General features: G+C 71.6%; 52 protein-coding genes and 1 tRNA gene (2 of these 53 cut by a window edge). 31 read left to right on the top strand and 22 right to left on the bottom strand.

What is annotated here, in order from left to right; all coding sequences use genetic code 11:
* The 6 genes from OG302_RS33190 to OG302_RS33165 all read left to right on the top strand — a co-directional run.
* A protein-coding gene (locus tag OG302_RS33190; RefSeq protein WP_371530140.1) for an ABC transporter permease crosses the window boundary here: on the top strand, positions 1-315 show its final stretch. The gene continues 786 nt to the left of window position 1, outside the view; 315 of the gene's 1,101 nt are visible here — the last part of the coding sequence; its start codon lies off the left edge, out of view; the stop codon is at positions 313-315.
* Positions 312-1,208, top strand: coding sequence for an ABC transporter permease (locus OG302_RS33185; RefSeq protein WP_371530139.1), 897 nt, complete (start codon positions 312-314; stop codon positions 1,206-1,208). The genes OG302_RS33190 and OG302_RS33185 overlap by 4 nt, the downstream gene beginning before the upstream one ends.
* Positions 1,205-1,978: a nucleoside phosphorylase gene (locus OG302_RS33180; RefSeq protein ID WP_371530138.1), complete on the top strand. Its 774-nt coding sequence runs from the start codon at positions 1,205-1,207 to the stop codon at positions 1,976-1,978. The genes OG302_RS33185 and OG302_RS33180 overlap by 4 nt, the downstream gene beginning before the upstream one ends.
* Positions 1,979-2,054: 76 nt before the next feature.
* A complete protein-coding gene (locus OG302_RS33175; protein ID WP_371530137.1) occupies positions 2,055-3,479 on the top strand; it encodes an amidohydrolase in 1,425 nt (474 codons plus the stop codon).
* Between the two features lie 2 nt (positions 3,480-3,481).
* Positions 3,482-4,093: a sulfite oxidase-like oxidoreductase gene (locus OG302_RS33170; RefSeq protein WP_371750310.1), complete on the top strand. Its 612-nt coding sequence runs from the start codon at positions 3,482-3,484 to the stop codon at positions 4,091-4,093.
* Between the two features lie 22 nt (positions 4,094-4,115).
* Complete coding sequence (locus OG302_RS33165) at positions 4,116-4,862, top strand: ferredoxin reductase (RefSeq protein ID WP_371750309.1); 747 nt, start codon at positions 4,116-4,118, stop codon at positions 4,860-4,862.
* An 82-nt stretch (positions 4,863-4,944) separates the two neighbouring features.
* On the opposite strand, the gene OG302_RS33160 is transcribed toward OG302_RS33165, so the two are convergent.
* The gene (locus OG302_RS33160; protein WP_371530136.1) at positions 4,945-6,324 is read right to left on the bottom strand and encodes an MFS transporter; all 1,380 of its coding nucleotides are present in this window, start codon (positions 6,322-6,324) and stop codon (positions 4,945-4,947) included.
* Between the two features lie 269 nt (positions 6,325-6,593).
* On the opposite strand from OG302_RS33160, the gene OG302_RS33155 reads away from it, so the two are divergent.
* From OG302_RS33155 to OG302_RS33105, 11 genes are read left to right on the top strand one after another with little or no spacing between them, the layout of a single operon-like run.
* On the top strand, positions 6,594-8,081 hold the full coding sequence (locus tag OG302_RS33155) for an aldehyde dehydrogenase family protein (RefSeq protein WP_371530135.1): 1,488 nt from the start codon (positions 6,594-6,596) through the stop codon (positions 8,079-8,081).
* Positions 8,082-8,138: 57 nt separating this feature from the next.
* Positions 8,139-9,092 (top strand): VOC family protein, encoded by a 954-nt coding sequence (locus tag OG302_RS33150; RefSeq protein ID WP_371530134.1) that lies wholly within the window; start codon positions 8,139-8,141, stop codon positions 9,090-9,092.
* On the top strand, positions 9,089-9,886 hold the full coding sequence (locus OG302_RS33145) for an aspartate dehydrogenase domain-containing protein (RefSeq protein ID WP_371530133.1): 798 nt from the start codon (positions 9,089-9,091) through the stop codon (positions 9,884-9,886). The genes OG302_RS33150 and OG302_RS33145 overlap by 4 nt, the downstream gene beginning before the upstream one ends.
* The gene (locus tag OG302_RS33140) at positions 9,883-10,662 is read left to right on the top strand and encodes an alpha/beta fold hydrolase (RefSeq protein ID WP_371530132.1); all 780 of its coding nucleotides are present in this window, start codon (positions 9,883-9,885) and stop codon (positions 10,660-10,662) included. The genes OG302_RS33145 and OG302_RS33140 overlap by 4 nt, the downstream gene beginning before the upstream one ends.
* Before the next feature lie 27 nt (positions 10,663-10,689).
* Positions 10,690-11,211, top strand: a complete 522-nt coding sequence (locus tag OG302_RS33135) for a cupin domain-containing protein (protein WP_371530131.1) — start codon at positions 10,690-10,692, stop codon at positions 11,209-11,211.
* Entirely contained in the window at positions 11,204-11,944 is a 741-nt protein-coding gene (locus OG302_RS33130; RefSeq protein ID WP_371530130.1) for an SDR family oxidoreductase, read from the top strand. Before OG302_RS33135 ends, OG302_RS33130 begins: the two co-directional genes overlap by 8 nt.
* 19 nt (positions 11,945-11,963) lie before the next feature.
* Positions 11,964-12,749 (top strand): SDR family oxidoreductase, encoded by a 786-nt coding sequence (locus OG302_RS33125; RefSeq protein ID WP_371530129.1) that lies wholly within the window; start codon positions 11,964-11,966, stop codon positions 12,747-12,749.
* Positions 12,750-12,770: 21 nt separating this feature from the next.
* A complete protein-coding gene (locus tag OG302_RS33120; RefSeq protein WP_371750308.1) occupies positions 12,771-14,396 on the top strand; it encodes a thiamine pyrophosphate-binding protein in 1,626 nt (541 codons plus the stop codon).
* A 12-nt stretch (positions 14,397-14,408) separates the two neighbouring features.
* The gene (locus tag OG302_RS33115) at positions 14,409-15,344 is read left to right on the top strand and encodes a 2Fe-2S iron-sulfur cluster-binding protein (RefSeq protein ID WP_371530128.1); all 936 of its coding nucleotides are present in this window, start codon (positions 14,409-14,411) and stop codon (positions 15,342-15,344) included.
* 49 nt (positions 15,345-15,393) lie between these two features.
* On the top strand, positions 15,394-15,627 hold the full coding sequence (locus tag OG302_RS33110; protein ID WP_371530127.1) for a recombinase-like helix-turn-helix domain-containing protein: 234 nt from the start codon (positions 15,394-15,396) through the stop codon (positions 15,625-15,627).
* A 5-nt stretch (positions 15,628-15,632) separates the two neighbouring features.
* Positions 15,633-16,652: a Rieske 2Fe-2S domain-containing protein gene (locus OG302_RS33105; RefSeq protein ID WP_371530126.1), complete on the top strand. Its 1,020-nt coding sequence runs from the start codon at positions 15,633-15,635 to the stop codon at positions 16,650-16,652.
* A 3-nt stretch (positions 16,653-16,655) separates the two neighbouring features.
* On the opposite strand, the gene OG302_RS33100 is transcribed toward OG302_RS33105, so the two are convergent.
* Positions 16,656-17,198, bottom strand: coding sequence for a MarR family winged helix-turn-helix transcriptional regulator (locus OG302_RS33100; RefSeq protein WP_371530125.1), 543 nt, complete (start codon positions 17,196-17,198; stop codon positions 16,656-16,658).
* A gap of 193 nt (positions 17,199-17,391) precedes the next feature.
* Between OG302_RS33100 and OG302_RS33095 the strand changes: the two genes are divergently transcribed.
* The 4 genes from OG302_RS33095 to OG302_RS33080 all read left to right on the top strand — a co-directional run bounded on the left by OG302_RS33095 (position 17,392) and on the right by OG302_RS33080 (position 22,075).
* Positions 17,392-18,063, top strand: a complete 672-nt coding sequence (locus tag OG302_RS33095; RefSeq protein ID WP_361834118.1) for a FadR/GntR family transcriptional regulator — start codon at positions 17,392-17,394, stop codon at positions 18,061-18,063.
* 140 nt (positions 18,064-18,203) lie between these two features.
* Positions 18,204-19,262: a PAC2 family protein gene (locus OG302_RS33090; protein ID WP_371530124.1), complete on the top strand. Its 1,059-nt coding sequence runs from the start codon at positions 18,204-18,206 to the stop codon at positions 19,260-19,262.
* A 286-nt stretch (positions 19,263-19,548) separates the two neighbouring features.
* On the top strand, positions 19,549-21,363 hold the full coding sequence (locus tag OG302_RS33085; RefSeq protein ID WP_371530123.1) for a S8 family peptidase: 1,815 nt from the start codon (positions 19,549-19,551) through the stop codon (positions 21,361-21,363).
* 73 nt (positions 21,364-21,436) lie between these two features.
* Complete coding sequence (locus tag OG302_RS33080) at positions 21,437-22,075, top strand: hypothetical protein (RefSeq protein WP_371530122.1); 639 nt, start codon at positions 21,437-21,439, stop codon at positions 22,073-22,075.
* A gap of 106 nt (positions 22,076-22,181) precedes the next feature.
* Here the strand turns inward: OG302_RS33080 and OG302_RS33075 are convergent, their stop codons facing one another.
* From OG302_RS33075 to OG302_RS33055, 5 genes are all read right to left on the bottom strand, one after another.
* The gene (locus tag OG302_RS33075; protein ID WP_371530121.1) at positions 22,182-25,241 is read right to left on the bottom strand and encodes an NPCBM/NEW2 domain-containing protein; all 3,060 of its coding nucleotides are present in this window, start codon (positions 25,239-25,241) and stop codon (positions 22,182-22,184) included.
* A 103-nt stretch (positions 25,242-25,344) separates the two neighbouring features.
* Positions 25,345-26,574 carry a cysteine--1-D-myo-inosityl 2-amino-2-deoxy-alpha-D-glucopyranoside ligase gene (gene mshC / locus OG302_RS33070; RefSeq protein ID WP_361834108.1) on the bottom strand — a complete coding sequence of 410 codons (1,230 nt, stop codon included), beginning with the start codon at positions 26,572-26,574 and terminating at the stop codon, positions 25,345-25,347.
* Between the two features lie 153 nt (positions 26,575-26,727).
* The gene (locus OG302_RS33065) at positions 26,728-27,573 is read right to left on the bottom strand and encodes an SCO1664 family protein (RefSeq protein ID WP_371530120.1); all 846 of its coding nucleotides are present in this window, start codon (positions 27,571-27,573) and stop codon (positions 26,728-26,730) included.
* Positions 27,537-28,127, bottom strand: a complete 591-nt coding sequence (locus OG302_RS33060) for a DUF3090 domain-containing protein (protein WP_371530119.1) — start codon at positions 28,125-28,127, stop codon at positions 27,537-27,539. Before OG302_RS33060 ends, OG302_RS33065 begins: the two co-directional genes overlap by 37 nt.
* Positions 28,128-28,208: 81 nt before the next feature.
* Positions 28,209-28,895, bottom strand: a complete 687-nt coding sequence (locus OG302_RS33055; protein WP_371530118.1) for a histidine phosphatase family protein — start codon at positions 28,893-28,895, stop codon at positions 28,209-28,211.
* A 62-nt stretch (positions 28,896-28,957) separates the two neighbouring features.
* On the opposite strand from OG302_RS33055, the gene corA reads away from it, so the two are divergent.
* The gene (gene corA / locus OG302_RS33050; protein ID WP_371750307.1) at positions 28,958-29,956 is read left to right on the top strand and encodes a magnesium/cobalt transporter CorA; all 999 of its coding nucleotides are present in this window, start codon (positions 28,958-28,960) and stop codon (positions 29,954-29,956) included.
* A gap of 12 nt (positions 29,957-29,968) precedes the next feature.
* Here corA and OG302_RS33045 read toward each other — a convergent pair whose 3' ends face one another.
* Positions 29,969-30,757 (bottom strand): ferritin-like domain-containing protein, encoded by a 789-nt coding sequence (locus OG302_RS33045; RefSeq protein ID WP_371750306.1) that lies wholly within the window; start codon positions 30,755-30,757, stop codon positions 29,969-29,971.
* Positions 30,758-30,981: 224 nt separating this feature from the next.
* Entirely contained in the window at positions 30,982-32,031 is a 1,050-nt protein-coding gene (locus OG302_RS33040) for an LLM class F420-dependent oxidoreductase (protein WP_371530117.1), read from the bottom strand.
* A gap of 177 nt (positions 32,032-32,208) precedes the next feature.
* Here OG302_RS33040 and OG302_RS33035 point away from each other — a divergent pair, with 177 nt between their 5' ends.
* Positions 32,209-33,189 (top strand): aldo/keto reductase, encoded by a 981-nt coding sequence (locus OG302_RS33035; RefSeq protein ID WP_371530116.1) that lies wholly within the window; start codon positions 32,209-32,211, stop codon positions 33,187-33,189.
* Positions 33,186-35,456, top strand: a complete 2,271-nt coding sequence (locus OG302_RS33030; protein ID WP_371530115.1) for a helix-hairpin-helix domain-containing protein — start codon at positions 33,186-33,188, stop codon at positions 35,454-35,456. The genes OG302_RS33035 and OG302_RS33030 overlap by 4 nt, the downstream gene beginning before the upstream one ends.
* A 60-nt stretch (positions 35,457-35,516) precedes the next feature.
* On the opposite strand, the gene OG302_RS33025 is transcribed toward OG302_RS33030, so the two are convergent.
* Positions 35,517-36,299 (bottom strand): hypothetical protein, encoded by a 783-nt coding sequence (locus OG302_RS33025; RefSeq protein ID WP_371530114.1) that lies wholly within the window; start codon positions 36,297-36,299, stop codon positions 35,517-35,519.
* A 47-nt stretch (positions 36,300-36,346) separates the two neighbouring features.
* Between OG302_RS33025 and OG302_RS33020 the strand changes: the two genes are divergently transcribed.
* Positions 36,347-36,535, top strand: a complete 189-nt coding sequence (locus OG302_RS33020; protein ID WP_190082655.1) for a DUF5703 family protein — start codon at positions 36,347-36,349, stop codon at positions 36,533-36,535.
* An 81-nt stretch (positions 36,536-36,616) separates the two neighbouring features.
* Here OG302_RS33020 and OG302_RS33015 read toward each other — a convergent pair whose 3' ends face one another.
* From OG302_RS33015 to OG302_RS33005, 3 genes are all read right to left on the bottom strand, one after another.
* On the bottom strand, positions 36,617-37,408 hold the full coding sequence (locus tag OG302_RS33015; protein WP_371530113.1) for a chaplin family protein: 792 nt from the start codon (positions 37,406-37,408) through the stop codon (positions 36,617-36,619).
* Between the two features lie 140 nt (positions 37,409-37,548).
* The gene (gene chpH / locus OG302_RS33010) at positions 37,549-37,782 is read right to left on the bottom strand and encodes a chaplin ChpH (protein WP_371530112.1); all 234 of its coding nucleotides are present in this window, start codon (positions 37,780-37,782) and stop codon (positions 37,549-37,551) included.
* A 195-nt stretch (positions 37,783-37,977) separates the two neighbouring features.
* Complete coding sequence (locus tag OG302_RS33005) at positions 37,978-39,330, bottom strand: M20/M25/M40 family metallo-hydrolase (protein WP_371530111.1); 1,353 nt, start codon at positions 39,328-39,330, stop codon at positions 37,978-37,980.
* A gap of 181 nt (positions 39,331-39,511) precedes the next feature.
* Here OG302_RS33005 and OG302_RS33000 point away from each other — a divergent pair.
* Positions 39,512-39,596: transfer RNA gene (locus OG302_RS33000), tRNA-Leu, on the top strand.
* Positions 39,597-39,668: 72 nt separating this feature from the next.
* Here OG302_RS33000 and OG302_RS32995 read toward each other — a convergent pair.
* The 4 genes from OG302_RS32995 to OG302_RS32980 all read right to left on the bottom strand — a co-directional run bounded on the left by OG302_RS32995 (position 39,669) and on the right by OG302_RS32980 (position 45,422).
* Positions 39,669-41,075 carry a hypothetical protein gene (locus OG302_RS32995; RefSeq protein WP_371530110.1) on the bottom strand — a complete coding sequence of 469 codons (1,407 nt, stop codon included), beginning with the start codon at positions 41,073-41,075 and terminating at the stop codon, positions 39,669-39,671.
* Entirely contained in the window at positions 41,062-43,947 is a 2,886-nt protein-coding gene (locus tag OG302_RS32990) for a peroxidase family protein (RefSeq protein ID WP_371530109.1), read from the bottom strand. The genes OG302_RS32995 and OG302_RS32990 overlap by 14 nt, the downstream gene beginning before the upstream one ends.
* A gap of 316 nt (positions 43,948-44,263) precedes the next feature.
* Entirely contained in the window at positions 44,264-44,665 is a 402-nt protein-coding gene (locus tag OG302_RS32985) for a YchJ family protein (protein WP_371530108.1), read from the bottom strand.
* Positions 44,666-44,720: 55 nt separating this feature from the next.
* Positions 44,721-45,422: a FadR/GntR family transcriptional regulator gene (locus tag OG302_RS32980; RefSeq protein ID WP_371530107.1), complete on the bottom strand. Its 702-nt coding sequence runs from the start codon at positions 45,420-45,422 to the stop codon at positions 44,721-44,723.
* 170 nt (positions 45,423-45,592) lie between these two features.
* On the opposite strand from OG302_RS32980, the gene OG302_RS32975 reads away from it, so the two are divergent.
* Both OG302_RS32975 and OG302_RS32970 read left to right on the top strand, forming a co-directional pair.
* A complete protein-coding gene (locus OG302_RS32975; protein ID WP_361834080.1) occupies positions 45,593-46,102 on the top strand; it encodes a gluconokinase in 510 nt (169 codons plus the stop codon).
* Between the two features lie 46 nt (positions 46,103-46,148).
* Positions 46,149-47,546, top strand: coding sequence for a gluconate:H+ symporter (locus OG302_RS32970; protein WP_371530106.1), 1,398 nt, complete (start codon positions 46,149-46,151; stop codon positions 47,544-47,546).
* Positions 47,547-47,664: 118 nt separating this feature from the next.
* Here the strand turns inward: OG302_RS32970 and OG302_RS32965 are convergent, their stop codons facing one another.
* From OG302_RS32965 to OG302_RS32945, 5 genes are all read right to left on the bottom strand, one after another.
* Positions 47,665-48,267: a cytochrome b/b6 domain-containing protein gene (locus OG302_RS32965; RefSeq protein ID WP_371530105.1), complete on the bottom strand. Its 603-nt coding sequence runs from the start codon at positions 48,265-48,267 to the stop codon at positions 47,665-47,667.
* A complete protein-coding gene (locus OG302_RS32960; RefSeq protein ID WP_371750305.1) occupies positions 48,239-48,904 on the bottom strand; it encodes a molybdopterin-dependent oxidoreductase in 666 nt (221 codons plus the stop codon). The genes OG302_RS32965 and OG302_RS32960 overlap by 29 nt, the downstream gene beginning before the upstream one ends.
* A 141-nt stretch (positions 48,905-49,045) precedes the next feature.
* Positions 49,046-50,617, bottom strand: coding sequence for an APC family permease (locus OG302_RS32955; RefSeq protein WP_371530104.1), 1,572 nt, complete (start codon positions 50,615-50,617; stop codon positions 49,046-49,048).
* Between the two features lie 42 nt (positions 50,618-50,659).
* On the bottom strand, positions 50,660-51,628 hold the full coding sequence (locus tag OG302_RS32950; protein WP_371530103.1) for a hypothetical protein: 969 nt from the start codon (positions 51,626-51,628) through the stop codon (positions 50,660-50,662).
* Positions 51,629-51,838: 210 nt separating this feature from the next.
* Positions 51,839-53,494, bottom strand: a complete 1,656-nt coding sequence (locus OG302_RS32945) for an FAD-binding dehydrogenase (RefSeq protein ID WP_371530102.1) — start codon at positions 53,492-53,494, stop codon at positions 51,839-51,841.
* Positions 53,495-53,683: 189 nt separating this feature from the next.
* Between OG302_RS32945 and OG302_RS32940 the strand changes: the two genes are divergently transcribed.
* The 3 genes in view from OG302_RS32940 to OG302_RS32930 are tightly spaced (at most 40 nt apart) and all read left to right on the top strand, a layout consistent with a single transcriptional unit that may run on beyond the window.
* Entirely contained in the window at positions 53,684-54,679 is a 996-nt protein-coding gene (locus OG302_RS32940) for a DMT family transporter (protein WP_371530101.1), read from the top strand.
* A 40-nt stretch (positions 54,680-54,719) separates the two neighbouring features.
* Positions 54,720-55,349, top strand: a complete 630-nt coding sequence (locus OG302_RS32935; RefSeq protein ID WP_371530100.1) for a TetR/AcrR family transcriptional regulator — start codon at positions 54,720-54,722, stop codon at positions 55,347-55,349.
* A protein-coding gene (locus tag OG302_RS32930; protein ID WP_371530099.1) for a glucose 1-dehydrogenase crosses the window boundary here: on the top strand, positions 55,342-55,924 show its 5' portion. Its footprint extends 191 nt past the window's final position; the window shows 583 of its 774 coding nt (coding positions 1-583); it begins with the start codon at positions 55,342-55,344; its stop codon lies off the right edge, out of view. The genes OG302_RS32935 and OG302_RS32930 overlap by 8 nt, the downstream gene beginning before the upstream one ends.

Below are 55,924 nucleotides of genomic sequence, written 5' to 3'. Positions count from 1 at the left end.
CTCAGCTTCCCGTACCGCTTCATCGACGGGTCGCTCACCGCGGCCGGGCACACCTGGACCGGCCTCACGGCCGCGCTCCTGGCCGCCGCCGCGCCGGTCGGGACCGTGCTCGCCGCCCTGTTCTTCGCGGCCCTCGAAGTGGGCGGGCTCGCCATGGAGCGCACCACCGAGGTGCCGCGCGAACTGACGCAGGTCCTCCAGGCCGTCGTCATCGTCTTCCTAGCGGCCCGGCTCAACCTGACGTGGCGGCGGGCCGGGAAGAAGAGCGCCGACGCGCCGGAGCCCACCGAAACGAAGGAAGTGAGCGTGCGATGAGCATCGACTCCGCGCTGTTCCACTCGGCGCTCCTCGCCCTCACCCCGATCCTCCTCGCCGCACTCGGCGGCGCGGTCTGCGAGCGTGCGGGCGTCTTCAACATCGGCCTCGAAGGCATGATGCTGATCGGCTGCTTCAGCGGCGTCGCGGGCAGCTGGTTCACCGGGAGCGCCTGGCTCGGCGTGGTGTTCGCGGCCCTCGCCTCGGCGGCGTACTCGATGGTCCTGGCCGTCGGGACGATCAGTCTGCGCGGGGACGCCGTCGTCCTCGGCGTCGCGCTCAACCTCCTCGCGGTCGGTCTGACCGGGTTCCTGCTGCGTACGGTCTTCGGCGTGCAGGGCACCTTCTCCGATCCGGATCTCGCCGGTCTCGACGGCATCGACATCCCGTTCGCCGGGGCGGTCCTCTCCGGACACTCCGCGCTCGTGTACCTCTCGTGGGCGGCAGTCGCCGTGGCCGGGGTGTTCCTGGCCCGCCACCCGTGGGGTCTTCGGCTGCGGGGCGTCGGCGAGGCGCCCGACGCGGCGGCGACGCTGGGGGTCAGCCCCGCGAAGTACCAGTACGCGGCCGTGCTGACGTCGGGCGTCCTGTGCGGTCTCGCGGGCGCCCAACTCGCCCTCGGCAACGTCACGTTGTTCTCGGAGAACATGACGGCCGGGCGTGGTTGGATCGCGGTGGTGGCCGTGATGCTGGGCCGTGCCCTGCCGCTCGGCGTCCTGCTCGCCGGGCTGCTCTTCGGCATCGCGGAGGCAGTCGGCTTCCGCCTCCAGGGGCTCGGCATGCCGCAGCAGGCGACCGATGCCGCACCGTACGTGGTGACCCTGGCCGCCCTCTTCCTGTCCACGGCGCGCAGGCGCCGCCGCAAGCAGCCCCTGGTAGGAGCATCTTCATGACGACCGAAGCCCGTACGCCCACCGACGCGCTGCCCATCACCCGTGTCCCCCGCACCGGTCTGCCGGCCCACGCGGTCGTCGTCGGCGACCCGGCGCGCGCCACCGCCGTCGCGGACCTGCTCCAGGACGCGAAGGAGGTGTCGTACCACCGCGAATACCGCACCTTCACCGGCACCTGGCAGGGCACCCCGGTCGTCGTCGCCTCGCACGGCGTCGGCGCCCCCGGCGCGATCCTCCTCTTCCAGGAGCTCGCGGAGGCGGGCGTCACCACCATCCTGCGGCTGGGCACGGCGGGCGCGATCCGTCCCGGCATCCGTGACGGCGACCTGGTCATCGCGGACGCGGCGGTACGCGACGACGGCGTGACGCAGCAGCTGATCCCCGCCGAGTACCCGGCGTTCGCGACTCCGGAGGCGGTCATCGCGCTCCAGCGGGCGGCCCGCGCGGCCGAGGCGCCGTACCACCGTGGTGTGGTGTGGACGCGGGCCGCGTTCCAGCCGGGTTTCCTGCCGCTGCCCGGCGAGGCGTACGCGGCCGCCGGGATCGCGGCCATCGAGATGGAGCTCTCGGCGCTCCTCGTCTTCGCGTCCACGCACGGCCTCACGGCGGGCGGCGCGCTCGTCGTCGACGGCGCGAACGCCGACGAACTCGTCGACGAGGAGGCCACGGGCGGATACAACCCGCACCGCGACGTGGTGGCCGAAGGAGTCGACCGGGGCGCCCGGATAACCTTGGACGCTTTGCGCCTGCTGAGCGCGACGGAGCACTGAAGGCACCGCGGGACAGGCTCCGCAGCACAGGCGCCCGTACGACAGACACCGCACGACCTCGTGGAGAACGGAACCGATGCACCCCACTGACCTGCCGGCCCAGGACCGGGGCGGCTTCATAGATCTCCTGGTCCACGGCGGCGACGTCCTCACCGTCGACGCGGCGGGCACCGTCGTGCGGGACGGCGCCGTCGCCGTGCGCGACGGCCGGATCGTCGAGGTCGGCCCGGCCGAGCGGCTGCGCGCGACCTACGAAGCCGCCGACGAGCTGGACGCGCGTGACTGTCTCATCCTGCCGGGTCTGATCAACACGCACACCCACCTCGCGATGACGCTGTTCCGCGGCATCGCCGACGACGTCACGCTCCAGGGCTTCCTGGCCCGCGTGATCCCGGCCGAGGCTCAGGGACTCTCGCCGGAGACGGTGACGGCGGGCATCCAGGGCGCGATCGCCGAGTCCGTGCGCGGCGGGGTCACCACCGCGCTCGACATGTACTGGTTCCACGAGGCTGCCGAGGCCGTGGCCCGCGACGCCGGGTGGCGCCTGCTGACCGGCCCCACGTTCATGGACGTGCCGGGCCCGCCGGACGGCCGCCCCTACGCCGACCGGCTCGGCTGGGCGGCGGCGGACCTGGCCGCCCGCGCCCCGGCGCCGGGCACCCGCCCGGTGGTCTTCGCGCACTCCGCGTACACCCTCGTGCCCGAGCAGCTGGCGGCGATCAGCGCGCTGGCCCGCGAGCACGGCGCCCTGCTGCACATCCACGCCGCCGAGAACGCGGGCGAGGTGAAGATGGTCACCGAGCAGCACGGCATGCGTCCCGTGGAACTGCTCGACTCGCTCGGCGTGCTCGGCCCGGACACGCTGCTCGCGCACGCCGTCGACCTCACGGACGCGGAGATCGAGACGATCGCCCGCACCGGGACGTCCGTCGCGCACTGCCCGGTGTCGAACCTGAAGCTGGGCTGCGGCATCGCCCGCGTCCCCGACCTGCTCGACGCGGGCGTCACGGTAGGCCTCGGCACCGACGGCGCGGTGAGTTCCAACACCCTCGACCTCCTCGGCGCGGTGAAGGTCGCGGCGCTCGTGCACAAGGCGGGCGGCGACCCGACGGCGGTCGGCGCGGAGCAGGCCGTGCGCATGGCGACCATCGAGTCGGCCCGGGCTCTTGGCCTCGGCGGCCAGCTCGGCTCCCTGGAGCCCGGCAAGCGCGCCGACCTGATCGTCCTCGGCCTGGACCGGCCGCACCTCACCCCGCGGCACGACCCGTGGTCGATGCTGGCCTACGCCGCCGCGTCCAGTGACGTGCGGGACACGGTCGTCGACGGCCGGGTCCTGATGCGGGACCGTACGCTGGAGACACTGGACGAGCAGCGCGCGCTGCGAGCCCTGCGGGACGCGGCTGCCTCCGCGGCGCCCGGCTCCACCAGCAACGCAAGCAGCACAGACACCACCAGCAGCACAGGCACCACAAGCACCTCCGAAGTGGCAAGCAACGTATGACCATCGAACCCACCCGCGGCTTCACCGGCCGCGCCCGCGCCGCCGACCGCGACCCGCGGCTGCCTCCCGGGCAGTACGACGCGGCCGACGGATGGCCCGTCCTCTCCGCCGAGGTGACGCCCTCGCTCACGGCCGCGGACTGGACGTTCCGCGTGGACGGGCTCGTCACGACCCCGCACACCTGGACGTGGGACGAGGCGCACACGCTGCCCGCTTCCGAGTACCGCGGCGACATCCACTGCGTGACCAGCTGGTCCAAGTTCGGGGTGCGCTTCGGCGGGGCGAGCCTGGACGCGTTCCTGGCCGCCGCCGGGCCGCGCCCGGAGGCCACGCACGTCGTCGCGTACTCGCACACCGGCTACACCACGAACCTCCCGCTCTCCGACGTGACGGGCGGCAAGGCGTGGATCGTCTGGGAGTACGGGGACGGCCCGCTGCCTCCCGAGCACGGCGGTCCGGCGCGTCTGATCGTCCCGCACCTCTACTTCTGGAAGAGCGCGAAGTGGATCGCGGGGCTGCGCCTCCTTGACCACGAGGAGCCCGGCTTCTGGGAGCAGAACGGCTATCACCACCGGGGAAATCCCTGGCGGGAGGAGCGTTACTCCGGTGACTGAGACAGGAACAGCGGCTGAGGCCGTGGCCGGGACCTTCGTGCCGCCGACGCGGTTCGCCGTGCCGGGGCGGATCGCGGTGAGCAATCGCGCGGCGTCCGAGTGGCAGCGGGCGACCGTGGTGGACGTCCGCCGGGACAACACCGCCGGAACGGTCTCGACCTTCCGCCTGAAGGTGCCCGGCTGGCAGGGGCACCTGCCGGGCCAGCATCTGATGCTGCGCCTGACGGCCCCGGACGGCTACGTGGCCCAGCGCCACTACTCGATCGCCTCTCCTCCCGAGGAGGGCGGCGAGATCGAGCTGACCCTGGACCACGTGCCGGGCGGCGAGGTGTCCGGGCATCTGCACACGGTCGCCCGCGTCGGCGACGTGGTCGAGGTGCGGGGTCCGCTCTCGGGGTTCTTCGCGTGGCCCGGCGACCGCCCGGCGCTGCTTCTCGGCGCGGGGTCCGGTGTGGTCCCGCTGATGTCGATGCTGCGGCACTGGCGGGGGGCCGGGTGTCCGGTGCCGCTGCGGCTTCTGGTCTCGGCGCGTACGCGTGAGGACCTGATCTACGCGGACGAGTACGGCGACGAGACCACCGTCGTCCTCACCCGGACGCAGGGCCGGCTGAGCGCCGAGCACCTGGCGCCGTTCCTGGGCCCCGCTCAGCCCGAGGGCGGCTGGGAGGCGTACATCTGCGGCTCGAACGGGTTTGCCGAGCACGCGTCGCGGCTGCTGGTGGCCGGGGGCCAGCCGGTCGACCGGATCCGCATCGAGCGGTTCGGGTAGGGGGTACGGCGGGCCCTGGGGCTCCGCCCCAGGGCCCCCTACAAGATGTCCTCAAACGCCGGACGGGCTGAATCCCCAGCCCCTACGGCGAGACCTCCTCCAGCCTGCGCCCCGCCGTCTCCTCCGCGCCGATCCCCGCCACCACGGCTCCCACCAGCGCGACGGCCCCCAGCATCACGAACACCGTGGAGACGTTGCCGCCCGCGTATACGACGCCCACCACGATCGGGCCGAGGATGACGCCGAGGCGGTTCATCGCCCCGCCCATGCTGCTGCCGAGCGCCCGCATCCGGGTCGGGAAGAGCTCCGGCGTGTACAGGTACAGGCAGATGTTGGAGCCGAAGAAGAAGACCGCCGCGAGCGAGGTCCACACCAGGACCTGCACGGGCGTGTCGGCGCCGACGGCGGCGAGCGCCACCAGCATGACCGCCGCGCCGCCCAGACAGCCGGTGATGACCTTCCGCCGTCCCGCCCGGTCGACCGTGAGCGCGGCCACGAGGCAGCCGACGAGGCCCGCGCAGGACGTGACCGTCGAGTAGAGGAGCGCGTCGGAGAGGGAGAGGTCGTAGCGGTTCTGGTAGATCGTCGGGAGCCAGGACGTGATGCCGTAGTTGACGAAGTAGCCGGTGAACCAGAGCACGCCGATCACGAGGGTGCGGCGGCGATAGCGGCCGGTGAACAGGCCGCGCAGCCCGGATGCGGCCCCTCCGGGAGCCGCGACGGGAAGCGCCTCGGGAACGGGCGGCAAGGGTTTCCCCGTGATCCGCTCGACCTCCGCCTCGATGCCGGACATCACCTCGGACGCCTCGTCGGCCTTGCCGTGGTCCGCGAGCCACCGCGGCGACTCGGGGACCTTCCGCTGTACGAGGATGCAGAGCAGACCGGGCACCGCGGCGAGGACGTACATCCAGCGCCAGCCCATGATCGGCACCACCCAGGCCGCGACCAGCGCGCCCACGGTGAGCCCCGCCGGGAACACCAGCTCGTAGAGCAGGACGAAGCGGCCACGCTGGTGGCTGCGGGTGATCTCGGCGATGAACGTCGCCGCCACCGGCACCTCGCCGCCGATCGCCAGGCCCTGGACGAACCGCAGGGCCATGAAGGCGTCGGGCGACGTGGACAGGGAGAGGGCCAGGTTGGCGACGCTGGACAGCGCGATGCACAGCGCGATGACCTTCACGCGGCCGATCCGGTCCGCGAGGCGCCCGGAGAGCAGCGCACCGATCAGCATGCCGATCGAGCCGACGGTGAGCAGCAGCGTCGCGGCGGAGGTGCTGAGGTCCCACTCGTGTCGCAGTTCCGGCAGGGCGTAGGCGATCAGGAGCTGGTCGAAGGCCTCGAAGAAGGTGACCGCGCCCACGATGAGCCGGACGGTGACGTGCCAGCGGCACAGGGGGAGCCGTTCGAAGCGGGCGGCTATGGCGGCCCGGACCGCTGGGTCCGGGGAAGCGTCGATCGTCATGCGGGTACTCCGCTGCTGAGAGGGCGGGGACGGGGGACGAGCAGGAGGGCGGGGAAACCCGGGCCAAGGGGCAGGTAAGCGCAAAGTTTCTAAGCGCTTAAGTTGTACCGTCCCGGCACCGGAGCACGTCAAGGGTCTCCGCAGCGGAAATCCCGAAGACCACTCGTCGGTGGGGTCTTGCGCTCCAGATATTTAAGCCCTTAGATTTCTAGCGCTTACCGAAGTCAACTGGGCGTTCACTGAGCCCCGTTCCGCCAGGAGGCCCCTCCATGCCCCGCATCCCAGCCGACGAAGCGCTCATCGCGGGCGAGTGGCGACGCGGCGCGGGCGCCCCGGCCGACACCGTCGACCCCGCGACGGGCCGCGTCCTCGCCACCATCCATGCCGTCTCACCCGACGAGGTTGCCGAAGCGGCCCGGGGAGCGGCCGAGGCCGCCGCCGACCCGCGCTGGCGCGACCTCCTGCCCCACCGGCGCGCCCTGCTCCTGCACCGCGTCGCCGAGCTGATCGAGGCGTCCGCGGACGACCTCGCGGCCCTGCAGACCGCCGACACCGGCAAGGCGCTCACCGAGACCCGCGCCCTGGTGGCCAGCGCGGCGGCCACCTTCCGCTACACGGCCGCCGCCCTGGAGACCGCCGAGGAGGCGATCACTCCGCCGCGCGGCGACTACGTGACGATGAGCGTGTACGAGCCGATCGGCGTCGTCGGCGCGATCAACCCCTGGAACTCCCCTGTCGCCAGCGACGCCCAGAAGCTCGCCCCCGCACTCGCGGGCGGCAACGCGGTCCTGCTCAAGCCCGCCGAGTGGACCCCGCTCGTCTCGCTGGCGCTCGGCCGCCTCATCAGCGGCGCCCTGGCGGAATTCGGGCTCCCGGCAGGCCTGCTGTCCGTCCTCACCGGGCGCGGCAGCGTCGTCGGGGACGCGATCGTCCGCGATCCGCACGTCGGCAAGGTCACCTTCACCGGCGGCACGAGCACGGGCCGGACGCTCGCCCACGCGGCAGCCGAGAAGCTGATGCCGGTCTCGCTCGAACTGGGCGGCAAGTCACCGACGGTCGTCCTCGCCGACGCCGACGTCGAACAGGCCCTGGCCGGCGTGATGTTCGGGATCTTCTCCTCCAGCGGACAGTCCTGCATCGCGGGGTCACGGCTCTTCGTCGCCCGCGAGCTGTACGAGGAGTTCGTCGGCGAACTGGTGCGGCGCACAAGGAAGTTGCGGGTCGGGCCCGGCACCTCCCCCGACACCCAGGTCGCACCCCTCGTCCACCACAGGCACCGGGACTCCGTCGCCTCGTACGTCGATCTCGCCCGCGAGGAAGGCGCGCGGGTGCTGTGCGGCGGGGGCGTGCCGGAGGGCGCGGAGTACCGGGACGGGGCGTACTACCTGCCCACCGTCCTGGACGGCCTGCCCAATTCCTCGCGAACCTGCCAGGAGGAGATCTTCGGGCCCGTCCTGGTCGCGCTGCCCTTCGACGACGAGGACGACCTCGTGCGGCAGGCCAACTCCAGTGTCTACGGCCTGGCCTGCGGCATCTGGACCCGTGACCACCGGGCCGCCTGGCGGATCGCGCGACGCGTCGACGCGGGCACGGTCTGGATCAACACCTACAAGCAGTTCAGCATCGCCACGCCCTTCGGCGGCATGAAGGAGAGCGGCCTCGGCCGCGAGAAGGGCCGCGACGGCATCCGCGCCCACCAGCGCCAGAAGTCCCTGTACTGGGGCGTCTCCGACGCGCCTCTCCCGTGGGCCGGCTGAACCCCACCCCATGCCTCAACCCCGCCGCACCTGAACCCCGCACCTCTGGAGCAGGTCATGTCCCGACCCCCCGTCCCCCAGCCCCCGATCGCCCGTCTCCGCGCCCTGCGCTCCGTCGAGCTCCTCACCCCCTCCTTCACCGAGGCGGCCGACTTCTACCAGGAGGTCTGGGGCCTGGAGACCGTTGAGGCCGAGCGCGGCACGGCCGCCTGGCTGCGCGGCACCGGCGCCGAGCACCACGCCCTCCAGCTCACCCGCGCCGACCGCGTCGGGCTCGGCAGGATCTCCTTCGCGGTGGGCACGCCCGCCGAGGTCGACGAGGCCGCCCACAGGCTGCTGGCCCGCGGCATCACACCGGTCGCCGGGCCCGGCCCCCTCGACCAGGTCGGCGGCGGCTACGGCCTGCGCTTCACCGACCCCGAGCACCGTCTGATCGAGATCAGCGCGGAGGTCCACGCGGTGGCGCCGCGCGGCCAGGACGGCGCCGTGCCGGTCGGCGTCACGCACGCGGTGCTCAACACCGCGGACATCGACGCGTCGGTCGCCTTCTACCGCGACGTCCTCGGCCTGCGCGTCTCCGACTGGTCCGAGCACCAGATGGCCTTCCTGCGCTGCAACGCCGACCACCACTGCATCGCCTTCAACCAGGCCGAGTGGGCCTCGCTCAACCACGTGGCGTACGAGATGAGTTCGGTCGACCACTTCATGCGGGGCCTCGGCCGGCTCAGGCACCACGGAGTCGATCCGCAGTGGGGGCCGGGACGGCACGGCCCCGGCAACAACACCTTCTCCTACTTCACCGACCCCTCCGGGCTCGTCTGCGAGTACACCTCCGAGGTCGCGCAGATCGTCGAGGACGCGTGGATCGCCAAGGTCTGGCGGCGGGTCCCCGAGCTGTCCGACCTGTGGGGGACGGCAGGGCCGCCGTCGAAGGAGATCCGCTGCCACATGGCGGGGTCGCCCGATCCCGGTCCGCTTTCCCTCGTTGAGGCCCAGGAGGTTCAGGCATGAGCGGCGTACGCAAGGTCGGCATCGTCGGCTGGGGCGCGATCGGGCGGGTCGTCGGCACCTCGCTCGCCGAACACCGCGTCACTGGCGCCGAGTTGACGTGCCTCGTCGACAACCGTCCGCTCGGCGAGAGCGCCCCCGCCCCGCAGGTCTCCTTCGACGAGGCCCTGGACCGCTGCGATCTCGTCGTCGAGGCAGCGGGCCAAGGAGTCGTACGGGAATGGGGCGAGCGTGTCCTCACCTCCGGGACCGATCTGCTGGTCGCCTCGACCGGCGCGCTCACCGACGAGGAGCTCTCCAAGCGGCTCCTGGCCGCCGGCCCCGGCCGGGTGTACTTCACCGGGGGCGCGGTCGGCGGGCTCGATCTGCTCCAGGCGGTGCGTACGCTCGGGCCGCTCGACGAGGTCAGGCTCACCACCACCAAGCTGCCCTCCACCCTCGAACAGCCTTGGATGAGCGCCGAGTTGCTGGCCCGGATGCGGGCGGCGACCGGACCGGTCGTGGTCATGTCCGGGACCGCGCGCGACGTCCCCGTGAAATTTCCCAAGTCGACGAACGTCGCCGCCTCGGTCGCCCTCGCCGTCGGCGACCTGGACGCTGTGCGGGTCCAGGTCGTCGCCGATCCCGGCGCCCATCACACGCGGCACGTCGTCGAGGCATCCGGAGCGCACGGCACGTACCGCTTCGAGGTCGCCCATCTGCCGGACCCGGGCAACCCGGCGACCAGCCAGGTCGTGCCGTACGCGGTCCTGCGCAGCCTGGCGGCGCTCGCGGGGCGGACGGGGCAGATCCTGTGACCGCCGTCCTTGTGGAGGAGTCCGGCGAGCGGGGCCCTCTCCTGCTCTGTCTGCACGGCATCGGCTCCTCGTCGGCCGCGTTCGCACCGCAGCTCGCCGAGCTGTCCGCGTACGTGCGGGTCGTGGCCTGGGACGCTCCCGGGTACGCCAAGTCCCCTGACCCGGAAGGCCCGTTGGACCTGGACGGGTTCGCGGACGCGGCAGCCGGTCTCATCCGGGAGCGTGGCGCGAGCGCCCATGTACTCGGTGTCTCGTGGGGCGGTGTGATCGCGCTGCGGCTCGCGGCCCGGCACCCCGAGCTCGTCGACTCGCTGATCGTCGCGGACTCCAGCGCCGGTTCCGGCACCGACCCCGCGAAGGCCGACGCCATGCGGCAGCGGGCCGCCGAGCTCGCGGAACTCGGGCCGCAGGCGTTCGCCGAGCGTCGCGGGCCACGGCTCGTCTCGCCGGACGCGCCTCCCCAGCTCGTCCGGCGGGTCGTCGACACCATGGCCGCCTCCGTGCGCCTGCCCGGATACGCGTACGCCGCCGAGTCCATGGCCGACGCCGATCTGCGCCCCGAGATCCCCGGCATCACCGCCCCCGCACTCGTCCTCTGCGGCGACCAGGACCGGGTCACCGGCGTCGAGGCCTCCCAAGCCATCGCCGGGGCCCTGCACAAGACCGCCTACGTGATCGTCAAGGACGCCGGTCACCTGGCCAACCAGGAGCGGCCCGAGGCCTTCAACGCCTGGGTCCTCTCCCATCTCCGCATCACCGCCCGCATCCCTGAGTAGCGCACATCCCTGAGTAGGAGCTCCCTCATGCCTCTGACCACCACCGAATACGACAACGGCGGCGACCTCGGCAAGTACACCGACTCGCTGATCGCCACCAAGGAGTCCCGTGTCGCGGACTTCAGCACGCTGTCCTTCCAGGAGAAGGCGGGCCCGCAGTACCGCCGCGGCCAGATCCGTTACGTCGGCTCCGGCGCGACCGGCAATCACGAGAACGACAGCCGCATCCTGCCCTCCGGCGGCTTCACCTTCTCCAACATGCTCCTGCCGCCCGGCGCCGAGGGCCCCGAGCACACCCACCACGACGTCGAGGAGGCCTTCTTCGTCCTGGAGGGGCAGGTCAAGGTGGGCATCCACCGGGGCTCCGACGAGGCCGAGTACCGCACGCTCGGCTACCGCGACATGATCGTCGTCCCGGCGGGCGTGGCCCGCTCCCTGAAGAACGAGGGCGACACCGACGCACTGTTCTGCGTCGTCATCGGCACGCGGAAGCCGCAGGTGCCGACGTACCCCGAGCACTCGCCGATGCACGGCGTCACCCGTGACTGACGACCGCACCGTCGTCATCACCGGCGCGGGCCGTGGCCTGGGACTCGCCATGGCCCGCCGGGTGGGCGAGGACGGCTTCCGGGTCGTCGTCGCGGAGGTGGATCCCGCGCTCGGCGCGCGGGCCGTCGCGGAGCTGCGGGCCGAGGGCCTCGACGCGCACTTCGTGCGGTGCGATGTGGGCGACCCGGCGTCGGTGAAGGAACTGGCCGCCGCAGTACGGGACTTGGGGCCGCTTTACGGCCTGGTCAACAATGCCGCGCTCGCCAACGGCGTCGGCGGCAAGGAGTTCCAGGACATCGACGTCGAGGTGTGGGACCGGCTGATGGCGGTCAACGCCCGCGGCCCCTGGCTGGTCGCCAAGGCCCTGCACCCGCTGTTCCGCTCCCCCGGCCGCATCGTCAACATCGCGTCGGACGCGGCCCTTTACGGGTCTCCGCGGCTGGCCCACTACATCGCCTCCAAGGGTGCGGTCATCGCACTGACCCGGGCGATGGCGCGTGAGCTGGGCGAGAAGGGCATCACCGTGAACGCGGTGGCGCCGGGCCTGACCGAGGTCGAGGCCACCGAGACGGTGCCGGCGGAGCGGCACGCGCTCTACCGGGGCAACCGGGCGATCTCGCGCCCGCAGCAGCCGGACGACCTCGTCGGGCTCGTCTCCTTCCTCCTCTCCGAGGAGTCCCGCTATCTCACCGGACAAGTGGTCGCCGTCAACGGCGGCTTCACCATGAACTGACGTACAGGAGCGATGAGTTATGGATCTGGGCCTCGCCGACCGGACCGTCCTGGTCACCGGCGGCAGCTCGGGCGTCGGCCTGGCCACGGTCCGCGCCCTGCTCGACGAGGGCGCGTGCGTCGCGACCTGCGGACGTGACGCCGAGCGGCTCGGGAAGGCCGCGGCCTCGCTCGGCGGCGGCGACCGGCTGCTCACGGGCGTGTGCGACGTGCGCGACGCGGACGCCGTGCGGGAGTTCACGCGGCATGCGGCGGACACCTTCGGCTCGGTCGACGGGCTGGTCAACAACGCCGGGCAGTCCCGCATGAAGGGCCTCGACGAGTCGACCGCCGACGACTGGCGCGACGAACTGGAGCTGAAGTTCGCCGGGGTCCTCAATCCCCTGCACGCGGCCCGCCCGTACCTGGCCGCCTCGGACGCGGCGAGCGTCGTGAACGTGAACGCGGTGCTCGCCAAGCAGCCCGAGCCCCGCCTCATCACCACCAGCGCGGCCCGCGCGGGCATCCTCAACCTCTCCAAGTCCCTGGCCACGGAGCTCGCCCCTCAGGGCATCCGCGTCAACTCGGTCTGTCTGGGCCTGGTCGACACCGGCCAGTGGACCCGCCGGCACGCCGCCGCCGCTTCCGGCCTCAGTTACGAGGACTGGCAGGCGGAGCTCGCGGCGGACCGGGGCATCGCCCTCGGCCGGCTGGGCCGCGCGGAGGAAGTCGCGTACGCGATCGTCGCGCTGCTCTCGCCCCGCGCCTCCTACACCACCGGCACCAGCATCGACGTCTGCGGCGGCGTCGGCCGCGGCATCCTCTGAGGAGCTCACCCCATGCCACCCATGCATTACGCCACCGGCGGCGATCTCCTCGTCGCCGTCCTGCGGGAACTCGGCATCGACACGGTCTTCGGGATCGTCAGCGTGCACAATCTGCCGCTGGTCGAGGCGGTCGACCGGGAGCTGCGCTTCGTTCCGGTACGTCACGAGGCGACCGCGGTGAACGCGGCCGACGCCTATGGCCGTGCGCGCGGCTCCCTGGGCTGCGCGCTCACCTCGACGGGCACGGGCGCGGGCAACGCGGCCGGATCCCTGGTCGAGGCCCTCAGCGCGGGCACCTCCGTCCTGCACGTCACCGGTCAGGTGGAGAGCGAGTTCCTGGGCAGCGGCCGTGGCTTCATCCACGAGACCAAGGACCAGCTGGGCATGCTCCGGGCGGTCTCCACGTACGCGGCGACCATTCCTTCGGCGGCGGACGCGGGCCGCCTCCTGCGCGACGCGGCCCGGGCGGCCCTCGCCTCGCCGGGCGGTCCCGCGAGCGTGGAGTGGCCGGTCGACCTGCAGTACGCGGCCCAGACCGATGCCGCCGAACCGGTGAGCGCGCAGGTCCTCCCCCACCCTGCCGCGAGTGAACTGGACTCGGCACGGGCCCTGTTGGCGTCCGCCGAGCGTCCCCTCGTCTGGGCGGGCGGCGGCGCCACCCGTGCGCGCGCCGAGCTCGCCGAGCTGCTCCACGCCACCGGCGCGGGACTGCTCACCTCCAACTCCGGCCGTGGTGCCGTGCCCGAGGACCACCCCCAGGTCATCGGGAACTTCGCCACCACCCCGGCCGCCCGCGCCCTCCTCGCGGACGCGGACCTGCTGCTGACCGTCGGCACGCACTTCCGGTCCAACGAGACCGCCGACTACGGGCTCGCGCTGCCCGAGGCGCACATCCAGATCGACATCGACGCCGCCGCCCTCGGCCGCGTGTATCCGGCACGGCACGCCCTGCGCGGTCACGCTCCCGACGTGCTCACGGCCCTGCTGCCGCACGCCCGCCGCGCCGACGAGAGCTGGACCCGCCGTGTCGCCGCCGTCCGCGCCGACGTCCGGGCCACCCTGCACGACAACATCGGCCCGCAGGCCGCGATCTGCGACGCCATCCGTGCCGCGCTGCCCCGCGAGGCGGTCGTGGCCCGCGACGTGACCATCCCGTCCAGCAGCTGGGGCAACCGGCTCCTGGAGATGTACGACCCCCGCGACAACGTCTTCCCGCGCGGCGGCGGCATCGGACAGGGGCTCGGCATGGGCATCGGCGCGGCGCTCGCGCGGCCCGACGCGCCCACCGTCGTCCTCGCGGGGGACGGCGGGCTCGCCGTCCACCTGGGCGAACTGCTCACGCTCGCCCAGGAGCGGCCGCGCCTCACCCTGATCGTCTTCAACGACGGCGGGTACGGCGTGCTGCGCAACATGCAGGACCGCTACAGCGAGCGGCGCTCCGGCGTTGATCTCGCCACGCCGGACTTCGAACTCCTCGCCCGGGCATGCGGCCTGCCCTACGCCAGGATCGCCGCCGAGGAACACGCGCAGCCCGTGATCGGCCACGCCGTCGCGTCCGACGGGCCGACCCTCGTCGAGGTCGACCTGGCCCGCCTGGGACCGATGAAGAACCCGTTCACCCCGCCCGTCAAGATCCCCGGCCAGTGAGGAGGCCCCACCATGGCCGACAGTGAACTGACGCTGCTCGTACGCCGCATGACCTGGGAGGCGGACGGAGTGCTCTCCGTCGAGCTCGCCCACCCGGACGGCAAGCCGCTGCCCGCCTGGACCCCCGGCGCGCACCTCGACCTCCACACGGGCGGGCACGTACGTCAGTACAGCCTGTGCGGCGACCCGCGGAACGTGTCCGCGTACCGCATCGGCGTCCTCAACGAGGCTTCCTCGCGCGGTGGTTCGCGGTACGTGCACACCGAGCTGCGCCCCGGCCAGACGGTCACCGCCTCCGAGCCGCGCAACCACTTCGCCCTGGAGGACGCACCCGGTTATCTCTTCGTCGCGGGCGGCATCGGCGTCACCCCGCTCCTCGCCATGGCCCGCGAGGCCGCGCGGCGCGGGGCCGACTGGCGCATGGTGTACGGCGGGCGCAACCGGGGCTCGATGGCGTTCACCGATGAACTGGCGGCCTTGGACGGTGGTTTGAGCGTCGTACCGCAGGACGAGCACGGGCACATCGACCTCGCAGCTGCCCTCGACGGGCTGCCCGAGAGCACGCTCGTGTACTGCTGCGGTCCCGAGCCGCTGCTCGCGGCCGTGGAGGCGCGCTGCCCGGCGGACCGGCTGCGCGTGGAGCGGTTCGCCGCGCCCGTCGTGGAGCACACCGGGGACGACGCGGCGTTCGAGGTGGAGTGCCGTCGCTCCGGCGTGACCCTCTCCGTCGACGAGGGCACCTCGGTCCTCCAGGCCGCCGAGGCCGCGGGCCTGAGCGTCACCAGCTCCTGCCAGGAAGGCATCTGCGGCAGCTGCGAGACCCGTGTGCTCGACGGCACGCCCGACCACCGCGACTTCCTGCTCAGCGAGGCCGAGCACGCGGCCAACACCTCGATGATGATCTGCGTCTCGCGGTGCGCGTCCGGCCGTCTCGTCCTCGACCTGTGACTCCTCGACCTGTGATTCCCCGATCCGTGATTCCCCACCGGAGGCAACAGTGACCACCGCGACCCCCACCTGGCCGTACCTGGAAGTGCACCAGTCCCGGACGCGCGAGCCGACCCCCTACGAGTACAAGCTCGCCGCCACCCTCGAAGAGGTCTTCACCAAGGAGGGCCATGAACTTTCCGATGTGGTGCGCGGCTTGAACGCCCGTCAGGTCCACGCGCCCGACGGCGCCCCCTGGACCGAGGAGTCCTTCCGTGCCGAGATGAACCGACTGGGAGCGTGACCCCGATGACCACCCTGACCGGCCCGACCGCTTCCGCCGACCGCATCTACGCGACCGGCCTGCGCAACCAGTGGCACCCCGTCGTCCCCTCGCACTTCGTCGCCCCCGGCGCCATGCGCAAGGTCACCGCCCTCGGCGAGCAGTGGCTGCTCTTCCGCCGCTCCGACGGCGCCCTGTCGATGCTCGCCGACCGCTGCCCGCACCGCGGGGCGCCCCTCTCGCTGGGGAAACACCTCGGCGACCGGGTGGCCTGCTGGTACCACGGCGTGGAGATCGAGACGGACGGCACCGTCTCCTCCGTACCGGGTCTGCCCGGCTGCAACCTGGAGGGCAAGAAACTGGTCACGTCGCTGCCCGTGCGGGAGACCGGCGGCGCGATCCTCGCGTACTTCGGCGACGAGAAGCACCCGGAACCGGCCGAACTGACGCTGCCGGAGCCGCTCACCGACCCCGAGGTCGACGCGATCCTCTGCTACGCGGAGTGGGAAGGACCCTGGCGGTTCGCTGTGGAGAACCTCCTCGACCCGATGCACGGCGCCTTCCTGCACCACGAGTCGCACACGATGTACGACGGCGACACCACCGCCAAGTTCCGCATCCGGGAGACGGACCGCGGCTACTTCTTCGAGAAGACCGACCAGCGTGGCGTCAACTTCGACTGGGTGGAGCTGTGCCGCACCGGCGTGGACTGGGTCGACCTGACCATCCCGTACCCGCCGTCGGCCGGTCCCGGCGGGCCGTTCGGGATCGTCGGCATGGTCTGCCCGGTCGACGAGAACCGCACCGGAGTGTTCTTCTGGCGCTACCGCCGCGTGCGGGGCTGGCAGCGCGACACCTGGCGCTTCCTCTACAGGACCCTCATCGAGGAGCGCCATTGGCAGGTCCTCGAACAGGACCGGGTGATGCTGGAGGCGATGCCGGCCGACGCCGACCAGCGCGAGAACCTCTACCAGCACGACCTGGGCGTGGTCAGGCTGCGCCGGATGTACCGCGCGGAGGCGGAGGCTCAGGCCGCCGCCTCGTAGTACTCAGGCCTCTGCTTCGTCAGGTGCGTCGGAGTCGGTGATCGACCGTTCCAGCTTGGACATCAGACGGGCCAGCTGGCGGCACTCGGCCGGGGTGAGTCCGCCGAGCATCCGGCGTTCGTTGTCGAGATGCTCGGCGAACACCTCGTCGATCTTGGCGAGGCCCGTGTCGGTGAGCCGTGAGTAGACGACGCGGCGGTCCTCGGCGTCGCGCTCGCGCACGATGAGACCGTCCTTCTCCAGGCGGTCGATGCGCAGCGTCACCCCGGCCGACGAGACGAGACCGGAGTCGGCGAGCTGGCCCGCCGTGAGCCGGTAGGGCGCCCCTGCCCTGCGCAGCGCGGTCAGCACGTCGAACCCGGCGACCGCGAGGCCGTGCCGCTCGATCGCCGTGGTGAGCCTGGTGTTGTAGCGCAGGAAGGTCCGATGCAGCCGCGCGAGGACCTCCAGGGGCGCGGTGTCGAGATCCGGCCGTTCCCTCGCCCAGTCCTCGATGATCGATGCGACCGCGTCCCGCTGGGCCCCCGCCGACTTCTTCCCGGCCATGTGCCGTAGCCTCCCTCTCGCCCGTACCGCGGTCAGTACGGAAATCTTAGCCCTGAGAGAAGTACGCCCGGCACGGCACGTCCCACGGGCGCCGCGGGCGGATATTCACCGGACTCGCGTGCACAACGGCCCCAGGACACGCCATAATCATCCGATACATCGGATGTCTTCTGTCTTGTGAGGCGAGGTCCCCATGGCTGTCACCGACGAAGCCATCGAAAAGATCAAGGGCATGATCGTCTCCGGCGCGCTGCGCCCCGGCGACCGGCTGCCCAAGGAGAGTGAACTCGCCGCCGACCTGGGCCTTTCACGCAACTCCCTGCGTGAGGCGGTGCGCGCCCTCTCGCTGATCCGCATCCTCGACGTACGGCAGGGCGACGGTACGTACGTCACGAGCCTGGACCCGCAGCTCCTCCTCGAAGCGTTGAGCTTCGTCGTCGACTTCCACCGCGACGACACGGTCCTGGAGTTCCTCGCGGTGCGCCGCATCCTGGAGCCGGCGGCCACGGCGATGGCGAGCACGCACATCACCGAGGCCGAACTCGACGTGCTGAGCGCCCAGCTGGACGCCCTGGGGCCCGCACCCTCGGTGGAGGAACTGGTCGCCTGCGACCTGGAGTTCCACCGGGGCATCGTGCAGTCCTCCGGCAACTCGGTGCTCTGCTCGCTCCTCGACGGCCTCTCCGGACCCACCACCCGGGCCCGCATCTGGCGCGGCCTCACCCAGGAGGACGCCGTCAGCCGCACCCTGCACGAGCACCGCGCGATCCTCACCGCGCTGCGCGACCGCGACGCCGAGGCGGCCAGGTCATGGGCGACGGTGCACATCGCGAGCGTGGAGCAGTGGCTGCGCTCGACGCTGTGAAGCACGGCCGCCGAGGGAGTGCGCGGGCATCCCGCGGGGCAATGATCCATTCATCGCGGCCCGCGCAAGGGGGCTGCGGAGGGCCCCGCCGGACGCCGTAAGGTTGGGGCGTACGTAAAGGACGTCGGAAGGAGGCCTGGGTGATCGAGCTCGAGGGGGTTCCCGAGCTGGTCGACCCGGTCATGGTGGCCGCGTTCGAGGGCTGGAACGACGCCGGCGACGCCGCCTCCACCGCGGTCGCGCATCTCGACAAGGAGTGGAAGGGCGAGGTCTTCGCGGCACTGGACGCCGAGGACTACTACGACTTCCAGGTCAACCGCCCCACGGTCTTCCTGGAAGGCGGCGTCCGCAAGATCACCTGGCCGACGACCCGGCTCTCGGTGGTCCGTGTGGGCGGCGACAAGCCGCGTGACCTCGTGCTGGTGCGCGGGATCGAGCCGTCGATGCGCTGGCGGTCGTTCTGCAACGAGATCCTGGGCTTCGCCCATGAGCTGGGCGTGGAGCTGGTGGTGGTCCTGGGCGCGCTGCTCGGTGACACCCCGCACACCCGCCCCGTCCCGGTGAGCGGCGTCACCTCCGACCCGGACCTGGCGCGCACCATGGACCTGGAAGAAACGAAGTACGAGGGTCCGACGGGCATCGTCGGCATCCTTCAGGAGGCGTGCACGCATGCGGGCGTCCCGGCGGTCAGCCTGTGGGCGGCCGTCCCGCACTACGTCTCGCAGCCGCCCAACCCGAAGGCCACGCTCGCCCTCCTGAACCGCCTGGAGGACCTGATCGGCCTGCGGATCCCGCTGGGTGACCTCGCCGAGGACGCGCGCGCCTGGCAGGTGGGCGTGGACCAGCTCGCGGCCGAGGACAGCGAGGTCGCCGAGTACGTCCAGTCGCTTGAGGAGGCGCGGGACACGGCCGAGCTGCCCGAGGCGACCGGTGAGGCGATCGCCCGAGAGTTCGAGCGCTATCTGCGGCGGCGCGACGGCGGCGGCCCGCCGCAGCCCGGCGGCCATGCCACGGAGGGCGGCGACGCATCGCCGTATCTGCGCGACAGCCCCGGCGGCGACCGCACACGGCCGCCGAAGCCGCAGACGCGTCCGGACACGGAGACGGGACCGGGCCCCGGAACAGGGACGGGACCGGGGCCGGAGTCCGGCGAAGAGACCAGCGGCGAATCCGGACCCGCTGATTCCTCCGAGGACTGACAGAAGGCACCGAGCGACATGGGGCGGCATCCGTAAGGGTGCCGCCCCTTGTGTTGCGGTTGGCGGGATCGAGGCGTGACATCGGCTTCCGGACGAATTGCACGGGGTTCCCCGATTGCCTTGATTTCAAACGCAGTTGGGGCAAAGGGGGTGGACGACCGAGCCCGGCGGTAGCAGGGTGTGCCCCGGAATACGCGGCCACAGCGCACGGCACGGCACCCGTCCCCGAGTCCTCGACTCCGTTCGGGCAGGGGAGACCTCAGCGACCCAAGGGAGCGGTGAAGCGATGACCGACCAGGTAGAGCCGGCAGGGGGCCCGGGAGCCAGTGGCCCCGGACCCGACGGGGCAGGATTCACCTACCGCGCGTCCGAGCAGGAGCTGATCGTCGTCGCCCGGCCCGAGGCCCGGCTGCGCGCCGGGACGGAGGGCGTCCGTTCGGCGGCGGGCTCCGACGTATCAGCCCTGAACATGTTCCTCACCGATGAACAGCTGGCCCTGGAGCCGCTGTTCGGCAACGAGGAGCGGCTCCTGCCCACGGGCCGGCAGCCCGGCGAACCGTACGGCGGCGACGGCAGCAGCGGCGGCGACGTGCCCGATCTCGCGCTCTTCTACCGCGTGCGCGGCGGCGAGAGCAGGGCGCAGGAGCTGCGCTCGCGGATCGCGGCGCTGCCGGGGATCGACACGGCGTACGTCAAGCCCGGCGCCGTACCGGCGACGCTCGGCTCGACCGACCGGCCGCAGACCCCGCTCCAGGGTCAGCCGGGCCCGTCCGGTTCGCCCGACGCGGGCGAATCCGGGCGCCGCAAGGAGGGCGCCCCCGTCACCCCCGACTTCACCGGCCGCCAGGGCTATCTGCGCCCGGCGCCGGAGGGCGTCGACGCGTACTGGGCGTGGCAGCGGCTCGGCGGTTCGGGCGAGGGCATCACGGTGATCGACATCGAGGGCGCCTGGCAGCTCAGCCACGAGGACCTGACGGGCAAGCTCGCCGGTGTCGTCGTCGGCACGCCCATCCAGGACGTGGCCTGGCGCAACCACGGCACCGCGGTGATCGGAGTGATCGGCGGCGACCGCAACCACGTGGGCATCACCGGCATCGCGCCCGAGGCCATGACCGCGACGGCCTCCTTCCAGCCCCTGGGCACCGCGGCCACGATCCACGCGGCGGCGCAGCGGCTCGGCCCCGGTGACATCGTGCTGATCGAACTGCACCGGCCGGGCCCGCGGTTCGAGTTCGAGCCGCGCGACGACCAGCGGGGGTACATCGCCCTGGAGTGGTGGCCGGACGACTACGCGGCGATCCGGTACGCCACCGCGAAGGGCGTCATCGTCGTCCAGGCGGCGGGCAACGGCGCGGAGTCCCTGGACGACGCGGTGTACGAGCGCAGGCCCGACGAGTTCCCCGCGGGGTGGCGCAACCCCTTCAACCCCTCCAACCGGCCTTCGCGCGCCGTCCTGGTCGGCGCGGGCGCACCGCCGCCCGGCACCCACGGCCGCGATCACGGGCCGGACCGCTCGCGCCTGGGGTTCTCCAACTACGGCGCCCGCGTGGACGCGCAAGGCTGGGGCCGCGAGACGACCACGACCGGCGGCTCCTGGAACCAGCCGGGCGACCTCCAGGGCGGCCCGGACGAGATCGCCTGGTACACGGACACGTTCTCCGGCACCTCGTCCGCTTCCCCCGTCGTCGTCGGCGCCCTGGCGTGCCTGCAGGGGATGCTGAAGGCCGCGGGCCAGCAGCTGATGACGCCTGACCGGGCGCGTGCGGTGCTGCGCTCGACGGGCTCGCCGCAGCAGGACGCTCCGGGCCGCCCGGCATCCCAGCGGATCGGCAACCGCCCCGACATCAGGTCGGCGGTCACGAATCTGCTGCCGTCGGCGGTGGGCTCGGGCCGGGCCGAGCGCTACTGGGACGAGCTGATCCCCTATCCCCCCGAACTCCCGCCGCGCCTGAGGCTGTTCGTCGCGGGAGAGTGGCGCAACCTGAACGACCCGTCCCCCGACATCCGCCAGGCGGTGCGTGCCGCCTTCGCGGGAGGACACCCCGACGTACGCGTCTGGTTCTCGGACGACGAGATCGTCGGCCTGGTCGTCGCGGGCTGAGGAGCCCGTGTGACACCGGAGCACCACGTGCATTGCTGAAGCACCACAACCATTGAGGGAAGGTGGCATCCGCATGAGCACCACCCCGCACATGAGTCCCATGCAGCAGCAAGGCCAGCAGTACGGACCGCAGCAGCAGTTCAGCCCCGGGCAGGGGCAGCAGCAGGGGCAGCAGCAGGGCCCGAGCACCGCGCCGCCGCAGCAGTCCGGCCAGCAACAGCAGTACCAGCAGCAGCCGTTCGGCCAGCAGCCCTACGGACAGCGCCAGTTCGCCCCGCAGGGCATGCGCGGCGTGCAGGGAACGCAGGGGATGCAGGGGATGCAGGGCATGCAAGGGGCCCAGGGCATGCAGCAGCCGGTCCCGCCGCACCTCCAGCAGCAGCTCCAGCAGCTCGGCCAGCAGCAGCCCTACCAGCAGCTGCTCCAGCAGCTCGGCCAGGAGAGCGTCCCGCAGGCGCAGGCACCGGAGATCTCCACACAGGCGGTCTCGTCGGGCATCGCCGTGTCGTTCTGGGACGTCATCCAGCCCCTGCCGGGCCAGTCGGTGGTCCTCTACCTGCTGATCGACAACACCTGGAAGGCGTTCATCAACCCGAGTCAGCAGACCCACGACGCGGTCCAGGAAGCCTTCGCCTACGGCCAGCAGGTGATCGGCTACTACGACACCACCAACCCGTCCTATCTCGTGGCCATCGTGATCACGCCGAAGTGACGTACTGCTGAGTGACACACGGCTCAAGTGGCGTACAGGTGGCGGCACATACGGCGGCGCCGGGCGGAGTCCTTCCCGCCCGGCGCCGCTCCCTGCCGGTGACCGGCTACGCGCAGCTGAACTTCGCCGCCGCCCAGTCCCCGTGGTCCCCGCTCTTGGAGCCGTTGGTATCAGTCACCTTCAGCTCCACGTGCCGGGCGCCGCTCACGTCGACGTCCACCGGGACGGTCGCCGAAGCGCCCGTCACCTTGGGCGAGGTCCACAGCACCTTGCCGTCGGCCTCGACGGAGAAGGCCACCTCTCCGTAGCCGTTGATCTCGTCGTCGATGCCCACGTCGGCGGTGAACCGCCCGCACTTGCCGCCCGTGTAGACCTCGATGACGGAGTCGGCGTGGGTGCCGATCCCCTTCTCGTACGTCTTGCCCGCGAGGGTCAGCGTGTGGCCGTCCCCGGCGCCCGACTCGCCGTTGCTGCGGTCGCGTTCGGCGGGACCGTAGCCGTTGGTGGACTTCAGCCACACCAGGTCGCTGGCCCAGGCGTCGGCCGAGGGCGCCGGTGGCATGACGTCGACCGCGATCCGCTGGGTGGCGGTGCGGTCCTGGCCCGCCGCGCGGTAGTGGGCCGTCGCGGTGAGCGGCTGTTCGCCGGGGTCGGCGCCCTTGGGCGGAGTGACGGCGACGTCGACGCGGCGCGTGGTGCCCGCCGGGACGCGGTCGGCGTGGGCGGTGCCCGCGGTCCAGCCCTCGGGCACGTCCAGGGTGACGTCGACGCCGGTGGCGTCCCGCTTGCCCGCGGTGACGTCGACGGCGACCTTGCCCGCCGCACCCGCGCCGAGTTCCTGACCGGCGGGGGCGCTCACCGAGGCGGCCGCGCCGGGCACGGCACCGCCGACCGCGCTGGTGTCGTCGAGCTCAAGATCGAAGGCGCGGTCCGTGCGGAGCGCCGCCGTCTTCACCTTCACGACACCACCCCGGTCGTCCCGGTCGTAGAACCAGCCCTGCGCGGCCTTCTCGTACGCCTCCTTCGAGGTGAGCCGGGGCAGCCTGTCACCGCCCAGCTCAACGCGGCTGGGCGCGTCACCGGTGTGCAGCGTGAAGGCGTAGGGCCGCTTGGTCTGCTTGCCGCTGAACTCCCCCTTGCTCGCGCCGATCCGCACCCGTACGTCGCCCGCGCCGGAGCGGGGCGCCTCCACGTCGGCACGCTGGGTGGCGTACTTGCCGTCGCGGTGCTGCCGGGTCACGCCGTCGTCCTCGTACAGCTCGAAGGAGGACTCCCCCTGCGGGTAGATGTCCCAGGCGAGCGGCGAGGTGGCGGTGCGGTCCTTGTAGGACCTGATGCCGGGCCACATCGGCACGCTGGCGCCGCCCTTGACGAAGAGCGGCAGGGTGTCGAGGGGCGCGCTGTAGTGGTCGACGGTCGTCGGCCCCTGGTACGTACGGCCGCTCCAGTAGTCGGTCCACGTGCCCTTGGGGAGGTAGATGCCGTCCCGGACGGTCGTGTCCTTGTAGACGGGCGCGACGAGGAAGTCCTCGCCCGCCAGGAACTCGTACTTCGCCGCGTCGGTGGCTGCCTTCGGGTCGTCGGGGTATTCGAGGGCCAGCGGGCGCGTGGCGCCGACGCCCGTCCTGGTCGCTTCCTGGCCGTACGAGTAGAAGTAGGGCAGCAGCGATTCGTGGAGCTTGAGGTACTTGCGGTTGATGGAGGTGTAGGGCTCGCCGTATCGGAAGGGCTGCTTGTCGTTGGCGGCCCAGCCGTCCATCGTCATCGTGACCGGCAGGAACGACTTCCACTGCAGGTCACGCGCGTACGTCTTGGCGCTGCCGCCGAAGATGCCGTCCACGTCGCCGGTCGTGTAGGCCATGCCGGACATGGTCGCGCCCGCGTAGGTCGGGATCTGCCAGCGGATGTACTCCCAGCTGCCGCTCTGGTCGCCGGACCACTGCACCCCGCAGCGCTGGGCGCCCGACCAGCTCTCCGGGGCCCAGGTGAAGCCGCGGGCGTCGCTGTTGTCCTCGATGCCCTTGTACGCGTCCTTGCAGCCGTCGAGCGCCTTCTTGTAGCCGTCGCCGACCCAGGCCACATCGAGCTTGGCGACGCGCTGGCCCGCCTTGACCTGGTCGGCGATCTTGTCGATGCCGTCCTCGGTCCACAGGCCCATCTGCATGTCGCGGTCCTGGAGGCCCTTGGCGGTCTCGGCGAGGTCTTCGTATCCGCAGCCGTAGCCGTCGTTGACGAGCATCCAGCCGTTGGGCATGTCGTGCTTCAGATACTCGTCGGCGACCTTCAGGGAGTCCAGGGTGTGCCGTTCGCCCTGGTTGGCGTTGTGGAGGTAGCAGTCGGCGTCGCCGATCTCCAGGCCGTAGACGGGCGGCAGGAAGGGCTTCCCGGTGAGCTTCGTGTACTGCCCTATGACTCCCTTGACGTCCTTGGCGCCGTCACCCGCGAAGTAGTAGGCGTCGAAGCGCTGTTCCTTGGCGCTGGCCGTCACCGGCTCGGCGAAGTCATAGGTGTTGGGGGCGTAGGTGTTGCGGAAGACTCCGTAGCCCTGCGAAGACACGTAGAACGGCACGGAGTTGGGGTGGCCGCCGTCGTCCCAGTTGTAGTCGACGCTCACCTCGACCTTCTTGCCCCGGTGCGAGGTGTTGCCCCGCCCGTTCTGCATCCCGGCGCCGTAGTACTGCTCGTCGGCGCCACGGGCCAGGCTCTGGGTGGTGGCGTCCTTGGTCCAGCTCAGGCCCTCGGACTCGGCCCAGACCTGGGTGCCGTCGGAGCGGTAGAGGGCGAAACGCAGGGGCGACTTGTAGGCGCGCAGGGTCACCTTGGAGGTGCTCAGTTCGTAACGGTCGCCCTTGTCGGCCCACTTGGTGCGCGGCGGGTCGCCCTGCGGCAGGACGATGTCCTTGCCCGTCGGGTCGGTGAACTCACCCTCGGGGGCGAGTTCGAGCCGGAACGTCTGCTGTGAGACAAAACTGACGCGGGCCACGGCCTTGCCCGCGGTGAGGCGGTAGACGGAGCCGTCGGCGGCGAAGTCCGTGACGTCCCCGACGGTGGTCGCGGGTTCATCGGCGGCCTGCGCGGCGCCGCCACCGGGACCGGCGAACACGGCGAGGAGGCCGAACAGGGCGGCGACGACGGCCGCCCGTCTGGAGCGGGTGGGTGATCTCATGGCCCGGTGTCTAGCGCCCCGGAGGGTGTGGAGGCCATGGACTTTGCCGAGCCGCTGCTGGACTCCTCGAAACGGAGTCCGGCGGCGGCCCGGCGAACGGGTCCTACAGGGCGACGCCGAGCAGCGCGTCCACGGCACGGGACACGACGCCGGGGGCGCCCTCTTCCGTGCCGCCATCGGCGGCCTGGCGGGCGGCCCAGGCGTCGACCGCGGCGAGCGCGGCCGGAGAGTCCAGGTCGTTGGCCAGGGCTTCGCGCATCTGCTCTACCACGGCGTCGGCGGAGGGTCCGTCGGGGCGCGAGACGGCGGCACGCCACCGGCCCAGGCGCTCCACGGCCTCGGTCAGGACGGAGTCGGTCCACTCCCAGTCGGCGCGGTAGTGGTTCGCCAGGAGCGCGAGGCGGATGGCGGCCGGGTCGGTCCCGTCCCGCCGCAGCTTCGACACGAAGACGAGGTTGCCCTTGGACTTCGACATCTTCGCGCCGTCCAGGCCGACCATGCCCGCGTGCACGTACGCCTTGGCGAAGGGGTGCTCGCCGGTGAGCGCCTGGGCGTGCGAGGCGCCCATCTCGTGGTGCGGGAAGGCGAGGTCGGACCCGCCGCCCTGCACGTCGAAGCCCATGCCCAGGTGGTCAAGGGCGATGGCCACGCACTCGATGTGCCAGCCGGGCCGGCCGCGGCCCAGCGAGGCCCCGTCCCAGCTCGGCTCGCCCTCGCGGGCGGCCATCCAGAGCATCGGGTCGAGCGGGTCCTTCTTGCCCGGACGGTCCGGGTCGCCGCCCCGCTCCGCGGAGAGCAGCTTCATCGCTGCGGCGTCGAGGCCGGACACCTCACCGAAGTGCGGGTCGGACTCGACCGAGAAGTAGACGTCGCCCTCGAGCTCGTAGGCGGCGCCCATGTCCCGGAGCCGTTCGACGAGCGGCACGATGCCGGGTATCGCCTCGACGGCTCCGATGTAGTGCTGCGGCGGGAGCAGCCGCAGGGCCGTCATGTCCTCGCGGAACAGGGCGGTCTCGCCCTCGGCGAGCTCCACCCAGTCCTTGCCGTCACGGATGGCGCGTTCCAGGAGCGGGTCATCCACGTCGGTCACGTTCTGGACGTAATGAACCTGCCGCTTGTTGTCGAGCCACACGCGCTGCACGAGGTCGAACGCGTTGTAGGTCGCCGCGTGACCCATGTGGGTCGCGTCGTACGGAGTGATGCCGCAGACGTAGATACGGGCGACGGGACCGGGGTCAAGGGTGACGAGACCACCGGTCGCGGTGTCGTGGATCCGGAGGTCGCGGCCCTTGCCAGGCAGGGCGGGGACCTCAGAAGCGGGCCAGGCATGCATGCCATGAGCCTAACCGGACGGAGCGTCCGTATACGAGTGGGGGCTGGCGGGGCACCTTGATCCGGGAATCACTGCAGAGCAGCCGCTCCCCTGGTGGGCAGGCGTTCCGCCCGCCCAAACGTGGGGGACGACACCATCGCCGCAGGGCCGCGCCTACACCGGCGGCCACGGAATCGCGGGCCACTCCCCGCCGGGCACGGGATGCTTCCCGGACGCCAGCAGGGCGTCCACGCGGGCGCGCACCGCGTCCAGCTCCGCCCCGGTGATCAGCTTCCCCAGCCGGAGGCCCAGCGGCGCCTCGTCCGCCAGCGCGCCCCGCAGGGACTCAAGGACCCCGACGGCCTCGGCGGTCAGCGGCTCCCCCGCCCACCCCCACAGGAGGGTCCGCAGCTTGTCCTCGGCGTTGAAGGTGACCCCGTGGTCGATGCCGTACAGGCGGCCCGCGTCGGTCAGCAGATGGCCGCCCTTGCGGTCCGCGTTGTTGATCACCGCGTCGAGCACGGCGAGCCGCCGCAGCCGCTCGTCGTCCGCGTGCACGAGAAGCGCCGTACGCCCCTCCCCCACATCGGCGAAGCCGATCGCCTTCCAGCCCTCACCGGGCTCCGCGCCCTCGACCAGGGCCAGCAGCTCCCCACCGTCCTCGGAGGACTCCGGGTCGGTGTCCGAGCCCTCGATCCACAGCTGGCACATGCCCTCGCCGTGCGGCCCGTCCCGCAGGACCGTCGGCGGGACCAGGCCCCACCCCGTCGCCTCGGAAACCTCGTACGCGGCCACCTCGCGCTGTGCGAGCGTCCCGTCGGGGAAATCCCACAGGGGCCGCTCCCCGGCGACCGGCTTGTAGACGCAGGCGGCCTCCCGGCCCTCGTACGCGACGGAGCAGTAGAGCACCGCGTTCGAGGCCTCCCGGATCCGCCCCCGCACGGTCAGCTCACCGCGGGAGAGCAGCTCCATGGCGTCGGAGGTCACGCTCCCCGCCGGTATCCGTTCTGCCGCGGGCATACGTGTCCTTCCGGGTCGAGCGGGAGACTGCACAGCGGGCACGGCGGCCGGCCCGCGTTCACGACGTCCAGGGCGCGCCTGGCGAACGCGCGCGCCTGCACCCCGGAGAGCCGGACGCGCAGCATCGGCGGCCCGTTCTCCTCGTCCTGCAGAAGCCTTTCCTCGGCTTCCGCGAGATCCTCGTCGGACTCGGCGTCCAGCTCGACCAGAGCCTGCGCCTCGACGATCATCCGCTCCTCGTCGCCGTCCCAGGCGAGCGCCATCGTGCCGACGCGGAACTCCTCCTCGACCGGCGAGTCCAGGGGCGCGCTGTCACTGACCTCGGAGGGGGCCACCGCGGGCACGGGGGTGTTGCCGCCACTGCGGCGCACCACCTCGTCGAGCAGCTCTTCCATGCGTTCGGCGAGGGCGGCCACCTGGGTCTTCTCCAGGGCGACGCTGGTCACCCGGCCACCGGCGGAAGCCTGGAGGAAGAAGGTACGCCGTCCGGGGAGTCCGACCGTTCCGGCCACGAAGCGTTCCGGCGGGTCGTAGAGGAACACCTGACGCGACACGTCCTGTCTCCATTGGGATCGACTGCGGTTGATCATTTGCGCCTGTTCGGCGCGACGACTGCACCCTACTGCGGGTGACGATCACGGTGCTCCCGTGTCGCCCCCCACCGCCGCGTCGCTGCCCGACGGCTCCACGCGGGGCGCGAGCGACCCGAAGTCGCCGGTGTCCCCCAGGCGTACGAGGAAGGGGCGCAGCCGCGTGAAACGGATGGCGGTGACGGAACAGGGCTCCACGGAGATGCGCTGGAAGAGATCCAGATGGAGGCCGATGGCGTCCGCGACAAGGGACTTGATGATGTCGCCGTGCGAGCACATGAGGTAGACGGCGTCCGGGCCGTGGTCGCGCTCCACGCGCGCGTTCCACTCGCGTACCGCCTCGGCCGCCCGCGTCTGCATGGCGCGCATGGACTCGCCGCCGGGGAAGGCGGCAGCCGACGGATGCTGCTGTACGACCTCCATGAGCGGCTCGTCGGACAGCTCGGCGAGCTTGCGGCCCGACCAGTCGCCGTAGTGGCACTCCCCGATGCGGTCGTCGGTGTGCGCCCGCAGGTCCGGCCGGGCGGCGAGCAGCGGCGCGACGGTCTCCTGGCAGCGCTGCAGGGGGCTCGTGACGACTTCGGCGAGCGGCAGGTCCGCGAGGCGTCCGGGGAGCGCGGCGGCCTGTGCGGCGCCGCGCTCGTCCAGGGCCACGCCGGGGGTCCACCCGGCGAGCAGACCCGCGGTGTTGGCGGTGGATCGTCCGTGCCGGACGAGGATCAGCGTGGGCATGCGGGCCAGCCTAAGCCGCCGACGGGGTGCGCCCCGGGCAGAGGTTAGGAAGAATGCGCTCCGTGATCGTGGACTGCGCGATGTACCGGGACGGCCGCCGGAGCGAGTGCGAGGCGGACTTCTCCGATGCGCTCGACGAGGCGCGCGCCGCCGGTGACGCGTTCGTCTGGGTGGGCCTGCACGAACCGACGGAGGAGGAGTTCGACGAGGTCAGCAGGGAGTTCGGGCTGCATCCGCTGGCCGTGGAGGACGCCCTGAAGGCGCATCAGCGGCCCAAGCTGGAGGTGTACGACGACTCGCTGTTCGTGGTCCTGAAGCCGGTCGTCTACGAACCGGACAGCGACGCCGTCTCCTCGGGCGAGGTCATGGTCTTCATCGGCGATGCCTTCGTGGTGACGGTCCGGCACGGCGAGGGCTCGCCCCTGGGTGTCGTACGCCACCGCATGGAGGCGGACCACCAGATGCTCAAGCACGGCCCCACGTCCGTCCTGTACGCGGTCGCGGACGCCACGGTCGACCACTACCTGGACGTCGCGGGCGAGCTGCAGACCGATCTGGAGGAGCTGGAGGCGGAGGTCTTCTCGCCCGACAACGGCGGCAGCCGCAACACGGCGTCCCGGATCTACCGGTTCAAGCGGCAGATCGTCGAGTTCCGCAGGGCCACCGGACCGTTGGCGATGCCCATGATGCGCCTCTCCGGAACGGGCCCTTTCGCGCCTGACGTGCCGTTCGTGAAGGACACGGCCCAGCCGTTCTTCCGGGACGTCAGCGACCATCTGACGCGCGTGAACGACTGGGTGGACAGCCTCGACCGGCTGGTCTCCGACATCCTCTCCGCGCACCTGGCGCAGATGAGCGTGCGGCAGAACGACGACATGCGGAAGATCTCTGCGTGGGCGGCCATGGCCGCGGTCCCCACCATGATCGCGGGGGTCTACGGCATGAACTTCGACCACATGCCGGAGCTGCACTGGCTCTGGTCCTACCCGGCCGTGATCCTGCTGATGGTCGCGCTCGAGGTCTTCCTCTACCGGCTGTTCAAGCACCGCGGCTGGCTCTAGCGGGCGGCGGGTTCACGCGAATCCGGCCGCCGACGTGGCGGGTCCGCCGAGGGCGTCGCGCCGCTCGGGCGGCTTCAGGGACACCATCCGCCGCCAGCCGCCGAACCGTTCGTACCCGTAGATGGCCTGGATGCCCGAGGCGAGCGCCGCGGACTTGGGCTTCGGCCAGCCGAGGATGCGTGCCATGTGGCTCATCACGGCGATGCTCACGTCCCGGTACACGCGCGTCTCGGCCCGTGCGCACTCGTGCAGGGTGTCCAGGATCGTCCGCCCGTGTCCCGCCGCCGCCAGGCGCAGCAGTTCCTCGTGGCAGTACGCCAGGTGGTTGTCCTCGTCGCGGCAGATCATCGTGACGGCCCTGCCGACCTCGGGATGGTCCCCGAAGTACTTGGCCAGCATGTCCATCTGGTCGGAGGCGCGCTGTTCGGTGACGCGGCTGTGCGCGAGGTAGACGACGACGTCCCGCTCGGTCAGCGGCTCCTCACGGCGCAGCTTCTCGTGCGTCAGACCGATGCCCCGCTGCTCCAGGAGCATGGTGTAGTCGGTCTCGGGCGGGACCGGCACGGGATCGAGGCCGCGCTTCTTCAGCAGGGCGTTGAAGATCCGCCCGTGCTTGTCCTCGTCGGCTCCGTGCCGGGTGACCTTGGCGGTGAGGGCGCGCTGGCCCTCGGGGAGGAGCGCCGCGATGCGCGCGTTCTCCCAGCCGCCCTGGGACTCCCCGCTGGCGGCGATGGAACAGAAGAGCTGGAACGACTCGTCGTTGTCGAGGATCTCCTCGAAGACACTCCTGGCCGACAGCATCAGTGGCACCTCCATGCCCTCCACGCGAACCTCCGCAAAGAGCAAGTCAAATGCGGTGGCGCGGGCATGGCAACAGATGCCGGGGCCGGCTCCGCCAAACGAAGGACGGTTGCCCCCGGACGGGGCCGTAACCGAGGGGCGTGGTGACGCGTTGTGCCCCGTGACGGCCGTGGCGGGGAAGACCCCCGAGCCCCCACCACGGCCGCAGAACCTCTCCCTCCGGGTTACGCGAGACCAGCGCGCTCCAGCGCCTGCGTACCCGCGCGCAGGGCCGTGATCCGCTCGTCCAGCGTGAATCCGGCCGGCGCCAGCGTCAGCGTGGTGACCCCGGCAGCCGCGTAGGCCTGCATCCGCTCGGCGATGCGGTCCACGGAGCCGAGGAGCGTCGTCGAGTCGATCAGCTCGTGCGGCACCGCTGCCGCCGCGCCCGCCTTGTCACCGGCCAGGTACTTGTCCTGGATCTCGGCCGCTTCCTTCTCGTAGCCCATGCGCTGGGCGAGCTGGTTGTAGAAGTTCTGCTTGCGGCTGCCCATGCCGCCCACGTAGAGGGCGGTGTAGGGGCGGAACATGTCCGCGAGGCCCCTGATGCCGTCGCCCACCGCGAGCGGCACCGTCGGGACGACGTCGAAGCCGTCCATCGTCTTGCCCGCCTTCTCGCGCCCCGCGCGCAGGTGACGGATCGCGGTCTCCTCCAGGTGCTCGGCCGCAGGGAAGATCAGCAGGGCGCCGTCGGCGATCTCACCGGTCTGCTCCAGGTTCTTGGGGCCGATCGCGGCGACGTACAGCGGGATGTGCTCGCGCTCCGGGTGGACGGTGAGCTTGAGGGGCTTGCCCGGCCCGTCCGGCAGCGGCAGCGTCCAGTGCTCGCCCTCGTAGCTGAGGCGCTCGCGCGTCATCGCCTTGCGGACGATCTCGACGTACTCGCGGGTGCGGGCCAGCGGCTTGTCGAACTTGACGCCGTACCAGCCCTCGGAGACCTGCGGCCCCGAGACGCCCAGGCCGAGGCGGAAGCGGCCGCCGGAGAGCGAGTCGAGCGTGGCGGCCGTCATGGCGGTCATCGCGGGCTGCCGGGCCGGGATCTGGAAGATCGCGGATCCGATGTCGATGCGTTCGGTCTGTGCGGCCACCCAGGACAGCACCGTCGCGGCGTCCGAGCCGTAGGCCTCGGCGGCCCAGCAGACCGCGTAGCCGAGCTTGTCGGCCTCCTTGGCGACGGCGAGGTTGTCCGCGTCCATCCCCGCGCCCCAGTAGCCGAGGTTGATCCCGAGCTGCATGGCCGAATCCCCTTACTGAGCAGTAACGTCCCTGTGCCGGGGACTGTAGCGCGTGGCCCCGGGGACCGTCATCGGCAGGCGGGCGGGCCGAGGGTCCGGGTGGCCGGGTTCTCCACAGTCCCAGGTTTGTCCACAGCCCCTCACGCCGCTGGAGGACGGCCAGTAATCTCAGCGCCCATGGAGCAGAGGCATCTCGGCCGTACCGGCCTTCGCGTGTCCCGGATCGGACTCGGCACCCTGACCTGGGGGCACACCCAGGAGAGCGACGCCGCCGATCTGTTGAAGGTGTTCTGGGAAGCCGGCGGCAGCCTCGTCGACACAGCCGATGTGTACGGCGACGGGGAGGCGGAGTACCTGCTCGGCCGACTCATAGAACGGCTCGTGCCGCGGCGCGACCTGGTCATCGCGACCAAGGCGGGCAGCGTGCCCGATCCCGACCGCCGCTTCGACGGCTCACGGGGTCACCTCCTCTCCGCGCTCGACGCGTCCCTCGCCCGCCTGGGCACGGATTACGTGGACCTGTGGCAGCTGCACGCCTTCGACCCCAGCACGCCCCTGGACGAGACGCTCCAGGCCCTGGACATAGCCGTCAGCAGCGGCCGGGCGCGCTATGCGGGCATCTCGAACTTCTCCGGCTGGCAGCTCGCCAAGGCGGCGACGTGGCAGCTCGCCGCCCCGGGGACCCGGACCCGCCTGGCCAGCACGCAGATGGAGTACTCGCTGCTGCAGCGGGGCGTCGAACGGGAGCTGCTGCCGGCCGCGATGGATCTCGGCGTGGGGCTGCTTCCTTCGTCGCCGCTCGGCCGCGGCGTGCTCACCGGGAAGTACCGCCACTCCACCCCGGCCGACTCGCGCGGTGGCTCGGAGCACTTCGCGCCGTTCGTCGCGCCCTATCTCGACGACGCCGCGAGCCGCATCGTCGACGCGCTCGCCACGGCGGCGGACGGCCTCGCGGCCACACCGCTCCAGGTCGCTCTCGCCTGGGTGCGCGACCGCCCCGGAGTGACCGCGCCGATCGTCGGCGCGCGCAACGCGCAGCAGCTCACGGCCGCATTGTCAGTGGAGACCCTTAGTCTTCCTGACGAGATCTGCCAGGCGCTCGACGACGTGTCGGCGCCCGTGCACCGTTACCCCGATCAGGACTGGAGCACGCTGTGAGTACGGAGCCGGAAACCGCTGCCGCGGAGGAAGCGGAGGCTGCCGCCCCGGAGGAAACCGGGCCGCAGGCACCGGAGGCCGAGCACGCCACCGACACCGCCACAGCCGCCACCGCCCCTGACGGATCGTCCGAAGCGGCGGGCTCCGCCGATCCTGAGGCGGCCGATCCGGATGCCACCGGGCCTGACGCCGCCGTGGAAGGCGAAGCTGCTGTCGCCGAGAGCAAGGAGCTGTCGGAGACCGAGGCGGAGATCGCTGCCCAGCGAGAGCTTCAGGAGCGGATCGCCGAGCGGAAGGCCGCCAAGCAGGGGCCGGTGGACGCCGGGGCCAAGCTCAGCGGCACGGCCGCCGATCTGCTGGCCGCCGTGCGCGCGGTGGAGAGCGGCGAGAAGCCGGTCGTCAGCGCCTTCAGCGAGCCCGAACCCGCGCCCCGCAGGGCCGTGCGGGAGCCTGTGCGACAGCCTCAGCCCGTCGCGGCGCCCACCTCGGGCGGCCCAGGCGACGAAGCCGTGGAAGCGGTCCGTGCCGTGCTCACCGACGGAGGCGCACCCGCCACCCTGGCCGCGCGCGCGGCCGCGGTGCTCGGCGAGGGCGCGGACATCCAACTGCGCGAAGATCCCTGGCAGTTGCTGCGGGTCGGTGGCGTGCGCACGGAGCAGGCCGACGGATTCGCGCGGGCGCTGCTCGGCGCGGAGTGCGGGCCCGACGACGAGCGCAGGGGACGCGCGATCACCACCTGGCTCCTTGAGCAGGCGGCCGTCGCGGGCCATACGGCCCTGGACGCGGCGGCGCTCACCACCGCGCTCGGGCAGCGCGCCGTGCCCGATCCGGACGCGGCGGTGCAGAGCGCCATCGCGGAGGGCGACATCCTGGTCTTCCAGGACGCCATCGAGACGCCGGGCGCACCGGCCCCCGCGGCCCCCGTGCAGGAAGACGGCGACGGCGAGGGCGAGGAGACCGAGCAGCCGGTCCGCGTCCTGGTCGGCCTCGAGCAGTACGCCCTCGCGGAGGAAAGCCTCGCCGACGGGCTCGCCCGGGTGATCAATTCCCTGCCCAAGGAAGAGGGTTCGGTCCCGCGGGCCGCCGACTGGGAGTCCGCGGCGGGCGAGTCCTCGGGTTCCACCGCCGAGCTGATCCGCGCGGTGGCCGGTCACGGTCTCGTCCTGCACACCGGCGGCGAGGCGGCCCGCGCCGAGCCCGCCGCGCTGGTGAGGGCCGCGGCCGCTCTCGGCCTGCGGGCCTGGGCGGCCACGCACAGCTCCGCGGGACGCCGACGCGTCGCCGGGCTCGTCGGCGCCGACGCGGACGGGGCGGGCGCCGCGACCGTGGCGGGGCTGCTCTCCGGTGCGGAGGGCCCCGGACGGGACAGGGACGGCGCACTCGACCTGGACCTCCTGGTGGTCCTGGACGCGCCGCAGCTGGACGTGGAGACCGCCGCGATGCTGGTGGAGTCACTCCCTGACGGCGCCCGCCTGGTGCTCAGCGGCGATCCGGGAGTGCTGTGGTCGGCGGGCCCCGGCCGGGTCTTCGCGGACCTCACCGCGGCGCGCTGCTGCCCCCAGGTCGTCTCCCGCGTCCCCGACCCCGGGCCCATCGGGGAGCTGGTCTCCGGCATCGGCATCGGCGAGCTGAACCAGGTCGAGGCGCCGGGCAAGGAAGTCGTGATCGTCCCGGTCCGCGACGCGGGCGAGGCGGTCCACCGGACGGTGCAGCTCGTGGCGGACTCGGTGCCCCGGGCGATCGGGGTGCCACCGGAGGACACCCAGGTGATCACTCCGGGGCACGGCGGCGCCGCGGGCACCCGCGCCTTGAACACCGCGCTCAAGGAGCGGTTGAACCCCGGCCCCGGCCGGTTCGGCGGCTTCGACCCCGGCGACCGCGTCGCCCACGTACCGGCGCCCGGACGCACGATCCTGGGCCGGGTGCTGCGCGCCGACGCGGAGGGGCTGCACCTGGAGTGTGACGGCGCCCCCGTCGTCGTACCGAAGGAGCAGGTGGAGCAGATGGTGCGGCACGCCTGGGCGCTCACCGCACACCAGGCCGTCGGCCTGAGCTGGCCCGCGGCGGTCGTGGTGCTGCCCGGCGACGCGGCAGCGGCCCTGAGCAGGCCGTGGGTCTACACCGCGTTCAGCCGCGGCGAGCGGCACCTGTCGGTGGTCCAGGGCGCGGAGCAGGCGCTGCCGCGCGCGGTGGCGGAGATCCCCGCGAAGGCCCGTACGACGCGCCTGCAGACCCTGCTGCGCCCCCAGGTGCCCGCCACGGCGTGAGCCGGGCAGCCGGACGCACACGAGCGGCGGGGCGCAGCCGCGACGGCTGCGCCCCGCAGGTCAGCGATCCGCGTCCAGCGGCCTTCGGTGGTCGTTGACGTCGGCGATGTCGGCGATGTCGGCGTCGTCCGCTTCGTCGAGCTCGTCGAGCTCCTCCAGCACCGCCACGGCGTCCGGATCCGCATGGACATGGACGTCGGGGTCGATGCCGTCGTCGTCCGGCTCGTCGTCGAAGACCGCGCTGACGTCGAAGCGGCACACGACCCGGTGCGGGTCCGCCTGGTCGAAGGGGGCGTCGAGCCACTCCCCCGGCTCGGCGGGCTCGTCCGCCGCGGTGACCCAGAGCGTGGAGTCGCCCTCCTCCAGGCCGAACTCCTTGTGCCGGGAGGCGATCTCGTCCGGCTCGAACTCACCGAAGAGGACGCCGAGCGCGGCATGCACACTGCTGCCCGCCGCCGCGGCGGCGGGACTCTCGCCCGCCGTTCCCTCGTCGAGGTCCGCGACCCGCTGGGCCTGCGCGAGGAGCCGCTGCGGCTCCGCGACGGCGTAGTCCCTGCGGATCAGCACGCTGAGCGCGTTCGCCTCCTCCGGGCCCTGGTACGGCGGCAGCACGTCGCTGTCCGAGCCGGGGATCTCGAAGGGGGTGACCTCGTCATAGCGGTCGTAGAGAAGCTCGTCGTACTCCTCGGCCGCGGCGGCCAGCTCGTTGAACGCTTCGTAGACGGCCGGGTCGTCCTCACCCGACCTGCGTTCGACCGCGGCAAGGTGACGGTCGAGCGCGGTCTTGACCGCCTCGGCGGCGGCGCGTACCTCGGCAGCGGTGGGCTGCGCAGCATCAGACATAGTGCAGACGCTATCCGTACCGGGCCCGTACTTGCACAATAGATGCGATGCCGGAATACGAATTTGTCGACGTGTATGTCCCACGCGGGGTCACCCGCAAGGAAGCAACGCGCCTGCTGACGGACCACGCGGAGTACGGACACTGGGAGTTGGACCGTCTGAGCCTGCACGCTGACGGCAGCCGCAGGGTGCGGCTGAAGCGGCGGATCATCCGCCAGCTGCGGGCCACTTGGTGAGGTGAGAACGGGAAGGGAGGGTGCCCCGACCAGGCGGGACACCCTCCGTTCCTACCGATCAAGCGGTGCCGCGCACGCTGATCAGGCGGCCGACCGGGTCCTTCGGTACAGCACCGTGCCCGCGAGCAGCATGCCCGCGCCCACCGGCAGCACGACGCCCATCGGCAGTTCGCTCCCCGTCTGGGCCAGCGACTCCGAGCCCTTGGGCTGCGCGACACTCTGCGCCCCCGGCTCGTTCGGCATCGCCCTGTCGTCCACCGGCTTCTCACCCGGCGTACCGGGCTTCCCCGGCTGCTCGGGGTGGACCGGATTACCAGGTTCACCCGGTTTGCCCGGCTCGCCCGGCTTGCCCGGCGTCTCGGGCTGCCCCGGGCCGCCCGGCGGCTGCTCCGGCTTCGTGGGCGGCTTCCCGCCGCCCGGCGGCACGCCGCCCGATTCGTTGGCGCATTCGTTTCCGGCGGTCGCGTTGCCGAGTCCGCCGATGGTGACGCTGTTGCCGCAGACGTTCACCGGCGCGTCGACCGGGAGCTGGACGTCATTGCCCGAGGCGACGCCGGGCGAGTCACTGGTGTGCCCGTCCGCCGCGGCCCCGCCGCCCGAGGGCTTGTGCGAGCCGCTGCCGCCGTGGTGGGAGGTGTTGGCACAGTGGTTGCCGGCCGTGGGGTTGAGCACCCCGACGACGTTGACGCTGTTGCCGCAGACGTTCACCGGTACGTCGACCGGCAACTGCACCGAGTTGCCGGACAGCACGCCCGGAGAATTCGACGCACCCCCGTGGGCGCCGGAGTCGGCTTGCGCGTATCCACCGCTGATGGCGAGCACGCCTGTCGCGGCCGCCACCGTGATCAGGCCTTTACGAGTGACCTGTCGCATAGGTTTTCCCTGCCTTATGACCTTCAGGAATGCGTACGCGCCTCGGGGCGCGCACACGGAATGCCCGAAGGCCCCGGAGTGCATGGCTCGCACTCCGGGGCCGACAGGCTCAGACCCTCGTGGGGTGAGGCACAACAACGTCAGACGTTGGCGCAGGTGTTGCCGAAGGCGGGGTTCAGCAGCCCGATCACGGAGACCGTGTTGCCACAGACGTTCACCGGCACGTGGATGGGCGCCTGAACGACATTGCCCGAGAGCACGCCGGGGGAGTTCACGGCGGCACCCTGGGCACCGGCGTCGGCAGCAGCGATACCCGCACCCGCGAGCACGAGACCACCAGTGGCAGCCGCAGCAGCGACGACCTTCTTGATCATTGTTCCTCCTTGTTGGCAATGCGATCCCAGCCGCGGACCGCACCACCTGTAACGAGGAGGAGGTAATGGGGCTACGAGCGTATGGTCCCTTTCACTCTTTTCAGTCAAGTACGCACGCGCTGACGATTATTGGAGTTTCGTTTCAGCACGCATTTGCGGCACGAACGGCGCACGGAGGGGCGTACGGACCGGCGTTCAGGACGCGTCGATGAACCGGTCGAGCACGCGCACGCCGAACTTCAGGCCGTCCACCGGCACCCGCTCGTCCACACCGTGGAACATGCCCGCGAAGTCCAGCTCCGGCGGCAGCTTCAGCGGCGCGAAGCCGAAGCCGCGGATGCCGAGGTCGTCGAAGGACTTGGCGTCGGTGCCCGCGGAGAGCATGTACGGCACGGCGCGGGCGATCGGGTCCTCGGCCTGCAGCGCCGTCTGCATGGCGTCGACGAGCGCGCCGTCGAAGGTGGTCTCCAGGGCCTTGTCCGCGTGCACGTCCGTCCGCTTGACGTTCGGGCCGAGGATGCGGTCCAGGTCGGCGAGGAACTCCTCCTCGTACCCCGGCAGGAAGCGGCCGTCGACGTGCGCCGTCGCCTGCCCCGGGATGACGTTGACCTTGTAGCCCGCACCCAGCTGGGTCGGGTTGGCGGTGTTCTTCAGCGAGGCACCGATGAGCTTGGCGATGCCGCCGAGCTTGGCGAGCGTCGCGTCCATGTTCTCGGGGTCGAGCTCGGTGCCGAGGGCGTCGCCGAGCTCGTCCAGGAAGTGCCGCAGGGTCTTGGTCACCCGTACCGGGAACTCGTGCCGCCCCAACCGGCCGACGGCCTCGGACAGTTCGGTGATGGCGTTGTCCTTGTGGATCATCGAACCGTGACCGGCGGTGCCGTCCACGGTCAGCTTCATCCAGTGCATGCCCTTCTGGGCCGTCTCGATGAGGTAGAGCCGCAGGTCCTCGTTGACCTGGTAGGAGAAGCCGCCGACCTCGCTGATGGCCTCCGTGACGCCCTCGAAGAGCTCCGGGTGGTTGTCGACGAGGTAGCGCGCGCCGTACGTGCCGCCGGCCTCCTCGTCGGCCATGAACGAGAGCACGATGTCGCGCGGGGGCTTGCGGCCGGTGCGCATGCGCTCGCGGACGACCGCGAGGGTCATCGCGTCCATGTCCTTCATGTCGACGGCGCCACGGCCCCACACACAGCCGTCCGCGATCTCCCCGGAGAAGGGGTGGTGCGTCCAGTCCTGCGCGTTCGCCGGTACGACGTCGGTGTGGCCGTGGATGAGCAGCGCGGGCCGGGAGCGATCCTCGCCCTCGATGCGGGCCACCGTGGAGGCCCGTCCGGGATGCGACTCGAAGATCTGCGGTTCGAGCCCCACCTCGGCGAGCTTCTCCGCGATGTACTCGGCGGCCTTGCGCTCACCCGGCCCCGAGTGGTCGCCGTAGTTGCTCGTGTCCATGCGGATCAGATCGCGGCAGAGATCGACGACCTCGTCCTCACCGGTGACGGGCCGCGACCGGTCCGCCTCGCCCGCCCTGTCGGCCCTGCTCGGCTCGCTCACGATGGTTCCTCCCGCTATCGCTGCTGGTGGTCCTCCTCATCCTCCCGCGTCCACCCTCCGACACCCAAGGCCGGGCACCCGCCGTCATACGCCGTTCACGCTCCTGACCTGTGTGATCAGAGGCCCCCGAATGTTTGCTATGGTTTTCCACGTCGCCGCGGGAAACCGCGACAGACCACCGGTCCGGGTGGCGGAATGGCAGACGCGCTAGCTTGAGGTGCTAGTGCCCTTTATCGGGCGTGGGGGTTCAAGTCCCCCCTCGGACACAGAGGTAACAGAGACAGACCGCGAGGAGCGGGCCGGGATTCCCGGCCCGCTCCTCGCGCGTTGTGCCGGGTTCACGTCTCGCCGTCCCACAGGCCGCCGTGGCGGCGGTGTGCCGGGGTGAGGCCCTGCGTGAAGTACTTGTCGTAGTACGCGCTCTCCACGTGGTGGGCCTGCAGCCAGATTCCGGGGACGTGGATCGCGTCCGTGTGCGCGGGGAAGCGGCGGTGCGTCCGGAGGATGTACGTGCAGATGTCACGGGCGCACTCGATCACCCGCTCCTCGTACTCGCTCGCCTCGGCGAGGTAGCGCTGGCCGTAGTCCTCGCGGTAGATGCGGGTGAACACGTCCTTGTCGCCGTAGACGCCGCCGGGGCCGAACTTCTCGCGGATGACGGTGTCCACCGCGTCGGACATCGACGCGAACGCGGGCGGGCACATGGCGGAGATCAGCTGTTCGCCGCCGGGGCCCTTGAGGCCCACCGGGTGCGAGCGCACGTTCGCGTACTTGGGGAGCGGGATGTGCCAGCGCCACACGTCGGCCGGGCGCCAGCGCGGGGTGACGAAGGTGAAGCCGAGCATCCTGCCGTAGGCGCGGGAGAACTTCGGGTCGCCCAGGGCGATCTGCGGGTTGATGGACGCGTGGATCCAGGCGCCGAGGCCCATCGCCTCCGCCACCAGCATCAGGTTCTGGAGCAGCAGGTCCGCCTCGATCTGGGTGCGGAGCGGGCCGAGCGCACCCAGGGGCAGCTTCAGCTTCTCGTTCAGGAACCCGTTCTTGATCCACTTCTTGACGCCCGCGGGGCGGTAGAAGTTCCGGTCGTCCACCAGCGTGGGCCGTGCCCCGTCCGGCTGCGTGAGCAGGTACATCAGGGCGTTGATGTACTGGTGGGAGAGGTCCACCACCGGGAACAGGAGCGTCGTGCCCGGCAGGTTGGACAGGAAGCGGTTCGAGTCCAGGTAGGCCGGGAAGTCCCGCAGCCCTTCGGCCACGTCGAGCCGGTGGTCGAGGACCTTGACCTTGGCCTCGCGTGCGCGGGCGGTCAGCGTCGCGTCGTCGAAGGGTTCCCCGGGCGCCGGCGGCAGCTTCCTCAGGTAGTACGTGCCGGTGTCGTTGATCAGGAAGAAGTGCGTGCCCTGCGCGTTGTCGGGGCTGCCCGCCGTCCGCCCCGCCATGGTCAGGTTCGGCTTCGCCATGATCGGCTTGCCGTTCCGCGGGTCCTCGAAGGGGCGGTCGGGCATCGTGAGCCCGGTGCAGCCGGTGAGGGCGATCAGGACCGCCTCCTCCAGCTCGGTCAGCGGCTGCGGGGCGTTGTCGGAGACGTAACTCATCGAGCCCGCGGGGACGGTGGCGCCCTGGCTCACCCGGTGGGTGCGGCGGCGCCAGACCGTCTCCAGGAGGGGACGTACGAAGAGGTCGGCGAGCCCGGGGTGGTGACCGTTCGCCCGGCTGTCGGGCCCGCCGCCGTCACCCGGTGGCATCGCTGCCACCGTCCCGCGCCGGCTTGACCTGCCGCCACGGCGCGAACGCACTCGCGTTGCGGGGCAGCAGCCCGGCGAGATCCGGGGCGTGCCGCTGGATCACGGACTTCATGCCGCCCTTCTCGACCCAGTCCATGCCGAGCGGCGTGTAGATCTCGGGGCGGTAGTCGACGGTCAGGAAGCGGTCGCTCTGCAGGCGCCGGGTGGCCATCAGGATGAAGATGCGGAAGGCCGTGTCGCTGAAGCCGAAGCCGGTCGGCGGGTTCTCGGCGAACAGGCCGACCACGGTGTCGATCTCGTCGACCGAGCGGTAGACGTCCTTGAGGCGCGCGACGGTCTCGGGGTCCTGGCTCAGGTCCTCGAAGCGGCGGATGCGCGACTTGTGCAGGCCCGCGCGGAAGTCGTTGTAGCGCGGCACGCCCCGCCTGCGGGTGCGGACGAGGTCGACGACGGAGAGGTCGATGATCTCGCCGTCGCGTTCGAAGCGCTGGAGCGCACGCGGGAAGTTGTTCAGGGTGATCGCGCCGGGGTGGGCGATGCCGAACGAGTAGAGGGTGTCGGCGAGGCCCGTCTTGCGGATGGCGGCCTCGGCCGCGCCGCCCTGGATGTCCTGGAAGCCGAGGCTCTCCAGGCGCTGCCCGAAGTGGTGCTCGCGCATCTCGTAGTCGTCGGGGATCAGCGGGTGCATCCGGTAGACGGTGACGAAGTCCTCGGTGAGGGAGTACGGCGCCGCGTGGTGGTCCGGCAGTGTCTTGGGGATGCCGGTCAGCGAGTGGGCCTCCAGGAGCCACAGGCCCAGCTTGTTGAGCCACTTGTCCGGCGGGCCCTCCCAGTTGGTGTGCAGGCCGAGGTCGATGGCCTCGGTGGCGAGGATCGCCGGGGTCCACTCCACCGTGTGGATCTTGGCGATGAGGGCGGAGACCACCAGGCGTGCCGTGTGGTAGATGCTGTCCTCGCTCATCGCGGGGTACTCGCGGCGCAGCGCCGCGCAGACCGCGTTGTGTTCACGGGCGAAGAGCGTGTGCATGGCGCTGAGGCCGAGCCACCAGCTGTCGCTGAAGCCGGTGAGCGGGATGCCGTTCTGGCCGGCGGGCAGGTGGCCGTCCTCCAGGCGCAGTTCGGCGCTGCCGCCCGGCTCGCGCAGGAACTTCGCGGTGCGCTCGTCCGCGCCGTACACCTCGGAGCCGTCCCACCAGTGGGAAGCGGTGTTGGCGAAGAGGATCGGCGGCTGGTTGCCGGGGATGCCGGACAGGGGGATGCCCTCGTTCTCGGCGAAGCGCATGACGTTCTCGGGCGGGCCGCCCGGGGTGTTGTGCCAGGTGCTGCCGGGCGGCAGCGGGACCTCGACCGACTTGGTGCCCGCCGGGTAGCGGCGGTGGTTGACCCAGTCGTGGACCTGGAACTGGATCCAGGCGGCGGCCAGGATGTTGAGCGAGGTCGCGGGCACGAAGGTGTCGCGCGCCAGGAGTTGGCGGCTGACGGTGACGGGGTTCGGGGTGTCGAAGAGGTCGGGGCGGTAGTCCGGCTTGAGGTTGCGTCCGAAGGCCGCGCCCACGGCTCCCATGGAGGGCGCGGAGAGGTCGTTGTACGTCCCGTCGTACGACCGGGCGGTGCGCAGCCGCTCGTCGGCCGGGGCCGGTACGCGGACGGCCTTCGGCGGTGCCTCGTGGACGTCGGTGTCGATGAGGTTGAGGCGCCGGAGCACCTTGCGCAGGAAGACCAGGTTCAGCAGGCTCGGCTCCAACGGCAGCCTGTACCACGGCACATAGCGGTTGAGGGCGCCGAAGAACCGGCCGACCGGGATGCCGAGGACCGTGTTGCGCAGCGGCTCCCCGGTGGTGAAGCGCAGGCCCTGGCGGTGGGCGGCGCTCGCCTCGTACGCGGCCTTTCGGGCGCGGTTGAGATTGCCTAGGGGGCGGAAGTCGTCGGTCGTGTACCAGGGGTTGAAGGCGAGCTCCTCGACCCGGCCCGCGGCCGCCTGCGCCTCTGCGGTGGCCAGGTCCTGGCGTGGCACGGTGAGGCGTCCGACGGGCACCGCGGGCGTGATGGCGTCCTTCCACTCCACCGAGCCGTCCTCGATGGGTGTGCGCTGCTCGTCCACGTACCGCTGGACGCACAGGTCGAAGGCGACGTCCGACGTGACGAGGCGGTGGGCGATTTCACGGTGCAGGAAGTTGGGGTCGCGGCGCTCGGGCCTCGGCTCGGGGGCGCTGCCCACGACGGGGCGCAGGAGGTAGCGGACAGGGCCCGCTTCGCCCCAGAGGATGGCACCGCGGCTCCAGTACGTCTCCTTGGCGAGGCTGTCGACCTTGTGCCGGGTGGCGGCCTGGATGTTGCGCCGCATCCGGGTGGCGGTGGAGAGGCCGACGGCGAGCGGGAGCTTCACGAGCAGGCCGAAGGCCTTCTGCAGCGGGTTGTTCGCGCCCGCCATGGCCTTGGCGAAGGCGACGAACTCACGGGCATCGCGGGCGTGCGACACCGGGAAGTTGGTGGCGAGCAGGTCGTGGCTCTCCTCGTCGGACACCGTCACGCGTACGGCGACGCCGCGCAGATCGGCCACGGCGTCGGGCTGCCGGGTGCCGCTGGCGTTGGAGAGCCGCACGGTCGCCGCGTACTCGGCGCCGGGCCGGGCGAATCCGGTGCGCAGGGCCTCCGGCAGGTCCTCGTTGAAGGTGAGGCGGGCGTTCTCCACGCCGAGCGCGGGTTTCGCGTGCTGGGTGCGCGCGAGGGAACCGGCGCTGCTGGTGCGCATGTTCTTCGCCTGGACCTTCATCACTTCGCGGGCCAGGCGCTCGAAGAGGCGGTGCTCCGCCTCGGGGCTGCCGCCCATGTAGCGCTCGTAGGTCTGCTCGTACTGTCCGGTGTCGGCCATCAGGCGCTTCCTTCGCACGCAGGCATACGGGGCGGGTGCTGGGCCCTGGGGCCTAGGACGTTAGCGGCGATACCGGACGGCCGCAGCGCGCGTTCCCGCCTATGTGCGGGGCGCCTCCCGGGCGTCGAACACGCAGGCGGGCGGCGGTATTTGGGCCTGTCGGGCGCCCTGGGGCTGCCGTGCGGGAGGGCCCGGATGATCGTCCCGACGTCCCTCTGGGGTCTTCTCCCCCACCGGCCCCAGGAGCGGTGCGCGACGATGGCCGGTCCGTGACGGGGCCATCGGAGCGGGGCAGGGTGAGGGGCTGGGCAGCGAGCTAGTCGATGAAGGCGCCGTCGACGTACACCCAGGCCCCGTCGAGCCGCTCGAAACGGCTCCGCTCGTGCAGGGCCTCCTTGCGGCCCCCGTCGGTGTAGCGGGCCCGGAACTCGACCGTGCCGGTGGTGTGGAACGCGGTGCCGTCCGCCGTGTCCAGGATCTCCAGGCCGACCCAGCGGAGCCCCGGGTCGAATTCCACGCGCGGCGGCCTGGTGCGCGGGTGCCAGGTGCGCAGGAGGTACGCCTCGTCCTCGACGGCGAAGGCGCAGTAGCGGGAGCGCATCAGCTCCTCGGGCACGGCGGCCGTGGCCTCGCCCCGGTGCAGCCTGCCGCAGCACTTCTCGTACGGCTCGGGGTGGCCGCAGGGGCAGGACCGGGGACGGGGGGCGCGTCGGGACATGCGGACCATTGTCCCCGACGCACGTGGACCGCTGTCCCCCGCCGCTGTCCCCCCGCTACGGGGCGAGGATGTCCAGCTCGTGCAGCGCCCCCACCGCGATCTCCCGCGTCAGCTCCTCGGCGCGGGCCGCGTCGCCCTCGCGCACCGCCTCCGCGAGCCTGACGTGCAGGGTGACGGCCGCCGGGTCGGGGTCCTCGAACATGACCTGGTGGTGGGTGCGGCCCGCGAGGACCTCCGCGACGACGTCGCCCAGGCGGGCGAACATCTCGTTGCCCGACGCGTTCAGGACGATGCGGTGGAAGTTGATGTCGTGGAAGAGGTAGCCCTCGAGCTGCTGCCCGCGGGATGTGGCGACCATGCCGAGGGCGCACTCGGTGAGGGCCGCGCACTGCTCGGGGGTGGCGTGCTGGGCGGCGAGCCCGGCGGCGGCCGGTTCGATCGCCGAGCGAAGGACCGTGAGGGAGCGCAACTGGCGCGGCCGGTCGGCGCCGGCGAGGCGCCACCGGATGACCTGGGGGTCGTAGACGTTCCACTCCTCGGTGGGCCGCACGGTCACGCCGACCCGGCGGCGGGACTCGACGAGGTGCATCGACTCCAGGACCCGCACCGCTTCCCGCACGACCGAGCGTGACACCTCGAAGCGCTGGGACAGCTCGTCCGTACGCAGCACACTGCCCGGCGGGTACTCGCCGCCGGTGATGGCGGGCCCGAGGCTTTCCAGTACGCGAGCGTGCAGCCCACGGGCCTGATCGGTCATGTCGTCAGGGTATGTGGGGACCCACGGGAACAAAAAGTCAGACTTTTGTGTCACAGACTCTTGAATTCGTCAGACCTAATGGGTTTCAGTGACGTGAACGAGCCACGGGTCTCCCCCCGGCCCGTGGCTCGTGACACCGATGTCGAAGAGGACAGCGAGGCAGGACAGCGATGAGCACCCCCCACGTCGTCGTGGTGATGGGCGTGGCAGGAACCGGCAAGACAACGATCGGCCCCCTGCTCGCGGCACAGCTCGGCGTTCCGTACGCCGAGGGCGACGACTTCCACCCCCCGGCGAACATCGCCAAGATGTCGGCCGGGACCCCGCTGACCGACGACGACCGCTGGCCGTGGCTCGATGCCATCGGCGCCTGGGCCCACGGCAGGGCCGGGCTCGGCGGTGTGGTCAGCAGCTCGGCGCTGAAGCGCAGCTACCGCGACCGGCTGCGGGCCGCCGCGCCCGGCATCGTCTTCGTCCACCTCACCGGTGACCGGGCCCTCATCGAGGACCGGATGTCCCACCGGCAGGGCCATTTCATGCCGACGGCCCTGCTCGACTCCCAGTTCGCCACGCTCCAGCCGCTCGGCCCGGACGAGGCGGGCGTCGCCGTCGACGTCACCGGCGGTCCGGAAGAGATCAGCGAGCGCGCCTTCCGGGCACTGGGCGCGCTCGGCCAGTAGTAACCCGTCCCCCGCACCCCCTCCCCTGACGTACAAGGAAGACACCGTGACCAGTCTCAGCGTTGAGATGCTGGCAGCGGACGCCGTCGAGCCGATCACTTCCGCTGGCCATGCCCAGCTGGGTATCGCCGTCCTCGCGGGCATCGCCGTCATCGTCCTGCTCATCACGAAGTTCAAGCTGCACGCGTTCCTGGCCCTGACCATCGGGTCGCTCGCCCTCGGCGCCTTCGCGGGCGCACCGCTCGACAAGGCGATCACCAGCTTCACGGCGGGTCTCGGTTCGACGGTCGCGGGCGTGGGTGTGCTGATCGCGCTCGGCGCGATCCTCGGCAAGCTGCTCGCGGACTCCGGCGGCGCGGACCAGATCGTCGACACGATCCTCGCCAAGGCGGGCGGGCGCGCGATGCCGTGGGCGATGGTCCTGATCGCCTCGGTGATCGGCCTTCCGCTCTTCTTCGAGGTCGGCATCGTGCTGCTGATCCCGGTCGTCCTGATGGTCGCCAAGCGCGGCAACTACTCGCTGATGCGAATCGGCATCCCGGCGCTCGCCGGTCTGTCCGTGATGCACGGTCTCATTCCGCCGCACCCCGGCCCGCTGGTCGCGATCGACGCGGTGGACGCGAACCTGGGCGTCACCCTCGCCCTCGGTGTGCTCGTCGCCATCCCCACGGTGATCATCGCCGGTCCCGTCTTCTCGAAGTACGCGGCGAAGTGGGTGGACGTCCCGGCCCCCGAGAAGATGATGCCGCAGCGTCCTTCGGAGGACCTGGAGAAGCGTCCCGGCTTCGGCGTGACGATCGCGACCGTGCTGCTGCCCGTCGTGATGATGCTGGCCAAGGCCCTGGTCGACATCATCGTGGACAACCCGGACCACACGGTGCAGCGCGTCTTCGACGTCATCGGCTCACCGCTGATCGCGCTGCTCACCGCGGTGATCGTGGGCATGTTCACGCTGGGCCGCGCGGCCGGCTTCACGAAGGACCGCCTCTCGACCACCGTCGAGAAGTCGCTCGCGCCGATCGCCGGTGTGCTGATGATCGTGGGTGCGGGTGGCGGCTTCAAGCAGACCCTCATCGACTCGGGTGTCGGTCAGATGGTCCTCGACATCTCCAAGGACTGGTCGATCCCGGCGCTGCTCCTCGCGTGGCTGATCGCCGTGGTGATCCGCCTCGCCACGGGGTCGGCGACGGTGGCCACCATCTCGGCCGCGGGGCTCGTCGCTCCGCTGGCCGCGGACATGTCCACCGCGCACACGGCGCTGCTCGTGCTCGCCATCGGTGCGGGGTCGCTGTTCTTCTCGCACGTGAACGACGCGGGGTTCTGGCTGGTGAAGGAGTACTTCGGGTTGAGCGTGGGGCAGACGATCAAGACGTGGTCCGTGATGGAGACGATCATCTCCGTCGTCGCGGGCGGGCTGGTGCTGTTGCTGTCGCTTGTGATTTAGCCGGCCGGGGGCCTTGGCTGCCCTCATCACCGGCTTCGCCGAGTTCGTCCTCAGACGCCGGACGGGCTGGAAGTATCCGGCCGGGCTGGACACTTCCAGCCCGGCCGGCTTTTTGCGTCTACTTCCGCCACAGCGGATGCTCCCGTTCCGCCCACTCCGGGTCCACCGAGCCGGTCCGCATTCCCCGCCTCGCCTCCGGGTCCGCCCATGCCATCCCCACATGCCCGGCGATCACCACGCCGATTGCCAGGGCCAGCCAGTCGTGGACGAACGTGCTTCCCGTGCGCCAGGCCAGCGGGGCGAGGTGCGTGAACCACATCAGCAGGCCCGTGCCCAGCATCACCAGGACCGCCCCGGCGAGCCAGCCCGCGTACAGCTTCTGGCCCGCGTTGAACTTGCCCGCCCGCCGGGTGCGGCGCCGCAGCCAGGCCCGGTCGTACGGGCCGAAGCGGTTCAGGAGGCGCAGGTCGCCGCGGAAGGCGCGGGACGCGAGGCCCGCCAGGAAGGGGGCCGGGAGCAGCAGCCCCGACCATTCGTGGACGGTCACCACCAGCGCGCGGCGCCCCACGAGCTCGGCGAGCTGCGGAATGTACAGGCACGCCGCGGTCCCGATGCAGACCAGCATCAGGAGTGCCGTCATCCGGTGCACCCACCGCTCCGCCGGGCTGAACCTCCTGACCCGTGCGGACACTTCAGGCCGTGGGCTTGTCGTCCCTGCCATTCGAATCACCCACCCACGCGTCGACGTCGTAGCCGCGCTTCTCCCAGTAACCCGGCTCCACCTCGTCCGTGAGCGTGATCCCGGAGAGCCACTTCGCCGACTTGTAGAAGTACATGGGGGCGGCATAGAGGCGGACCGGGCCGCCGTGGCTGTGGCCCAGGTCCTTGTCCTGCATGCGCAGCGCCACCAGCATGTCCGCCCGGCGCGCCTGCTTCAGGGTCAGGCTCTCGCTGTACGCCCCGTCGAAGCACGTGAAGCGGACGGCCCGGGCGGTGGGGCGTACCCCGGCCGCGTCCAGCAGCCGGGAGAGGCGTACGCCCTCGAAGGGCGTGTCCGGCACCCGCCAGCCCGTCACGCACTGGACGTCGCGCACCATGCGGGTCTGCGGCAGGGCGCGCAGTTCGGCGAGGGAGTACGTCGTGGGGCGGTCCACCAGGCCGTCGATCTTCAGACGGTACGTGGACGCGCTCTTGTGCGGGACGGACGCGGCCACCGAGTAGTAGCGGAAGCCGCCGCCGTTCGGGAGCAGGTCCGTCAGGCCCGTGGGGTCCTTGTCGGACGCGGCGCCCAGGAAGGATTCGAGGCCCCGCTGGAGCGGGGGCGCGGCGGCCACGCCCAGGGCGCCGAGGCCGAGCATGCCCAGGACCAGACGGCGGCCGACCGGCGTGCCGCCGCCCCGGTCCTCTTCGGGCGGGTGTCGCGGGGAGGTTGTCACCCTTGGATTCGAGCACCCGCGGCCCCCGGAGTACAGGGGCCGCGGTCATCCGTCAGCGTTCCGTCATACCTGGCCGGACGGTTCCTCGGCCGCCTTCTCCAGCTGGAACGCCTCGTTGCCCAGGCCGATCCGCGCGTGCGCCTCGGGCCTGGTCGAGCGCAGGACCGCGCCGTAGACCAGGCCGATCACGGCGGCGAGCAGGATGATGCCGGGCAGCACCCAGCTGAGCGCCGAGCCGGGGCCCGCGCCGACCAGGACGTCGAAGTCCTTGACGGTGTAGCCCGCGATGACGAGCAGGCCGGCCGCGGCGAGCGCGGAGGCGGTGATGCGCCAGACCTGGGCGCGCGCGGCGCCGCGTCGTACGAAGAAGACGATGACGGCTACGGACGCGGTGGCCATCAGGAGGATGACGCCCAGGGCGCCGATGTTGCCGCCCCAGGTGAACAGGTGCAGGACCGGGGCGGTCGGGTCGCCGAACTCGCCGTCGTCGGTCACCGCGAAGGCCACCACGATCAGGACGGAGATGACCGTCTGGAGCAGGGAGCCGGTGCCGGGGGCGCCGGTCGAGGTGTTGGTCCTGCCGAACGTGGCGGGCAGCAGGCCCTCGCGGCCCATGGCGAAGGCGTACCGCGCGACCACGTTGTGGAAGGAGAGGATCGCCGCGAACATGCCGGTCACGAACAGGACGTGGAGTACGTCGGTGAAGGTGCCGCCGAGCCGGGACTCGGTGAGCCCGAAGAGCAGCCCGGCGCTCTGTTCCCGCGCGGCCGGGACGATGCCCGAGGGTCCGGCGGCGACCGTGAGCGCCCAGGAGCTGATCGCGAAGAAGATCGCGACGAAGCCCACCGCGAAGAACATCACGCGGGCGACGACGACCTGCGGGCGGCTGGTCTCCTCCGCGTACACGGGAGCCTGCTCGAAGCCGGTGAAGGCGGCGATGCAGAAGCAGAGCGAGGTGGCGACGCCCGCGCCCGTGAGGGTGTCGGGGTTGAACGCGTGCAGGGACAGGCCTTCCTTGGCCGGGTCCGCGATGGCCGCGATGTCGAAGATGACGACGAGCGCCACCTCGATGAGCAGCAGCACGCCGAGCACGCGCGCGTTCAGGTCGATCTTCAGCCAGGCGAGCACGCCGACGAGGGCGACGGTGACAAGTGCCGGTATCCACCAGGCGACTTCGACGTCGAAGTAGGTGTTGAGCAGCCCGGAGACCTCGAAGCCGAGGAGGCCGTAGAGGCCCGCCTGCAGGACGCTGTAGGCGACGAGCGCGACCAGCGAGGCGCCCGCGCCCGCGGTGCCGCCGAGGCCCCTCGATATGTACGCGTAGAAGGCGCCCGCGTTGTGGACGTGACGGCTCATCTCGGCGTACCCGAAGCTGAACAGACCGAGGACCACGCCGAGGATGAGGAAGAGCAGCGGCTGTCCGACCACGCCCATCACGCCGTATGTGGTGGGCATGACACCGGCGACGACCATGAGCGGCCCGGTCGCCGCGAGGACGGACAGGAGCAGGCCCGCCGTGCCGAGCCGGCCGGCCCGCAACGCCGTCTCCTCGCCCTTGTACGTGCTGATCCCGCTCCCGGCGGCTGTGCTCGCGGGTCTCGTGTCGCTCGTGCTGCTCGAACTGCCCGTCGCCATGGCGCGGTTGTCCTTTCGGAGTGGGCCGGTTGGTGCGGTGGGTCAGGCGGCGCCGAGCGCGGCGCTGCGCGCGGCGGTGAACGCCTTGTACGGGTCCCGGTCGGGGTACGACCAGGGGGCTCGGGTCGCGTGCCGTCCGATGCGGTGGAAGAGGGCGGCCGACTCGGCGGCCCGGCCCTCGCAGAACTTGGCGTGGGCGAGGAAGTTGAGGTCGACGCGGCAGCGCGGGTGCCTCGTGCTGCCGGGGCTCCCGGGCATCTCCCACTCCAGCCACCAGTCGAAGGCGGCCTTCATGACCTGGCGGGCCCTGCGTCCCGTCCAGTGCTGGGAGGCCGCGGGGTCGACGGGCTCGCTGCCCGCGGCGGCGAGGACGCGGTAGCGCTCGGCGTGCGCGATGACGGGCAGCACCGCCAACGGCGAATCATCGGGCGCCTGTTCAGCGGCCCACGCGGCGAAGTCGTACACCTCGTGCAGCGGGTCCTGGCCCGCTGCGGGGCGCCGCTCGGCGAGCCTGGCCACCATCAGGTGGTGGGCGTGGTGGTGCCCGGGGTGCCGGTGGCGGACCTCGTCGAAGAGCCGGACGACGTCCTCCTCGCGGCCCAGGGAACGCTCCAGGGTGAGCAGCGCGAGCCAGGGCGTGGGGTCGGCCGGCAGCAGCGCGGCCACCTCGCGGCAGGCGTCCCGCGCCTTCTCCGAGCGGCCCTTTCCGCGCAGCGCGAGGTGCACCGAGGCATAGGCGAGCAGCACCGCGGCGTCGGTGCTCTCCGGTTCGGCCATCCGCCAGTCACGGGTCCAGGCGGTGGTGGTGTGCTCCTGTGCGAGTACGTCGAACCGGTGGCCCCTGCGGTCCCAGTCGTCGCCGGTGGCGGCGAGCAGCGCGCGGACCTCGGTCCAGCGGCCCTGGGCCAGGGCGGTACGGGCGTCGACGAGTTCGGCGTCGTCGAGTGCGGGGTCGAAGGCGTAGGCCGCCCGCTTGCGGGAACGGCCCAAGGGGGGTGGGGGTGGTGACACCGCGGGACTTCCTCCCCGGCGCGGATCGCGTGCGGATGATCACGCACAGCAAAGCGGTAGGCGGCGCTCCAGTCAAGGGCCGCCTACATCCCGCTCTTCACCAACTCGTTTCAGAATCCTCAGACTTCACCCCCGACCTGCGAGGTTGCGCATCAGGACACGATTCGGACAAGCGGCGACGATCATTCCGCGATGCGGCGAACGCACCTCTCAGCTCACCGACTTGGCGGCCGCGCGGCCCGCCGTGCGCCCCGAGAAGAGGCAGCCGCCGAGGAAGGTGCCTTCGAGCGAGCGGTAACCGTGCACTCCCCCGCCGCCGAAACCGGCCGCCTCCCCGGCCGCGTACACGCCGGGAAGCGGTTCGCCGCCCTCGGTCAGGACGCGCGAGGACAGGTCGGTCTCCAGGCCGCCGAGGGTCTTGCGGGTGAGGATGTTGAGCCGCACCGCGACGAGCGGGCCCGCCTTGGGGTCGAGGATGCGGTGCGGGGCGGCGGCCCGGATGAGCCGGTCACCGAGGAACTTGCGGGCGCCGTGGATCGCGGTGACCTGGAGGTCCTTGGTGAAGGGGTTGGCGATCTCGCGGTCGCGCGCGGTGATCGTGCGGCGCAGCGCGGCCTCGTCGATGAGGGGCTCCTTGGTGAGGGCGTTCATGCCGCGCACCAGAGAGGTGAGGTCCTTCTCGACGACGAAGTCGGCGCCGTTGTCCATGAACGCCTTCACCGGGGCGGCCACGTCTGCGCGCGCCCGGTCGATGACGCCGCGCACGGACTTGCCGGTGAGGTCGGGGTTCTGCTCGGAGCCGCTGAGGGTGAACTCCTTGCCGATGATGCGCTGGTTGAGCACGAACCAGGTGTATTCGTACCCGGACTTCATGATGTGTTCGAGCGTGCCGAGGGTGTCGAAGCCGGGGAAGAGCGGCACGGGAAGCCGGTCGCCGCGCGCGTCGAGCCAGAGCGAGGAGGGGCCCGGCAGGATGCGGATGCCGTGGTTGTCCCAGATGGGGTTCCAGTTCTGGATGCCCTCGGTGTAGTGCCACATGCGGTCGCGGTTGATGAGGCGGGCGCCGGCCTCCTCGGTGATGCCGAGCATCCGCCCGTCGACGTGCGCGGGCACGCCGGAGACCATCCGCTCGGGCGGCGTGCCGAGCCGCTCGGGCCAGTTGGCGCGGACGAGGTCGTGGTTGCCGCCGATGCCGCCGGAGGTGACGATCACCGCCTGGGCCCTGAACTCGAAGGGCCCGGCGACCTCACGGCTGCTGGGCTTGCCGCGCTCGGCGGTGGAGGGTTCGAGGACCTCGCCGCTGACGGTGTCGACGCTGCCCGCGCTGCGGGAGAGCCCGGAGACCCGGTGTCGGAACTTGAGCTGGACGAGGCCGCGGGCGACGCCTTCGCGCACGCGCCGCTCGAAGGGGGCGACCAGGCCGGGGCCCGTGCCCCAGGTGATGTGGAAGCGCGGCACGGAGTTGCCGTGCCCCTGCGCGTCGTAGCCGCCGCGTTCGGCCCAGCCCACCACGGGGAAGAACCGCACGCCCTGCCCGTGCAGCCAGGAGCGCTTCTCGCCCGCCGCGAAGTCGACGTACGCCTCGGCCCACTTGCGCGGCCAGTGGTCCTCGGGGCGGTCGAAGGCGGCCGTGCCCATCCAGTCCTGGAGGGCCAGGGCGTGCGAGTCCTTGATGCGGAGCCTGCGCTGCTCCGGGGAGTCGACGAAGAAGAGCCCGCCGAAGGACCAGTGGGCCTGGCCGCCGAGCGACTGCTCGGGTTCCTGGTCGATGAGGATGACCCGGCGGCCCGCGTCGACGAGTTCCGCGGTGGCGGCGAGGCCCGAGAGGCCCGCGCCGATCACGATGACGTCTGCGTCGTAGGCCATCCGGGGGTTCCTCCTAAGCAGGGGCTTACTGGTGAGTCAGATCCTGGGCAGCGAAGTGACCGGCGTCAACCGTCCGGCCGGGGTGACTCGTGGAGCGGAGCATCCCGGGGAGGACTATCGTCGGCCGGGTACCCGCCGAATCCCCGCCCCCTGGCCCGCATCGAGCCCTCTCCCGTCCTGAGGTACGACGTGTCGGTTCTGGTCCTCGTCCTCTCCGTGTCGGCCGCCTGCTGCCTGGGCTTCGGCTTCGTGTTCCAGCAGGACGCGGCGCAGCGCGCCCCGCTGAGCGACTTCCTCTCGCCGCGGCTGCTGCTCGATCTGGTGCGGGTGCCGGAGTGGCTCGGCGGGATCGGCCTCATGGTGTGCGGCATGGTCCTCGGCGCGCTCGCGCTCGGCCAGGGCGAGGTGTCCCTGGTGGAGCCGCTGCTGGCCACGAACCTGCTCTTCGCGCTCACCCTCTCCCGCCATCGCACCAAGCAGCCCCTGGGGCGTCAGGGCTGGTCGGGGCTCGTGCTGCTCGCGGGCGGGGTCACCGCGTTCATCGTGGCGGGTGAGCCGCGGGGCGGGGACGCCGAGTCGGATCCGCTGCGGCAGTGGCTGATCATCGGCGTGATGGTGGGCTCCGCGATGCTCCTCACGGTGTACGCGAAGGGGTCCCGGCACCGGTTCACCGCCGGGCCCGTGCTGCTCGGCGTGGCGGCGGGGCTGCTCTACGGCGTGCAGGACGCGCTGACCCGGGTGAGTGGGGGGCGGCTCTCCGAGGAGGGCTGGCTCGCGCTGCTCACGGGGTGGCAGCCGTACGCGGTGCTCGTGCTCGGGGTGACGGGGCTGCTCCTGGTGCAGAGCGCGTTCGAGACGGCGCCGCTGCGGATGTCGCTGCCCGCGCTGACCGCCGCGCAGCCGCTGGCCGGGATCGCGTGCGGGGTGGGGTTCCTGGGGGACCAGCTGAGGATGGACGCGGGGGCGCTCGCGTGGCAGGCGACCGGTCTCGCGGCCATCGTGGGCGGGATCGTGCTGCTGGGGTCGCATCCGGCGATGCCGAGGACCGGGGAGCGATTACGGGCCCCTGGGCCGTGCGCACCGTCGTCACCGGCTCCGCCGAGTTCGTCATCGAGCGCCGGACCGGCCGCGGATCCTGGCCCTCCGGCATCTGGGCAGCGGGGCCTGGGGCGGCACCACAGGTGACCGCCTCGCCTTTAATAATGGCCAGCATTACAATGGGACCATGCCGAGGACCTCAGGACCCGAGACCCGCGAGAAGCTGATCCGCGCGGGCGAGGAAGTGTTCGCCGCACAGGGCGTGCACGGCGCACAGCTGCGCGACATAGTGCGGCTCGCGGGGCAGAGCAACCCCTCCGCGGTGCAGTACCACTTCGGCAGCCGGGCGGGCCTCCTGGACGCCGTCATGGCCGAGCGCCAGACCCGTACGGAGAAGGTGCTGGCCGCCGGGCTCGCACAGGCCCCCGACGGACTGCGCGGGCTCCTGCACGCCCTCGTGGCAGCCGAGGCCTCCGAGCTGCGCACCGAGCGGGGCCTGCGCTGTCTGCGCGTCTCCGCCCAGCTCAGCCACGAGAGCGGCGTCCGCACCCGCACCCCGCACCCGACCCTCGACGGCACCGTCTACTGGGAGCTGATCGGCCGCGTCGAGGACTGCCTCACCGCCCTCCCGGAACCGCTCCGCCTGGAGCGCATCGACCTGGCCCTCACCCTCGTCGGCGCCGCCATGTCCGACCGCGCGGGCCAGTACCTGGCCGGCGTCACCCCCCTGACCGGCGAACCGCTGTTCCTCGCGGATCTCGTCGAGACCACCACGGCCCTGCTACGGGCCCCACATCGCGGAGAGAACCATGAGTGAAGCGCACGACCTCACCGGCAAGACCGTCGTCATCACCGGAGCCGCCCGCGGCCTCGGCGCGGAGGCCGCCCGCCAGGCGGTCGCCGCCGGTGCGAACGTCGTCCTGACCGACGTCCTCGACAAGGAGGGCGAGGTCACCGCCGCCGAGCTCGGCGAGCGCGCCCGCTTCGCGCATCACGACGTGACGTCGGAGGAGGACTGGCAGCGCGTCGTGGAGCTCGCGGTGACCGAGTTCGGCGGGGTGCACGGCCTGGTCAACAACGCCGGTATATCCACGGGCCAGTTCCTGGAGTCGGAGTCGGTCGAGCACTTCCGCAAGGTCCTCGACATCAACCTCACCGGCGTCTTCATCGGCATGAAGAGCGTCATCCCTGCCATGAAGGAGGCCGGCGGCGGCTCCATCGTCAACATCTCGTCCGCGGCCGGACTCATGGGCCTCGCGCTCACCGCCGGTTACGGCGCGTCCAAGTGGGGCGTCCGCGGCCTCACCAAGATCGGCGCCGTGGAGCTCGGCACCGCCCGCATCCGCGTCAACTCCGTCCACCCGGGCATGACGTACACCCCGATGACCGCGC

The sequence above is a fragment of the Streptomyces sp. NBC_01283 genome, assembly GCF_041435335.1.
Classification (GTDB): Bacteria; Actinomycetota; Actinomycetes; order Streptomycetales; family Streptomycetaceae; genus Streptomyces.
This window is presented reverse-complemented; position numbering and strand designations above follow the sequence as displayed.

Excerpts from the sequence above, each read along its gene's own strand:
- OG302_RS33075 (WP_371530121.1), bottom strand. The coding sequence starts at position 25,241 with ATGAGATCACCCACCCGCTCCAGACGGGCGGCCGTCGTCGCCGCCCTG.
- OG302_RS33055 (WP_371530118.1), bottom strand. The coding sequence starts at position 28,895 with ATGCCCACGCTGATCCTCGTCCGGCACGGACGATCCACCGCCAACACC.
- OG302_RS33035 (WP_371530116.1), top strand. The coding sequence starts at position 32,209 with ATGGAGCAGAGGCATCTCGGCCGTACCGGCCTTCGCGTGTCCCGGATC.
- OG302_RS32965 (WP_371530105.1), bottom strand. The coding sequence starts at position 48,267 with ATGGCAGGGACGACAAGCCCACGGCCTGAAGTGTCCGCACGGGTCAGG.
- OG302_RS33135 (WP_371530131.1), top strand. The coding sequence starts at position 10,690 with ATGCCTCTGACCACCACCGAATACGACAACGGCGGCGACCTCGGCAAG.
- OG302_RS33095 (WP_361834118.1), top strand. The coding sequence starts at position 17,392 with ATGGCTGTCACCGACGAAGCCATCGAAAAGATCAAGGGCATGATCGTC.
- mshC (WP_361834108.1), bottom strand. The coding sequence starts at position 26,574 with ATGCATGCCTGGCCCGCTTCTGAGGTCCCCGCCCTGCCTGGCAAGGGC.
- OG302_RS33155 (WP_371530135.1), top strand. The coding sequence starts at position 6,594 with ATGCCCCGCATCCCAGCCGACGAAGCGCTCATCGCGGGCGAGTGGCGA.
- OG302_RS32945 (WP_371530102.1), bottom strand. The coding sequence starts at position 53,494 with ATGGCCTACGACGCAGACGTCATCGTGATCGGCGCGGGCCTCTCGGGC.
- chpH (WP_371530112.1), bottom strand. The coding sequence starts at position 37,782 with ATGATCAAGAAGGTCGTCGCTGCTGCGGCTGCCACTGGTGGTCTCGTG.
- OG302_RS33100 (WP_371530125.1), bottom strand. The coding sequence starts at position 17,198 with ATGGCCGGGAAGAAGTCGGCGGGGGCCCAGCGGGACGCGGTCGCATCG.
- OG302_RS32960 (WP_371750305.1), bottom strand. The coding sequence starts at position 48,904 with ATGCTCGGCCTCGGCGCCCTGGGCGTGGCCGCCGCGCCCCCGCTCCAG.
- OG302_RS32995 (WP_371530110.1), bottom strand. The coding sequence starts at position 41,075 with ATGCCACCGGGTGACGGCGGCGGGCCCGACAGCCGGGCGAACGGTCAC.
- OG302_RS33180 (WP_371530138.1), top strand. The coding sequence starts at position 1,205 with ATGACGACCGAAGCCCGTACGCCCACCGACGCGCTGCCCATCACCCGT.
- OG302_RS33040 (WP_371530117.1), bottom strand. The coding sequence starts at position 32,031 with ATGCAGCTCGGGATCAACCTCGGCTACTGGGGCGCGGGGATGGACGCG.
- OG302_RS33080 (WP_371530122.1), top strand. The coding sequence starts at position 21,437 with ATGAGCACCACCCCGCACATGAGTCCCATGCAGCAGCAAGGCCAGCAG.
- OG302_RS32975 (WP_361834080.1), top strand. The coding sequence starts at position 45,593 with ATGAGCACCCCCCACGTCGTCGTGGTGATGGGCGTGGCAGGAACCGGC.
- OG302_RS33045 (WP_371750306.1), bottom strand. The coding sequence starts at position 30,757 with ATGCTGTCGGCCAGGAGTGTCTTCGAGGAGATCCTCGACAACGACGAG.
- OG302_RS33015 (WP_371530113.1), bottom strand. The coding sequence starts at position 37,408 with ATGCGACAGGTCACTCGTAAAGGCCTGATCACGGTGGCGGCCGCGACA.
- OG302_RS33125 (WP_371530129.1), top strand. The coding sequence starts at position 11,964 with ATGGATCTGGGCCTCGCCGACCGGACCGTCCTGGTCACCGGCGGCAGC.
- OG302_RS33065 (WP_371530120.1), bottom strand. The coding sequence starts at position 27,573 with ATGCCCGCGGCAGAACGGATACCGGCGGGGAGCGTGACCTCCGACGCC.
- OG302_RS33115 (WP_371530128.1), top strand. The coding sequence starts at position 14,409 with ATGGCCGACAGTGAACTGACGCTGCTCGTACGCCGCATGACCTGGGAG.
- OG302_RS33020 (WP_190082655.1), top strand. The coding sequence starts at position 36,347 with ATGCCGGAATACGAATTTGTCGACGTGTATGTCCCACGCGGGGTCACC.
- OG302_RS33105 (WP_371530126.1), top strand. The coding sequence starts at position 15,633 with ATGACCACCCTGACCGGCCCGACCGCTTCCGCCGACCGCATCTACGCG.
- OG302_RS32955 (WP_371530104.1), bottom strand. The coding sequence starts at position 50,617 with ATGGCGACGGGCAGTTCGAGCAGCACGAGCGACACGAGACCCGCGAGC.
- OG302_RS33145 (WP_371530133.1), top strand. The coding sequence starts at position 9,089 with ATGAGCGGCGTACGCAAGGTCGGCATCGTCGGCTGGGGCGCGATCGGG.
- OG302_RS32985 (WP_371530108.1), bottom strand. The coding sequence starts at position 44,665 with ATGTCCCGACGCGCCCCCCGTCCCCGGTCCTGCCCCTGCGGCCACCCC.
- OG302_RS32990 (WP_371530109.1), bottom strand. The coding sequence starts at position 43,947 with ATGGCCGACACCGGACAGTACGAGCAGACCTACGAGCGCTACATGGGC.
- OG302_RS32935 (WP_371530100.1), top strand. The coding sequence starts at position 54,720 with ATGCCGAGGACCTCAGGACCCGAGACCCGCGAGAAGCTGATCCGCGCG.
- OG302_RS33085 (WP_371530123.1), top strand. The coding sequence starts at position 19,549 with ATGACCGACCAGGTAGAGCCGGCAGGGGGCCCGGGAGCCAGTGGCCCC.
- OG302_RS32980 (WP_371530107.1), bottom strand. The coding sequence starts at position 45,422 with ATGACCGATCAGGCCCGTGGGCTGCACGCTCGCGTACTGGAAAGCCTC.
- OG302_RS33185 (WP_371530139.1), top strand. The coding sequence starts at position 312 with ATGAGCATCGACTCCGCGCTGTTCCACTCGGCGCTCCTCGCCCTCACC.
- OG302_RS33025 (WP_371530114.1), bottom strand. The coding sequence starts at position 36,299 with ATGTCTGATGCTGCGCAGCCCACCGCTGCCGAGGTACGCGCCGCCGCC.
- OG302_RS33160 (WP_371530136.1), bottom strand. The coding sequence starts at position 6,324 with ATGACGATCGACGCTTCCCCGGACCCAGCGGTCCGGGCCGCCATAGCC.
- OG302_RS33175 (WP_371530137.1), top strand. The coding sequence starts at position 2,055 with ATGCACCCCACTGACCTGCCGGCCCAGGACCGGGGCGGCTTCATAGAT.
- OG302_RS33120 (WP_371750308.1), top strand. The coding sequence starts at position 12,771 with ATGCATTACGCCACCGGCGGCGATCTCCTCGTCGCCGTCCTGCGGGAA.
- OG302_RS33150 (WP_371530134.1), top strand. The coding sequence starts at position 8,139 with ATGTCCCGACCCCCCGTCCCCCAGCCCCCGATCGCCCGTCTCCGCGCC.